This is a genomic window from Nonomuraea angiospora (assembly GCF_014873145.1).
Lineage (GTDB): Bacteria > Actinomycetota > Actinomycetes > Streptosporangiales > Streptosporangiaceae > Nonomuraea > Nonomuraea angiospora.
The window spans coordinates 9,055,830-9,112,504 of sequence record NZ_JADBEK010000001.1; the positions used below are offsets into that span (position 1 = coordinate 9,055,830).

General features: G+C 71.3%; 49 protein-coding genes (2 of these 49 cut by a window edge). 26 read left to right on the top strand and 23 right to left on the bottom strand.

The genetic code is table 11. The features are described from left to right. A protein-coding gene (locus H4W80_RS41800) for an acetyl/propionyl/methylcrotonyl-CoA carboxylase subunit alpha (protein ID WP_192790105.1) crosses the window boundary here: on the bottom strand, positions 1-759 show its beginning. It extends 987 nt beyond the left edge of the window; the window shows 759 of its 1,746 coding nt (coding positions 1-759); its start codon is at positions 757-759; its stop codon lies off the left edge, out of view. Positions 760-783: 24 nt separating this feature from the next. Further along, a complete protein-coding gene (locus tag H4W80_RS41805) occupies positions 784-1,503 on the bottom strand; it encodes an SDR family NAD(P)-dependent oxidoreductase (RefSeq protein ID WP_192790106.1) in 720 nt (239 codons plus the stop codon). A gap of 131 nt (positions 1,504-1,634) precedes the next feature. Between H4W80_RS41805 and H4W80_RS41810 the strand changes: the two genes are divergently transcribed. From H4W80_RS41810 to H4W80_RS41820, 3 genes are all read left to right on the top strand, one after another. Then, complete coding sequence (locus H4W80_RS41810; protein WP_192790107.1) at positions 1,635-1,907, top strand: WXG100 family type VII secretion target; 273 nt, start codon at positions 1,635-1,637, stop codon at positions 1,905-1,907. A gap of 110 nt (positions 1,908-2,017) precedes the next feature. After that, positions 2,018-3,157: a S8 family serine peptidase gene (locus H4W80_RS41815; RefSeq protein ID WP_192790108.1), complete on the top strand. Its 1,140-nt coding sequence runs from the start codon at positions 2,018-2,020 to the stop codon at positions 3,155-3,157. Between the two features lie 118 nt (positions 3,158-3,275). Further along, entirely contained in the window at positions 3,276-5,483 is a 2,208-nt protein-coding gene (locus H4W80_RS41820; RefSeq protein ID WP_192790109.1) for a protein kinase domain-containing protein, read from the top strand. 56 nt (positions 5,484-5,539) lie between these two features. Here H4W80_RS41820 and H4W80_RS41825 read toward each other — a convergent pair whose 3' ends face one another. Genes H4W80_RS41825 through eccCa form a run of 3 tightly spaced genes read right to left on the bottom strand, consistent with a single transcriptional unit; the run spans position 5,540 to position 10,952 of the window. After that, positions 5,540-6,634, bottom strand: coding sequence for a transglycosylase SLT domain-containing protein (locus tag H4W80_RS41825; protein WP_192790110.1), 1,095 nt, complete (start codon positions 6,632-6,634; stop codon positions 5,540-5,542). Next, entirely contained in the window at positions 6,631-6,966 is a 336-nt protein-coding gene (locus tag H4W80_RS41830) for a hypothetical protein (RefSeq protein ID WP_192790111.1), read from the bottom strand. Before H4W80_RS41830 ends, H4W80_RS41825 begins: the two co-directional genes overlap by 4 nt. After that, positions 6,963-10,952: a type VII secretion protein EccCa gene (eccCa, locus tag H4W80_RS41835; protein ID WP_192790112.1), complete on the bottom strand. Its 3,990-nt coding sequence runs from the start codon at positions 10,950-10,952 to the stop codon at positions 6,963-6,965. Before eccCa ends, H4W80_RS41830 begins: the two co-directional genes overlap by 4 nt. Positions 10,953-11,053: 101 nt before the next feature. Between eccCa and eccD the strand changes: the two genes are divergently transcribed. Beyond that, positions 11,054-12,535, top strand: coding sequence for a type VII secretion integral membrane protein EccD (gene eccD / locus H4W80_RS41840; RefSeq protein ID WP_318787299.1), 1,482 nt, complete (start codon positions 11,054-11,056; stop codon positions 12,533-12,535). 192 nt (positions 12,536-12,727) lie between these two features. Here the strand turns inward: eccD and H4W80_RS41845 are convergent, their stop codons facing one another. Then, positions 12,728-13,162, bottom strand: coding sequence for a YbaB/EbfC family nucleoid-associated protein (locus H4W80_RS41845; protein WP_192790113.1), 435 nt, complete (start codon positions 13,160-13,162; stop codon positions 12,728-12,730). 111 nt (positions 13,163-13,273) lie between these two features. On the opposite strand from H4W80_RS41845, the gene H4W80_RS41850 reads away from it, so the two are divergent. From H4W80_RS41850 to H4W80_RS41860, 3 genes are read left to right on the top strand one after another with little or no spacing between them, the layout of a single operon-like run. Next, positions 13,274-13,600 carry a hypothetical protein gene (locus H4W80_RS41850; RefSeq protein WP_192790114.1) on the top strand — a complete coding sequence of 109 codons (327 nt, stop codon included), beginning with the start codon at positions 13,274-13,276 and terminating at the stop codon, positions 13,598-13,600. After that, positions 13,600-14,766, top strand: coding sequence for a hypothetical protein (locus H4W80_RS41855; protein ID WP_192790115.1), 1,167 nt, complete (start codon positions 13,600-13,602; stop codon positions 14,764-14,766). Before H4W80_RS41850 ends, H4W80_RS41855 begins: the two co-directional genes overlap by 1 nt. A 50-nt stretch (positions 14,767-14,816) precedes the next feature. Beyond that, positions 14,817-15,257: a YbaB/EbfC family nucleoid-associated protein gene (locus H4W80_RS41860; protein ID WP_192790116.1), complete on the top strand. Its 441-nt coding sequence runs from the start codon at positions 14,817-14,819 to the stop codon at positions 15,255-15,257. 44 nt (positions 15,258-15,301) lie between these two features. Here the strand turns inward: H4W80_RS41860 and H4W80_RS41865 are convergent, their stop codons facing one another. From H4W80_RS41865 to H4W80_RS41890, 6 genes are read right to left on the bottom strand one after another with little or no spacing between them, the layout of a single operon-like run. After that, positions 15,302-16,645 carry a WXG100 family type VII secretion target gene (locus H4W80_RS41865; protein WP_192790117.1) on the bottom strand — a complete coding sequence of 448 codons (1,344 nt, stop codon included), beginning with the start codon at positions 16,643-16,645 and terminating at the stop codon, positions 15,302-15,304. 22 nt (positions 16,646-16,667) lie between these two features. After that, the gene (locus H4W80_RS41870; RefSeq protein ID WP_192790118.1) at positions 16,668-17,081 is read right to left on the bottom strand and encodes a hypothetical protein; all 414 of its coding nucleotides are present in this window, start codon (positions 17,079-17,081) and stop codon (positions 16,668-16,670) included. Next, positions 17,078-18,511, bottom strand: a complete 1,434-nt coding sequence (locus tag H4W80_RS41875; protein WP_192790119.1) for a glycine zipper domain-containing protein — start codon at positions 18,509-18,511, stop codon at positions 17,078-17,080. The genes H4W80_RS41870 and H4W80_RS41875 overlap by 4 nt, the downstream gene beginning before the upstream one ends. Further along, entirely contained in the window at positions 18,511-18,891 is a 381-nt protein-coding gene (locus H4W80_RS41880; RefSeq protein ID WP_192790120.1) for a hypothetical protein, read from the bottom strand. The genes H4W80_RS41875 and H4W80_RS41880 overlap by 1 nt, the downstream gene beginning before the upstream one ends. A 35-nt stretch (positions 18,892-18,926) precedes the next feature. Continuing rightward, a complete protein-coding gene (locus H4W80_RS41885) occupies positions 18,927-19,238 on the bottom strand; it encodes a WXG100 family type VII secretion target (protein ID WP_192790121.1) in 312 nt (103 codons plus the stop codon). Positions 19,239-19,256: 18 nt separating this feature from the next. Beyond that, positions 19,257-19,598: a WXG100 family type VII secretion target gene (locus H4W80_RS41890; RefSeq protein WP_192790122.1), complete on the bottom strand. Its 342-nt coding sequence runs from the start codon at positions 19,596-19,598 to the stop codon at positions 19,257-19,259. A gap of 255 nt (positions 19,599-19,853) precedes the next feature. On the opposite strand from H4W80_RS41890, the gene H4W80_RS41895 reads away from it, so the two are divergent. Further along, a complete protein-coding gene (locus H4W80_RS41895) occupies positions 19,854-20,930 on the top strand; it encodes a hypothetical protein (protein ID WP_192790123.1) in 1,077 nt (358 codons plus the stop codon). 32 nt (positions 20,931-20,962) lie between these two features. Further along, positions 20,963-21,796: a hypothetical protein gene (locus H4W80_RS41900; protein ID WP_192790124.1), complete on the top strand. Its 834-nt coding sequence runs from the start codon at positions 20,963-20,965 to the stop codon at positions 21,794-21,796. 299 nt (positions 21,797-22,095) lie between these two features. Here H4W80_RS41900 and eccB read toward each other — a convergent pair whose 3' ends face one another. After that, the gene (eccB, locus tag H4W80_RS41905) at positions 22,096-23,511 is read right to left on the bottom strand and encodes a type VII secretion protein EccB (RefSeq protein ID WP_192790125.1); all 1,416 of its coding nucleotides are present in this window, start codon (positions 23,509-23,511) and stop codon (positions 22,096-22,098) included. Positions 23,512-24,454: 943 nt separating this feature from the next. Continuing rightward, entirely contained in the window at positions 24,455-25,918 is a 1,464-nt protein-coding gene (locus tag H4W80_RS41910) for an alpha/beta hydrolase family protein (RefSeq protein WP_192790126.1), read from the bottom strand. A gap of 361 nt (positions 25,919-26,279) precedes the next feature. On the opposite strand from H4W80_RS41910, the gene H4W80_RS41915 reads away from it, so the two are divergent. Next, on the top strand, positions 26,280-26,861 hold the full coding sequence (locus H4W80_RS41915) for an ArsR/SmtB family transcription factor (RefSeq protein ID WP_192790127.1): 582 nt from the start codon (positions 26,280-26,282) through the stop codon (positions 26,859-26,861). A 302-nt stretch (positions 26,862-27,163) separates the two neighbouring features. On the opposite strand, the gene H4W80_RS41920 is transcribed toward H4W80_RS41915, so the two are convergent. Then, on the bottom strand, positions 27,164-32,146 hold the full coding sequence (locus tag H4W80_RS41920; RefSeq protein WP_192790128.1) for an FtsK/SpoIIIE domain-containing protein: 4,983 nt from the start codon (positions 32,144-32,146) through the stop codon (positions 27,164-27,166). A gap of 1,015 nt (positions 32,147-33,161) precedes the next feature. Here H4W80_RS41920 and H4W80_RS41925 point away from each other — a divergent pair. The 12 genes from H4W80_RS41925 to H4W80_RS41980 all read left to right on the top strand — a co-directional run bounded on the left by H4W80_RS41925 (position 33,162) and on the right by H4W80_RS41980 (position 43,335). Next, positions 33,162-33,833 (top strand): hypothetical protein, encoded by a 672-nt coding sequence (locus H4W80_RS41925; RefSeq protein ID WP_192790129.1) that lies wholly within the window; start codon positions 33,162-33,164, stop codon positions 33,831-33,833. Between the two features lies 1 nt (position 33,834). Next, positions 33,835-34,551, top strand: a complete 717-nt coding sequence (locus tag H4W80_RS41930) for a hypothetical protein (protein WP_192790130.1) — start codon at positions 33,835-33,837, stop codon at positions 34,549-34,551. Then, positions 34,548-35,843, top strand: coding sequence for a TadA family conjugal transfer-associated ATPase (locus tag H4W80_RS41935; RefSeq protein WP_192790131.1), 1,296 nt, complete (start codon positions 34,548-34,550; stop codon positions 35,841-35,843). Before H4W80_RS41930 ends, H4W80_RS41935 begins: the two co-directional genes overlap by 4 nt. A 4-nt stretch (positions 35,844-35,847) precedes the next feature. Continuing rightward, positions 35,848-36,693 carry a type II secretion system F family protein gene (locus H4W80_RS41940; protein ID WP_192790132.1) on the top strand — a complete coding sequence of 282 codons (846 nt, stop codon included), beginning with the start codon at positions 35,848-35,850 and terminating at the stop codon, positions 36,691-36,693. After that, positions 36,686-37,606: a type II secretion system F family protein gene (locus H4W80_RS41945; RefSeq protein ID WP_192790133.1), complete on the top strand. Its 921-nt coding sequence runs from the start codon at positions 36,686-36,688 to the stop codon at positions 37,604-37,606. The genes H4W80_RS41940 and H4W80_RS41945 overlap by 8 nt, the downstream gene beginning before the upstream one ends. After that, complete coding sequence (locus H4W80_RS41950; protein WP_192790134.1) at positions 37,606-37,836, top strand: hypothetical protein; 231 nt, start codon at positions 37,606-37,608, stop codon at positions 37,834-37,836. Before H4W80_RS41945 ends, H4W80_RS41950 begins: the two co-directional genes overlap by 1 nt. Further along, positions 37,823-38,251: a TadE family protein gene (locus H4W80_RS41955; RefSeq protein ID WP_192790135.1), complete on the top strand. Its 429-nt coding sequence runs from the start codon at positions 37,823-37,825 to the stop codon at positions 38,249-38,251. Before H4W80_RS41950 ends, H4W80_RS41955 begins: the two co-directional genes overlap by 14 nt. Further along, positions 38,248-38,640 carry a TadE/TadG family type IV pilus assembly protein gene (locus H4W80_RS41960; RefSeq protein ID WP_192790136.1) on the top strand — a complete coding sequence of 131 codons (393 nt, stop codon included), beginning with the start codon at positions 38,248-38,250 and terminating at the stop codon, positions 38,638-38,640. Before H4W80_RS41955 ends, H4W80_RS41960 begins: the two co-directional genes overlap by 4 nt. Continuing rightward, positions 38,637-39,047 (top strand): pilus assembly protein TadG-related protein, encoded by a 411-nt coding sequence (locus H4W80_RS41965; RefSeq protein WP_225963944.1) that lies wholly within the window; start codon positions 38,637-38,639, stop codon positions 39,045-39,047. The genes H4W80_RS41960 and H4W80_RS41965 overlap by 4 nt, the downstream gene beginning before the upstream one ends. 69 nt (positions 39,048-39,116) lie before the next feature. Continuing rightward, complete coding sequence (locus H4W80_RS41970) at positions 39,117-41,819, top strand: BTAD domain-containing putative transcriptional regulator (RefSeq protein WP_225963945.1); 2,703 nt, start codon at positions 39,117-39,119, stop codon at positions 41,817-41,819. Beyond that, the gene (locus H4W80_RS41975; protein ID WP_192790137.1) at positions 41,816-42,415 is read left to right on the top strand and encodes a hypothetical protein; all 600 of its coding nucleotides are present in this window, start codon (positions 41,816-41,818) and stop codon (positions 42,413-42,415) included. The genes H4W80_RS41970 and H4W80_RS41975 overlap by 4 nt, the downstream gene beginning before the upstream one ends. Next, the gene (locus tag H4W80_RS41980; protein WP_225963946.1) at positions 42,412-43,335 is read left to right on the top strand and encodes a hypothetical protein; all 924 of its coding nucleotides are present in this window, start codon (positions 42,412-42,414) and stop codon (positions 43,333-43,335) included. Before H4W80_RS41975 ends, H4W80_RS41980 begins: the two co-directional genes overlap by 4 nt. Positions 43,336-43,355: 20 nt before the next feature. Here the strand turns inward: H4W80_RS41980 and H4W80_RS41985 are convergent, their stop codons facing one another. Beyond that, the gene (locus H4W80_RS41985; protein WP_192790139.1) at positions 43,356-43,790 is read right to left on the bottom strand and encodes a MarR family winged helix-turn-helix transcriptional regulator; all 435 of its coding nucleotides are present in this window, start codon (positions 43,788-43,790) and stop codon (positions 43,356-43,358) included. A 90-nt stretch (positions 43,791-43,880) separates the two neighbouring features. Here H4W80_RS41985 and H4W80_RS41990 point away from each other — a divergent pair, with 90 nt between their 5' ends. Further along, complete coding sequence (locus H4W80_RS41990) at positions 43,881-45,035, top strand: MFS transporter (protein ID WP_192790140.1); 1,155 nt, start codon at positions 43,881-43,883, stop codon at positions 45,033-45,035. Here the strand turns inward: H4W80_RS41990 and H4W80_RS41995 are convergent. The 5 genes from H4W80_RS41995 to H4W80_RS42015 all read right to left on the bottom strand — a co-directional run bounded on the left by H4W80_RS41995 (position 45,032) and on the right by H4W80_RS42015 (position 49,872). Beyond that, on the bottom strand, positions 45,032-45,532 hold the full coding sequence (locus tag H4W80_RS41995; protein WP_192790141.1) for a methylated-DNA--[protein]-cysteine S-methyltransferase: 501 nt from the start codon (positions 45,530-45,532) through the stop codon (positions 45,032-45,034). The two genes, H4W80_RS41990 and H4W80_RS41995, sit on opposite strands and share 4 nt — an antisense overlap. Then, positions 45,529-46,908 carry a DNA-3-methyladenine glycosylase 2 family protein gene (locus H4W80_RS42000; RefSeq protein ID WP_192790142.1) on the bottom strand — a complete coding sequence of 460 codons (1,380 nt, stop codon included), beginning with the start codon at positions 46,906-46,908 and terminating at the stop codon, positions 45,529-45,531. Before H4W80_RS42000 ends, H4W80_RS41995 begins: the two co-directional genes overlap by 4 nt. Before the next feature lie 119 nt (positions 46,909-47,027). Then, the gene (locus H4W80_RS42005; protein ID WP_192790143.1) at positions 47,028-47,969 is read right to left on the bottom strand and encodes an NYN domain-containing protein; all 942 of its coding nucleotides are present in this window, start codon (positions 47,967-47,969) and stop codon (positions 47,028-47,030) included. 107 nt (positions 47,970-48,076) lie between these two features. After that, positions 48,077-48,286: an acyl-CoA carboxylase subunit epsilon gene (locus H4W80_RS42010; protein WP_192790144.1), complete on the bottom strand. Its 210-nt coding sequence runs from the start codon at positions 48,284-48,286 to the stop codon at positions 48,077-48,079. Further along, positions 48,283-49,872 (bottom strand): acyl-CoA carboxylase subunit beta, encoded by a 1,590-nt coding sequence (locus H4W80_RS42015; RefSeq protein ID WP_192790145.1) that lies wholly within the window; start codon positions 49,870-49,872, stop codon positions 48,283-48,285. The genes H4W80_RS42010 and H4W80_RS42015 overlap by 4 nt, the downstream gene beginning before the upstream one ends. A gap of 36 nt (positions 49,873-49,908) precedes the next feature. Between H4W80_RS42015 and H4W80_RS42020 the strand changes: the two genes are divergently transcribed. The 3 genes from H4W80_RS42020 (at position 49,909) to H4W80_RS42030 (ending at position 54,954) form a co-directional block, all read left to right on the top strand. Continuing rightward, positions 49,909-50,673 (top strand): ABC transporter ATP-binding protein, encoded by a 765-nt coding sequence (locus H4W80_RS42020; protein WP_192790146.1) that lies wholly within the window; start codon positions 49,909-49,911, stop codon positions 50,671-50,673. Positions 50,674-50,716: 43 nt separating this feature from the next. Then, complete coding sequence (locus H4W80_RS42025; RefSeq protein ID WP_318787643.1) at positions 50,717-52,267, top strand: hypothetical protein; 1,551 nt, start codon at positions 50,717-50,719, stop codon at positions 52,265-52,267. Positions 52,268-52,332: 65 nt separating this feature from the next. Continuing rightward, positions 52,333-54,954 carry a phosphoenolpyruvate carboxylase gene (locus tag H4W80_RS42030; RefSeq protein ID WP_192790148.1) on the top strand — a complete coding sequence of 874 codons (2,622 nt, stop codon included), beginning with the start codon at positions 52,333-52,335 and terminating at the stop codon, positions 54,952-54,954. 56 nt (positions 54,955-55,010) lie between these two features. Here H4W80_RS42030 and H4W80_RS42035 read toward each other — a convergent pair whose 3' ends face one another. Continuing rightward, positions 55,011-56,090 carry an epoxide hydrolase family protein gene (locus tag H4W80_RS42035; RefSeq protein WP_192790149.1) on the bottom strand — a complete coding sequence of 360 codons (1,080 nt, stop codon included), beginning with the start codon at positions 56,088-56,090 and terminating at the stop codon, positions 55,011-55,013. A gap of 61 nt (positions 56,091-56,151) precedes the next feature. Further along, a protein-coding gene (gene fdhD / locus H4W80_RS42040) for a formate dehydrogenase accessory sulfurtransferase FdhD (RefSeq protein ID WP_192790150.1) crosses the window boundary here: on the bottom strand, positions 56,152-56,675 show its 3' portion. 319 nt of this gene lie beyond the right edge of the window; the window shows 524 of its 843 coding nt (coding positions 320-843); its start codon lies beyond the right edge, outside the window; it ends in the stop codon at positions 56,152-56,154.

Genomic DNA, 56,675 nt, shown 5'->3' on the forward strand with positions numbered 1-56,675 from the left:
GATCTCGACCTGCTCCCGCGACAGGAACGGCGCCGGCGCCTCCTCCACCAGCTTCTGGTGGCGGCGCTGGAGCGAGCAGTCGCGCGTGCTGACCACGACCACGTTGCCGTGCGCGTCGGCCAGGCACTGCGTCTCGACGTGGCGCGGCCGGTCGAGGTAGCGCTCGACGAAGCACTCGCCCCGTCCGAACGCCGCGACGGCCTCGCGCACGGCCGACTCGTACAGCTCGGCGACCTCCTCCAGGTCGCGCGCCACCTTGATGCCGCGCCCGCCGCCGCCGTACGCGGCCTTGATCGCGATCGGCAGCCCGTGCTCCTCCGCGAACGCCACGACCTCGGCCGCCCCGGAGACGGGGTCCTGGGTGCCCGCGACCAGCGGCGCGCCGACCTGCTGGGCGATGTGCCTGGCCCGCACCTTGTCGCCGAGCGCGGCGATGGCCTGCGGCGGCGGCCCGATCCAGATCAGGCCCGCGTCGATGACGGCCTGCGCGAAGGCGGCGTTCTCGGCCAGGAAGCCGTATCCGGGATGCACGGCGTCGGCGCCGGAGCGCCGCGCGACGTCGAGCAGCTTGGCGATGTCGAGGTAGGTCTCCGCCGGGGACCGGCCACCCAGCGCGTACGCCTCGTCGGCGACCCTGGCGTGCAGGGCGTCGAGGTCCTGGTCGGCGTAGACGGCCACACTTCCGATCCCGGCGTCCTGGCACGCCCGGGCCACCCGTACCGCGATCTCGCCGCGATTGGCGATCAGCACCTTCCGCACCGACCTAAGTCCTTCCTGAGAGGTTCAGCGGCCCAGGTACGCGCCGCCGTTCACATGGAGCACCTGCCCGGTCACGTGCCTGGCTCCCGCGGAGGCCAGGAACAGAACGGTATCGGCGACGTCGGAGGGGGTGCCGGGGCGCCCGTTGCGGGTGTTCTCCACCCGTGCCCTGATGCCGTCGTCGGTCAGCCGGCCGCGGAAGAACTCGGTGTCCAGGACCAGGCCGGGGGAGACCACGTTCGCGGTGACGCGCCGGGGGCCGAGCTCGGCGGCCAGGTCGGCGGTCCAGGACTCCAGGGCGGCCTTGGCGGCGCCGTACGAGCCGGAGCCCGTGCCGCGCGCGGCGATGGAGCCGATCGAGACGATCCGGCCGCCCTCCCTCAGGCGCGGCGTCAGCGCGGTCGTGACGAGGACGGCGGACATGAGGTTGGCGTTGAGGTTGGCCCACCAGGCCTCGGCCACGTCCGTCAGCTCGCCGGGCTGCCTGCGGTCGAGGTTGGTGTTGCCGCCGGCGTTGTTGACCAGCACGTCCACGTGCGGCGGCAGGCCGTCGAGCGCCTCTTTCACGGCGACGGGGCTGGAGGCGTCGAACGCCACGTGCGCCGCCCCGAGCCGCGCCGCGGCCTCCTTCAGCACGTGCTCGCGGCGGCCGGTGATGGTCACGCGGTCGCCGAGCGAGACGAACGCGGCCGCGACGGCGTATCCGATGCCGGTGCCTCCGCCGGTCACCACAACCTCGCGCATGACCCGAGTGCTCCCCGAGACGTATCCGAACAATCCTCGGGAAGACCATAGCCGCTCGGTATAACTCAGGCGACGGTAGGTGGTCACACCTTAAGTTGAGGGCGCTTTCCCCCATGTTCCAGGAGGTATGCATGAGCCAGAGCATGTTCGGCGGCGACCTCGCCGAGATGCAGCAGATGGCCAGCCAGTTCACGCAGCAGGCTGAGGCGGTCCGCACCACGATGACCGCGCTCGACCGCGAGGCCGCCAAGGTCGGCACAGCGTGGACGGGGCCGGGCGCCAACCGTTTCCAACAGTCGTGGCAGAACTACCGCACGGCCTTCCAGCGCATGGCAGAAGAGCTCCAGGAGGCCTCGCGGGTCATCGGCACCTACCGCCAGAACATCGAGTCCGCGACGCAGTGAGCGACGGATCGGGGCCCTGGCAAGGGAGCCGGGGCTTCCTTCCGGTGAATCAGGGCTGATTTCGGCGGCCCGCGCCGCCGTCCGAAACCGGCAAGCTACGCTTTTTCCCCATGATTGGTCGCGCCTTGGTGGCGAGCGTGCTCGCCCTGCAGGTCCCGCTGGCGCCCGCGGCCGTGAGGGACGAGTGCCGGCCGCCCAGGGGCACCATGCAGGTGGGCGAGTCCTGGGCGCAGAAACGGCTCGACCCCAAACGCGTCTGGTCGCTGTCCACCGGCGCGGGCGTGAAAGTGGCCATCGTCGACAGCGGCGTCGACCTGCAGCATCCGCAGATCCGCCTGGCGGGCCGGGCCGACCTCACCGGCACCGGCTACCGCGACTGCGTCGGCCACGGGACCGCGGTGGCGGGCATCATCGGCGCCCAGTACATGCAGGGCGTGCTCTTCTACGGCATGGCGCCGGGCGCGCGGCTGCTGTCGTACAAGCAGACCGCCTCAGAGCGGAACGGCGACCCCGACCTGCTGGTCAAGGCCATCAAGGCGGCCGCGGACGAGGGCGCCAAGGTCATCAACGTGTCGGTGTCCACGAGCGACCTGCCCTCGCTGCGCGAGGTGGTGCAGTACGCGCTCGCCAAGGACGCGGTGATCGTGGCCGCGGCCGGCAACGTCACGAAGGAGGACGGCACCCCCGTACCGGCCTATCCGGCCGCCTATGACGGGGTGCTCGCGGTGGGCGCGGCGGGGCCGAACGGCATCCTGTCCAACTTCTCCAACGTCAAGACCCCCGTCGCCGTGCTCGGCCCCGGCCAGGGCGTCACCTCCACCTGGCCCGGCCGCTCCTATTTCAAGGACCTCAACGGCACCAGCTACGCCGCCCCCTACGTCGCCGGGGTGGCCGCGCTCGTCCGGGCCCGCTTCCCGAAGCTGGACCAGGCCCAGGTACGCCAGCGCATCATCGCCACCGCCGACGGCGCCACGGGCAGCGGCAAGGGCGCGGGCATGGTCAACCCGATGCTCGCGCTCAGCGCGATCCTCCCGTACGAGCCCGCGGACGCCCCCGTGGTCGCGCCCCCTCCGCCCAGCCCGCTCGCCGCGGACGCCGTGGCCAAGGTCCCGCCCGTGGACCATGACGCGATCAATCTGGCCCTGATCATCGCGGGATCGGCGCTCGGGCTGGCGCTGCTGCTGACGGCCGCCCGCGTCGTGATCCCGATGGGCCGCCGCAGGGGCTGGCGGCCCGGCCGTCCCGAGTGACTCGGGCTGCAAGGAAACAAAACGGTGAATTGTCGGGTACGGCCCGAAACTTCTGATGCTGAAGTGAAAGATCTGGTTCAATGTGACCAGATCATGCTTTGCCGTGAAAGGTTTAGTCATGCACGCTTTGCGCCCTGGTGATCCAGAGCGGATCGGCGATCTCAGCATTGTTGGCCGGCTGGGAGAGGGGCCGCGGGGCGAGGTCTTCCTTGGCCGTGAGTCCGAGGACGCCGCCATCGTCGCGGTGAAGCTGCTCCCGGCGGACCCGGACGCCGGCGCCGACGCGCCGGTCAAGCACCTGGCCGCCAAACAGGTCTCCAGCTCGTACGTGGCCAGGGTGCTGGACGCCGGAATGCACGAGGACCGCCCGTACGTCGTCAGAGAGCACGTCGAGGGCAAGAGCCTGGCCCAGGCGGTGGCCGAGGACGGGCCGCTGACCGGGGACGCGCTCGAACGGGTCGCGGTCGGGGTGCTGACCGCCCTGTCGGCCGTCCACCTCGCGGGCCGCTCGCACAAGTCGCTCACCCCCCACAACGTCATCCTCGGCCCCGAGGGCCCGCGGGTCACCGACGCCGGGATCGGCGAACCGGTGGGCGAGATCGCCTACCAGGCCCCCGAGCAGCTGCTCGGCCTGCAGTACGGCCCCTACGCCGACGTGTTCGCCTGGGCGGCGACCATCGCGTTCGCGGCCACGGGCAAGGCGCCGTTCGCCGACCGTGACGCGGTGCTGACCGGCGAGCCCGAGGTGGACATCGAGGCCGAGCCGGTGCGCAGGGTGGTGCTGGCGGCGCTGTCCAAGGAGGTCGGCAAGCGGCCGACCACGTACAGCGCGCTCATGCAGCTGCTCGGCGGCAACGCCAAGCCGCCCGCCGCCCCGCAGACCGCCATCGAGGGCGTGCCGATCCAGGGCATCCCGGTGCCCGGCGTGCCCGGCGTGCCCAGCCAGGGCGGCCCCGTGCCGCCGCAGGACACGCTGGTCGCCGGCCCGCCGACGCTGCAGGAGGGCCCGCCGCCCGTCCAGGGGCCGCCGTTCGTGCCCGGCCCCCCGATGCAGGGCCCCCCGATGCAGGGCCCCCCGATGCAGGGCCCCCCGATGCAGGGCCCCCCGATGCAGGGCCCGCCCATGCAGGGCCCGCCCATGCAGGGCCTGCCGGTGCCGCATCAGCACCAGTCCGAGGCGCCGATGTGGGGCCCGCCGGAGCCGGACCAGCAGCCGCAGCACATCAGGCTGGAGGCCGTGCCCTCCGGGGCCGCCGCCCGGCCGCGCCGCGGTTTCCCGCTGGGCCTGGTCGCCGGGGTCGCCGTGGTCGCGCTCATCTCGGTCCTGGGCCTGTGGGGCGCGAACAGGTACGTGAAGCTGCAGCAGGTCAACCCGGCCTCCATGGCGCAGGCCAACTCGGACGAGATCCCGGTGCCCGCCAGCGCCCCGGCGAGCCCCGGCACGCAGGGCACGGACCCCCTCGGCGGCGGCAGCGATCCGCAGCAGACGCAGCCCGAGGCCACGGTGCCCTGGGGCGCCACGGCCGCCCCGGACGACTCGGGCGTCGGCCCGCTGACGCTGCCCACCGAGTGGTCCTCGACCGCGCCCCAGGTGCCCCAGGTGCCCGAGCTGACCACCGCGCCCACCACCCCGGCCGCGATCCCGACCCAGCCGGTCCCGACGCAGCCGGTTCCCACCGCCACGCAGCCGGCCGCGAACAACACGGCCGAGTCGACGCCCACGCCGAGCAAGACGCGGCACGCGAAGCCGACGGCGACCGTCACGAAGACGGTGGACAGGACGCCCACCCCGACGCCGACGCCGACGCCCACGCCGACCGAGGAGCCGACGAAGGAGCCGACGAGGGAGCCGGAGCCCACCCCGACTCCGACGAAGACGACGGCCAAGCCGACTCCGACCAAGACCACGGCCAAGCCGACGCCGACGCCCACCAAGACGACGGCCAAGCCCACGCCCACGAAGACGACGGCCAAGCCGACTCCGACCCCGACCAGGACCACGAACCCGTACTCGCCCACCCAGGTGTGCGGCTCCGGCTTCTCGGTCCAGCGGTCCAGCCCGTTCGGGGGCGGGGTGACGTACCAGCTCTGGAACAACAGCACCGGCCAGAACTGCGTGGTCACCATCAAGACCACTGAGATCGGCAAGAAGACGCCGGTCAGCGCGACCCTGGAGGTCCAGGGCGGCGGCAGCCAGACGGACTCCGGCAGCTTCGAGTTCTACGCCGGCCCGGTCAAGCTGCCCGCCAGGGGCAAGTGCGTGCGCTACTCCGGCAGCGCCGGCGGCACCAGCACCAGCGCGGGCTGGGGCAGCTGCGGAGCCTGAGTACTTTTGACAACAAGATGGGCCCGGATCCAGACGGATCCGGGCCCATCTGCCGTTCAGTAGCCGACGTAGTCCAGGCCGCGCTTGGTGTTGACCACGCCGGGCACGTTCGACACCGAGCCGTAGCGCGAGATCGCGTACCGCACGCCGGCGATGATGTTGTCCACCGGGTCGTAGATGTTCTTGTGCCCGGCCAGCGCGTACGAGTTGAACGTCGGGTCGATGGTCTGCATGAGGCCCTTGGACGGCGTGCCGTTGGCCGCGTTGGAGTCCCAGTTGTTGATCGCGTTGGGATTCCCGCCGGACTCGTGCTGGATGATCATCCAGATGTCGCTGGCGTTCATCTTCGAGGCCGGCACGCCGTTCTTCTCCAGGATCGCGATGGCCTGCTCGATCCACTCCTTGACCTGGCCCGTCGGCGCGGGACCGCCTCCGGCGGGCGGGGGGCCGCTGGGGCCGTAGCCCCCGAAGCCGGACGGGCCGCCGCCGCCGGGCCCGTTCCCGCCGGCCCCTTGCAGGGTGGTGCGCGGCTGGTACTCGGGATCCGGCTGCCACTCGATCTTCCGCCCGGGCGCCGGAGTGAACTCCTGGGTGGAGACGTCCGGGATCGCGTGGAAAGTGAGCGTGCGGTCTTTCAGGAACCCGTCGATGTCCTTCTTGGCCTTGCTGACCGCCTTGTCCGCCGAGTCCACCCACGGCTGCGCTTCGGTCTTCGCCTGGTCGACCAGCTTCCGCAACCCGGGCTCCACGTCCGCCTCCTTGGCGTCGGGGTGCTCGCGGTAGTAGGCGGTCTTGTAGTTGGCGGCGCTGGTGGTCAGGTCCCGGCAGATGGAGCCGATCTCGGTGTGCGAGGTACGCAGGGCGGAGGCGGCGGCCTCGAGCGAGGACGCGGAGTTGGACAGCGCCAGCTTCAGGTCCTCGGCCGCGGTGCCGTACTTGCGCATGTAGGTGGCGAACTGGTCGGAGGAGTGGCCCTTCCAGGCGTCGTCCACCGTCTGGACCGCGGCCCCCAGCGCCCCGTCGAACTCGTTGATGTCGCCCGACACACTGCGCCAGGCGGCGGCGATCTTGTCGATGGCGCCGGGGTCGCCAGTCACCTTGTTCAGCATGGCGTCGAGCGCGTCGCCTCCGGGCAGGTGGGCGACGCTCATGAGGTCGCCCTGTGCGCCTTGCGGATGTTCTCCTCCACGTTGCTCAGACCCCGCTCGACCCCGCCGAGCTTCCTGCGGGCCTGGTCCATCTCGCCGATCACGGCGCTCCAGACGCCGTTCGCGGCGGTGGCCAGCGTGCCGGAGTCCTCCAGGTGGCCGAAGGCGGTGGCGGCGACGGGGGTGCGGTTGTTGTGCGGCTCGCCGCGGTCGTCGTAGGCGAGCCTGCCGGGGTTGCGGTCGTACAGCGTCTCCTCGTACTGGCCGGCGGCCTTGTGGATGGCCGTGCGGCACTTGTCGAGCGCCGAGAGGTGAATCTCCAGATCCGCCATCATTCTCCCCGTGTCTTGTCCGCGTCCAGGTATGCCGTCTGCGTCAGGCGCGCGCCGTATCGCCGGTCGACCAGGAAGCCGCGGCCCGGCGGCAACGTCTGAGGCCGTACGTTGCCGAACAGGTAGCCCTCGTCCTTGTTGCCGGACATGAGCAGCGCCGGCGTGGCCATGTCCTTCATGCGCTGGATGACCGGGTCGAACATGGCGCGGCCCGCGCCGCCCATCTGGCGGGCCAGCACGACGTGCAGGCCGATGTCGCGGGCCTGCGGCAGCAGGTCCACCAGCGGGTGCAGCGGGTTGGACGAGGTCGCGACCAGGTCGTAGTCGTCGACGACGATGTACAGGTCGGAGCCCTGCCACCAGCTGCGGTCGCGCAGCTGCTCGGGCGTCAGGTTGGCCGGGGGCAGGCGGCTCAGCAGGGCGCCCTTGGCGTCGTTGATCAGGTCGGCCGCGGCCGCGCTGGAGGCGGCGTAGCCGATGCGGTGCGGGGTCACCGCCGAGTCGAGCAGCGACCTGCGGTAGTCGATCACGATCATCATGGCTTCGCTCGGCTGCTTGCGCGCCACCAGCCCCTCGGAGATGAGCCGCAGCAGGTTCGACTTGCCGCTCTCGTTCTCGCCGAAGACCACGAAGTGCGGGTCGGCGTCGAAGTCGAGGGAGACCGGCGCCAGCGCCGCCTCGTCGATGCCGATCGGGATCCGCTCCCGGTCGTCCGGCAGCGCGGAGACGGACAGGACGGCGGGCAGCAGCCTGACCCGCGGCGCGGGCGTGCCCTGCCAGGAGTCCCGTACGGCCTGCACCAGCGAGCGCGCCCCGGCCGCCAGGTCCGAGGAGTTCTGCACCCCGTCGATCCTGGGCAGCGCCGTCAGGAAGTGGAACCCGTCCTTCGTCAGCCCCCGGCCCGGCGCCGCCTCCGGCACGGCCAGCGCCTTCTTCCTGCTGACCTCCGACTCGTAGGCGTCGCCGAGCTTGAGCTCGATCTTGGTGCCGAGCAGGTCGCGGATGCTCGGCCGGAACTCCGACCACTTGTTGGTCGCGGCGACGAGGTGGATGCCGTAGCCGAGCCCGCGCGCCGCGATGTCGGTGATGGTCGGCTCCAGCGACTCGAACTCCTGCCTGAGCGTCAGCCAGCCGTCCACGACCAGGAACACGTCGCCCCAGCCGTCGCCCTCGATCGAGCCCGCCTCGCACAGCTGCCGGTAGGAGGCCATCGACTCGATGCCGTGCTCGCCGAAGTCGCGCTCGCGCTGCTCCAGGATGGCGCCGATCTCGGCCACCGTCCGGCGTACCCGGTCGCCGTCGAGGCGGGTGGCCACGCCGCCGACGTGCGGGAGCCCTTCGAGCGAGGCGAGCGCGCCGCCGCCGAAGTCGAGGCAGTAGAACTGGACCTCGCGCGGCGTGTGCATGAGCGCCATGCTGGCCACGAGCGTGCGTACGACGGTGCTCTTGCCGCTCTGGGTGCCGCCCGCCACGCCGACGTGTCCGGCGGCGCCGGAGACGTCCAGCCAGAACGGGTCGCGGCGCTGCTCGAACGGCTTGTCGATGATGCCGATGACGGCGTGCAGCTTGCCCCGGCCCTGCCAGCCCGCGGTCGTCAGGCCGAACTCGGGGGTGACGGACAGCGGGGGCAGCAGGTGCGCCAGGGTGGGCGGCTCGGCCAGCGGCGGCAGCCAGATGCGGTGCGCCCCGGGGCCGTGCCCGGCCAGCCGGCCGACCACGACGTCGAGCAGGCTGCGCTGGTTGCCGCCCGCCGGCTCTTCCTCCTCCGGCTGCGGCCCCACCTGGACGGGCTTGGTGATCTCGGGCAGCGGCATGTAGGCGGGGCCGTACTCGACGACCTCGCGGATCGCCGCGGTGCCGTCGGCGGCGACCGCCTGCGCCGGGTCCTCGTGGTGGGCGCCGGAGACGTAGGCGGCCTTGAACCTGGTCATACCGGTCGTGTCGAACTTCAGGTAGCCGTTGCCGGGCGCCGACGGCAGCTCGTACGCGTCCGCCACGCCCAGCACGACCCGGCTCTCCATGGCGGAGAAGGTCCGCAGGCCGATCCGGTAGGACAGGTGGGTGTCCAGGCCGCGCAGCCGTCCCTCCTCCAGCCGCTGGGAGGCCAGCAGCAGGTGCACGCCGAGCGAGCGGCCCAGCCGGCCGATCATCACGAACAGGTCGATGAACTCGGGCTTGGCCGACAGCAGCTCGCTGAACTCGTCCAGCACGATGAACAGCGTCGGCATCGGCCGCAGGTCGGCGCCCTGCTCGCGGGCCCGCTCGTAGTCGCGCAGCGAGGCGTAGTTGCCCGCCGAGCGCAGCAGCTCCTGCCGGCGCACCATCTCGCCGTGCAGGGCGTCGTGCATGCGGTCGACCAGGGGGAGCTCGTCCTCCAGGTTGGTGATGACGGCGGAGACGTGCGAGAGCCCCTCCAGGCCGAGGAACGTCGCGCCACCCTTGAAGTCGACCAGGACGAAGTTGAGGATCTCGGAGGAGTGGGTGATCGCCAGGCCCAGCACGAGCGTGCGCAGCAGCTCCGACTTGCCGGAGCCGGTCGCGCCGATGACCAGGCCGTGCGGGCCCATGCCGCCCTGCGCGGACTCCTTGATGTCCAGCTCGACCACCCGGCCGTCGCCACCCATGCCAATGGGCACGCGCAGCCGGTTGCGGCCCGCCCTGGGCTGCCAGGTGACCGCGGGCGAGAGCCGGCCCGGGTCGCCCACGCCGAGCAGGTCGGTCAGCGTGGTGTTGGTGCCGAGCAGGTCCTGCGCCTCGCCCCCGGAGTTCGCCGAGGCCCGCAGCGGCGCGAGCTGCCTGGCCAGGCCCTCCGCGCGCGCGTAGTCCAGCTTGTCGGGGTCGCCCAGCCGGGTCGTGGACCGCTTGCCCGCGTGGTCGATCTTCACCATGTGGAACCCGTCGGGCTGGATCTCCAGCCGCAGCGTGCTGGCCTCCTCGACCGGCCCCGTCGACTCCGACAGGTCGATCACCGTGACGCCCTGGATGGCGTCGGTGCCGAGCTGGGAGTCGTGCGGCACGTGCCCGCCGTCCACGATCACCACGTGGTACGGCAGCGCGTCCGACGCCGTGCCCGGACGGAACCTGGCCCGCTCCTTCAGCTCGTCGCCCACGAGCTGGTCGAGCTGGGACAGGTTCTCACCCATCAGCCGCACCTGACCGGCCGCGTCCATCTCCTCGGGGTGCAGCGCGTGCGGCAGCCACTTGACCCAGTCCCAGTGGGGCATCCACTCCTTGCTCGCGCACACCAGGACCCGCATGTCGTCGGGGGAGTGGAAGGTGACGAGCTGGGCGATGATCGCCCGTACCAGGCCGCGTACGGCCCGCGGGTCCCCGCTGAGGTGGATCCGGGCGAAAGAGTTGAGCGCCACCGCCACGGGCAGCCCGGACACCGTGGAGTGGGCCCGTACGAACCTGCGCAGCGCGCCGGCCGTCAGCGCGTCGAGGTCCTCGACCGGCTTGGAGTCGGGCGGGATGAGCTGCACGGCCAGCTTCTGCACGCCGGTGCCGAGGCGTACCGTGCCGAAGTCGTCGTCTCGGGGCCTGCGCTCCCACAGGCGCGGCCCCATGGCCACCCACCAGAGCGCCTCGGGGGCGGGGCCGCTCCACTCCAGGGCCTCGCGCTGCTGGACGGCGGCCTTGCGGACCCTCTTGCGGATCTGGGAGAGGTAGCGGAAGTAGTCGCGGCGCAGGCCGTTGAGCCGGTTCTTGCGCTCGCCCGCGTTGCGGCCGAACTGGCCGACCGTCATGCCCAGCATCGAGACCGCGAACAGACCGCTGGCCACGTACATGATGGGGTTGGCGTTACCGCCCGCGGTGAACATCAGCCCCATGGCCGCCCCGCCTGCCAGCATGGGGACGTACATGAGGACGCCGGTCATCCCGGCGGGCTGCACCTCGGGGATCTCCGGCGGGGACTCCAGCAGGATCTCCCCACGCGGTGGCTGGGGGCTGGGGCGGCGTTCAGGGCGCCGGACAACAACAATGCTCACTGACGGGACAACCCTCCTGTCACCTGGAACACTTTCTTACCAGACGTGCCATCCCTATATGTTCGGCATGTCGGATTTAGTCAGTCAGACCTGGAGTGGCCGTGACCTCGCTCGCCCACCAGCCGATGCAGCCCATGCGGCCGATGCCGCCCGGGCCGCCCGGGCTGCCGCCGACGCATCCTGGCGCTCAGCCGCAGATGCGCGCGCCGGTGGCGCCGTTGTGCCACGTCACGATCGTGGCCCCGCGCCGCCGGGTCGATCTGGCGCTGCCTGCCGACATCCCGCTCCCGCACGTGCTGCCAGGCCTCCTGCGCGCCGTCGGCGAGGCAGGCGGCGACGCGGCCGGACCGCCCGGCTGGGTGCTCCAGCGGCTCGGGGGCGCGCCGTTCGACCTCGGGCAGACGCTCGCGTCCCTGGGCGTGCTGGACGGCGAACTGCTCTACCTGCGGCCGCGGGAGCTCACGCTGCCGCCCGCGCTCTTCGACGACGTGGCCGACGTGGTCGCCACGGGCGTCAAGGACAGCTCGGGCAAATGGGAGGCCCGCCACACCCGGGCCATGGGCGCGGGCGCCGCCGCCATCATGCTCGCGCTCGGCGCTCCCGCGCTGGTGCTGTCCGGGAGCGCGCCGCTGGGCGTGACCGTGGTCGCGGGCATGCTCGCGCTGCTGCTGGTCGGCGTCAGCGCGGCCCTGTCCAGGGCCGTCGGCGACTCCTCCGCGGGCGCGCTGATCGGCTACGCGGCGCTGCCGTACGCGTTCCTGGCCGGCCTGTACGGCCTGGTCAGCGGCTCCACCCTGAGTGGGCTCGGCGCCCCGCACCTGCTGGCCGCGCTGACCTGCACCGCGCTGGTGGCCACCATCGGCGGCACCGTGGTGGCCGACGGAGTCGCGGGTTTCCTCGGCACGGCCATCGCGACCGTGGCAGGGGCGCTGGCCTCCGCCGTGGTCATGGTGTTCGCTGTCCCCGCGGCGGGCGTGGCGGCGATGACGGTGACGATCCTGATCGCGTTCAGCCCGCTGATCCCGACGCTGTCGTTCAGGATCGCCAGGGTGCCGCTGCCGGCCCTGCCCACCAACGCCGAGGAGCTGCGGGCCGACAACCAGCGGCTGGACAGCGAGGGCGTCCTGGCCCGCACCGCCCAGGCCCGCCGCTACGCCACCGGCATGGTCGTCGGCATCGTGCTCACCGCCATCGGCGCGATGGTCTTCCTGGTCACCACGCCGACCTGGATGGCGGTCTCGATGACCGTCGTGCTCTCGCTGGTGCTGCTGCTGCGCGCCCGCGTCTTCCACGGCCTCGGCCAGCGGCTCTGGCTGCTGGGCACCGGCCTGGCCGGGCTGATCGCGGTGGGGATCGAGCTGAGCGCGGGCGCGGGCACGGTGGCCGCGGCGGCCGTCGTGATGGGCGTGCTCTGGCTGGCGATGCTGGTCGTCGGGCTCGGCCTGTGGCTGCCGTCCGGGCGGCTCTCGCCGTTCTGGGGGCGCGCGGGCGAGATCGTGGACGTCATCCTGCTGATCGCGCTCTTCCCACTGGCGCTCGGCGTCCTCGACGTCTACACCTGGATCCGCGGCCTGGCGGGCTGACCTCGTTGGCGGGCTGACCGCCTCGGGCCGCCCCTTGGACCGCCTCTGACCGCCTCGGGCCGCCTCTGACCGCCTCGGGCCGCCTCGGGCCGCCTCGGGCCGCCTTGGGCCGCCTTGGGCCGCCTTGGGCCGCCTTGGGCCGCCTTGGACATCCGCCGAAGCGGCCCGGCCCCGGCGGGCCGCTTCGGCGGGTCAGACGTCGCGGGGGTCCTGCTCGCCGAGCCGCCGGAGCCGGTCGTTCCGTTCGGCCGTCTCCGCGCCGAACATGTCCTGGAACTCGGCGAACTGCCGCTGGATCTCCTCCAGCCCGATGATCTGCGACTGCGGCACGGCCAGCAGCTCCTGGGCCTGGCGCCCCTGGTCCTCCTGGGCCTGGCGCACCGCCTGGACGACCTCTTCCGCCAGGGTCCTGACGTCCAGGCGCAGCACGCGCGGCGAGAAGACCACGCTCTGGAGCCGGCCGTCGGCGTCCACGACCGCGGTGGTCAGGCCGCTGCGGCTCTCTCCCTTGCCGGTGATCAGCTGCAGCTCGGCGGCGGCCGCGGCCAGGCGCGTGAGCTCGCGCTCGTTGTCCCGCAGGAGTTTGTCCACGTCGTCGTCGGTGTAGTCCATGACACGCCACGCCATCGGCGCCGGGTTAACTGGAGGCGATCACTAGCTGGCGAGCCGCTGAATCGATCATGAAGATAGCGGCAAGTGTGCCACTTAGTAGCGATATGTGGACAAGAATGCCGATTTGTGGGGCAACAACAGGGTAAATCGGGGCAAGAGATCTACGTCACCTCCTCCACCATCGCGCACACGCGAAAGCGCGTCGACGAGGAGCTGCATCCGAATGTGGAGTTCATCCACGGGCTCATGTCGTACACGGCCGTGGGGGGACTCGGGTTCGGCGCGATCGGCGGTGTGATGATCGGCGGCGCGTACGAGGAGTTCCGCCGCTGGGCGGACACCACGTTCACCGAGATGGAAGACGCCGTGCAGAGCTGGTCGGACGCCCTGGAGCGGGCCAGGCGCAACTGGCGCGCGGCCGAGGAGGCCAGCATCGTGAGGTATCGCGGCTGATGGGCACGCCAGACCCCTGGGGCGGCGCCCCGGACCCCTGGGCGCACACCCAGACCCCGCCGGCCACCCAGGCGCCTCCTGGCAATCCGTACGCCACGCCGGCGCAGCCGGCCGCCGCCGCCACGCCGCCGCCGCCGGCCGCCCCGGACCCGTGGGCGCACACCCGGCCTCCGGCGCCGGCCCAGCCGGCCCCCGCCAATCCCTACTCCAACCCGTACGCCTCCCCGAATCCCTACTCCACGACGCCCACCAGCCCGCGTCCGTACCAGCCGCAGCCCAGGCCCGTTCCCGGCAACCCCTACGCCTACCCTCCGGCGAACCAGCCCGTAACCCACACCCCTCAGAGCTACGCCTCCAACGGCGCCTCGCGCGCGAACCTGGGCGCGGGGAGGTTCGGCCCGGCTCCGGAGATGAACGCGGCCCGCCCGGCCCTGCCGTCGCTGGGGGAGAAGGCGCTCAGCGCGCTGAAGAGGGCGGGCAGGCTCGCCCTGGGGCTGTCTCCCGCCATCGCCATCTGCGGCGGGATGCTCGCCAACGAGCCGGGCATGGCCCAGGCGGTCAGCGTCTGGCAGAGCGGCATGGCCCAGCGGCTCGACGGCGGGATGAAGAACCTGCTCCCGCAGCTGCGCGACACGGCCAAGGACGGCTGGATCGCGATGGACCGCGACGAGTTCGACCGGGTGCTGTGGACCTTCCAGCGCGAGTCGGAAGTGCTGCGCAACGTCCTGAACACCGGCGGCAGCTCGCTCGACGAGGTCGCGGCGGCGTACCGGAGCTTCTGGACCTGGGTCCTGCGCACGTCGGCCGCCGCGCTCGGCCTGCTCCTCGCCGCCAAGGCGCTGCAGCGGGTGCCGCAGAGCTCGGTGTGGGGCGTGCTGATGGAGAAATACATCACGGCCGAGGTCAACATCGCCACGCTCTTCCTGGCCACCTCGCTGGCCAGCACCCTGAAGGAGGGCGGCGAGGTGCTGTCGACCATGGTGAAGCGGAACCACCAGTGGAACTACATCACGCCGGCCGGCGCGGCCGCGGTCGACTTCAGGTCGATCGAGATCGACGCCAAGAAGTACCCCTCCTTCGCGGAGCCCGCCAAGAAGAACGGGCTGCCCCCGCGCTACCAGGACTTCGACTGGATCGAGCCGAAACGGGAGATCTCCCAGCCCTGATGGATAGGGTGGGGAGAAAAGCGGCTTCTGCGTCTTGTGGGGTATGAGGGATGATCGAGCGGGAGTTCGGGGCGCTGGACATCGACCGGATCCTCCGGAACGCCGACCAGCAGATGGCGCGGGCCGGCGAGTTCCAGCAGGTCCTGCAGGACCTGACGGGCCACGCCCAGGACGAGGACGGCTTCGTCACGGCCGAGTGCGGCAGCACGGGGCTCAAGGAGCTCGTCCTGCACCCCAAGGCCATGCGCCTCAACTCGGCCGACCTGGCCGAGCGCATCAAGGCCGTCATCGCCGAGGCCAACGCCGACCTGCAGCGGCGGATCTCGGAGGAGATGGGCAACGTCTTCGGCGAGGAGAACAACCCCATGCGCTTCGCCCAGAACCCCGAGGGCGGCCTGGAGCTGGTACGGCAGGCCGAGGCGGCCTACAACCGCACGTACGAGGACCTCATGGGAGAGCTGGACAGGATCCGGCAGCGCATGGAGGGCTGACAAAGCCCGGCTCACGTGGCGTGAGCCGGGCGTTTTGGCCTTTGTCAGCCGATGCGGTCGGGGCCGATCTGGTGCGGGGGCGACCAGATGTCCCCTTCGGGGTCGTAGATCTCGCGGTTGCGCTCGCTGCTCTGGTCGCCGCCCGCGCCCATGCCACCCGGCGGGTACGCCATGAGCCCCGTCCCCGAGGCCGCCGATCCGCCGCGGAGCACCGACGGGGCCGCCCCCGCCGCCGAGCCGCCCGTGCCGTACCAGGTGTTCGCGCCGCCGGGGCTCTGCCCCGGAACCGGGGAGAACGGGGTGCTCGTCGGCACCTGGGTGGTGGTCGGGTTGGTGAGCACGGTGGGCGTGGACTGGTGCGGGTAACCCGTGGTCGGCGTCGTGGTCGTGGTGGTGGTCGGGAAATTCGGGTTTCCGGCGTCGGCGAGCTGGGTCTTCGGCGGGTCGGCGCCGATCACCGGAGGCACGCTCTGGTCCTGGTCCCCGGGCTTCTGCGGCGAGTCGCCGGTGCCGGGGCCGGTGCCCGGCTGCTGGGGGTTGCCGGGGTCCTGGGTTCCCGTGGACGGATCGTCCTGACCCTTGCCCGGGTCCTGGCCCGGATCGTCGCGGCCCGGGTCCTGGTCCTTGCCGGGGTTCTGGTCGCCCTTGCCGTCGGAGCCGTTGGAGCCGTCGGAGCCGTCACGACCGCCGCCGCTGCTGGTGCCGTCGGAGCCGGTCGAGCCCTTCGAGCCGTCGCCGGTCCAGTACCTCGTCTCGCCCGACGGCGTCTTGGTGCCGCTGCCGGGGTCGAGGGGCTGCTGCTTCTGGGTCTCCACCACCATGGGCTGGATCTCGGGCAGCTTGAACGCCAGGCCGTCGGCGATCTGCGCGTTCAGCTCGTTGATCTTGTTGTTGAGCTTCTCCAGATGCGCCCGGGCCGCCTGGTCCACGAGATATCCGGCGCTGGTGCCCCACTGCAGGTTGACGTTCGTCGAGGGCTCGTTGTCGACATCGGTCGTGGTGCTGAGGGTGGTGGGCCCAGGCATGCTCGTCTTGGACGTCCTGAGCTGCTGGGCGTACTCGACCATCGGCTTGCCGGTCTTCTCCATGGCGTCGCCGAGCGCGGCGGCGCTCGCGTGCAGCAGCCGCAGCGCCTCCAGCGCCGCGGTGGCCCCATCGCCGCGCCAGACTGCGGAGAGCTCCTCAGCGGCCTTCCAGAGCGCGCCCTCGAGCCCGTTCTTGCCGTGGAGTACCGCGGCGGCCTTGACGTAGCTGTTTCCGGCGTTCTCGATGCGGCCCGGGTCGGTGTCCTTCAAATAGGAGACGATCTGGGCCCTGGTGGTGAGGGGGCCGGGCTTGGATTCGCCGAGGTAGGTATAGAGCCTGATCGGCTTCCACTCGTCACCCATCTACGCCATCCCTGCCGTTAACTCACGCACTGCTGTCCCGGTGCCCTTTTTCGTAGTTGGAGACGGCCTGCTCGACCGCGTCGGCCCACTTCTCGACGTAGTCGACGAGCTGGCTGTAGCTCTCGCCGAACACCTTGTACGCCGTTTCGAAGTTGGCGCCGAAGTTGCTGGCCACCTCCCACGTGCCAGTTGACTCCGGCCCGACGTTCCCGAGCCCCTCCACCTCGCTGATCGTGCCGGGGCCGCTCCACGTGGCGCTCATCGACGGCTGCGGGTTGCCGTGCACGGAGCCCAGGTTCTTGCGCAGCCTCGAGACGACGTCCCTGATCCCCTCGTGATCCGCGTACTGCCCGCCGCTGTTCCCGCCGAGCCCGGGGAAGTCCTTGGCGAGCTCCAGTCCCGGGACCGGCGAGTCGTTGTCCTTCGGAACGCTCACGCCTTGCCTTTCGAGTCACCCTTGATGGTGTGGTTGGTCGTCGTCACGTCGCTCCTGAAGAGGTCCTCGTCCTCCAGGAGGTACGTGGTCCGCTCCATCTCCCCCCGCTCCTGGGCGCCCCGGCCGCCGGACGGCGGGACCGCCGAGACCGCGGAGGGGCCGCCGCCCAGGCCGCGCAGGGCGGCCGCGCTCACGTTGTTGCCCGCCCCGGAAGCCTGGCCTCCACCCCCGCCGAAGCTGCTCCCTCCCGTGGTGTAGCCGCTGTGCGGGCTGCCGATGCCCGTGGTGGGCAGGCTGGTGGACGGGCCGGACAGGGACGGATCGGGCATCCCGGCCAGGGTCGTCGTCGGGTTCCCGGCGTTCGGGCTCTGGGAGCCGTTCAGGTTCGGGTTCACGTTCGCGTTCGCGTTCAGGGCGTTGGAGGGGTCGGTCAGGCCGGGGACGTTGCCCGCGCCGTTCTGGCCGTTGCCGCCGTTCCCGTTCTGGCCGTTCCCGATTCCCGTGCCCACGGTCCCGACCGTGCCGCCGTCGGGGAACGTGCTCGTCGGGTTGTTCATGTCGATGCCCGGGATCTGGTGCCGGCTGAGGTCCTGCAGGCCGTCCTGGTTCAGGCCGTCGAAGCCGGCCGTCGGGTCGTACGCCTGATTGAGGCCGGCCGGGATGTTGCCGCCGATCCCGGTTTTCCCGCCGAACGGGCCGGTGGGAACGTTCGGCGCGAGCGTCATGAACTGCGGGATGTCGGTCCTGAGCTCGGCGGGGAACACGTCGTTGTTGAGCTTGGTGTCCTGGCTCAGCAGCTTGATGGCCTCGGCGGCCTTCTTCATGTCCTTCTCCTCCTTGGAGTCGCCCCAGAGGTTGGCGAAGGGAAGGTCGCTGATGAAGCGGGTGATGCCGCCGACGAGGACGCCCACGCCCGCGCCGATCACCACACCCGGCACGGCTCCCACGCCGCCGAAGAAGGAGCCGATGGCGGCCCCGGCCACGCCGCCCGTGACGGCGGCCTCACCGAAGTCGATGTCGCTGCCGGGGTTGTCGGGCACGTCTCCCTTGGCCGCCGACAACGTCCGGGCGTGGACGATGAGCGCGGGGGCGACACCGTGCGGGTTCTTCGGGGGGTTCTTGGGATCGACGGGCTGGTCGCTGATGGTGGTCGAGATGTCCGCCGCCGCCTCGCGCAGCCTGCGCAGCTGCGTCTTGACGGTCTTGGCGTCCTCGCCCGCGGTCCAGTGCTTGTCCAGCTCCCGCAGATGCTTGTCGATCACGTCGACGAGATTGTCGAGCCGTACCTTGGCTTCGAGGAACTCGGCCGCGGCCTGGCCGATGAGCTGGGGCTTGTTCTTGGCCAGCGTGTCGCGGAGCAGATCGAGCGTCGCACCCTCGAACTCGAGGCTGCCGATCTGGCCCCTGATGGCCGCCTGATACTCCGCCATCAGACCTGCATCGCCTTCGACCGGCTCTCGCTGTCCACCTCGGCGCCGTCGTAGTTCTTCAACGCCTGCTCGAGGAGGCCGATGACGTTCGCCACCTGGCCGGTGATGTTCGAGTAGGTGCTGGTGACGGTCGTGACGGCGTTGGTGGTGCTCTGCCGGAAGCCCATGGCCGCCGGCCAGAACCCGCCCAGGGCGTCGGGGTCGCCGCTCAACTGCTCGACGGGACCGGAGCCCGTGAAGATGGCCTGCACGGCGCCGCTGCCGCCGGTCTTGCCGGCCTCGTGGCCGGGATCCAGCATGGCGAGGGCCTCTTCCAGGTCCGCCTTGGCCGCCTTGATCGCCCTCCGGCTGAGCTCAACACCGCCGTTGTCGCTGCCCATGTTCCCCCCTCTGGAGTCGGCCCCCGCGCTACGCCTTACTTGCCGTCGAAGATCTGGGAGTTGATCCTGTCGACCTGCTGCATGTTCAGGTTCGTGACGTTGATGTTCTTCTTCATCAGGTCGATGAACTGCGACATGTCGTTGGCCTCGCGCTCCCAGAGCTGCCTGACCTCGTCGAAGACGGTCTTGGCCTCGCCCTGCCAGATCGCGCTCTTGGCGAGCAGGTCCCGCTCCAGGTTGTCCAGCTCGGTCACCATGTCGTTGAACGCCTTGGCGAAGTCGGTCTCACCCTGGCTGAGGCCGGAGTAGTTGACCTTTGTAACGTCGAAGATGTCATCCGCGGGCATCGCGGCCTCCCCTTGCTGCTAGCTGAGACGCGAGTCGAACTGCACGTTGATCATGTTGGCGATCTGGTTCATCGCCTCGGTCCGCTCTTGGTTGAACGCCTGGTAGTTCTTGTTGCTGGTGCCGATGTTCTCGGCCAGGCGGCGCAGGCTGCCCAGGATGACGTCCATCCGCTCGTGCCACTTCTTGTGGACGGCGTCGAACGCGGCCTCCGACTGGCCCAGCCAGTGCGCCTTGAGGCTGATGCCGGCCTGGTCGAGCTGCTGCTGGATGCCACGCAGGCGCTCGGCGGCGTCCTCGATGCGGGTGACGGCGGCGATGAGATCGGCTTCACTTACTTGAGCCTGTGGTTGTGCCCCCACAGTCCCTCCCTTGCTGGTCGGCTGACTCCAGCCGACTACTGGAGTCGGCCCGTTTGGTCACATTAGTGAACATCCATCACTAGCGTCGCATGTGATCACGTTAATTTTCCATATCTTCGAGGCGGATGGGGAGTGTATTGACAGAATGTAGGCATTTGGGCCCTTGCTCCTGGTGAGTGGTAACGCGCCGTATCTGTCTGTACGGCACATCTGGGGCTGGCGTAACGTATGGGCCGATCGTGACAAGGGGGGCACGTGGCCGACGACAGCAATCCCTACTCGAGCGCCCTGAACGGGCTCAACGGGCTCGGCGGCGCGACCGTCGACCCGCGTACCAAGGATCCCGACTTTGCGATGAAGTACTCCAGCGTCAACACGCTGGGGAAGAACGTAGGCAGCTACGGCGACGACCTGACCTCGATGAGTCAGAAGACCGGCGCCATCGACATGCACCAGTTCACCTTCGGCGTGATCGGCGGCGGGCTCAACGTGGCGCATCGTTCGGTCCGAGACGGCGCCGTCGAGGCGCTGAAACAGGCCAAGGAAGTGCTGGACTCGTGGAAGCAGGCGCTCGCCGACGCGGCCACCAACGGCAAGGACGCCGAGGAGGCCAGCAAGGCCGGCAAAGGCCCAGGAGGCCCCGGCAGGCCGGGCCCGCTGGGCGGCGGTGGCCTGCCCAAGGGCCCAGGCCTGGGCGGCCTGCCCAAGAGCAGCGTCAACCCCGACGACCTGAAGATTGACAAGCCCTCGACGGACATCCCGAAGCCGGACATCCCCGGGTCCGACATCCCGAAGCCGGACATTCCTGGGTCTGACATTCCTAAGCCAGACATCCCGGGGTCCAACATCGATCCACCCAAGATCGATCAACCGAACATCGACCAGCCCAAGATCGACCAGCCCAACCTTGACCAGCCCGACATCAAGCAGCCGGACGTCAAGACGCCCGACCTGAGCGCCCTCAACCAGACGCCCAAGACCAACCTGGAAGGCCTCAACCCCAGCCTGCCGACCACGACCACGCCGCAGGTCCCCAGCACCCCCGGCTACGACCCGCGCGCCTCCGTGCCGCGCACGTCGGTCGGCGTGCCGGAGACCGGGGTGGGATACACCGCCGGCGGTGGCACGCCAAGTACGAGCACGGGCGCGCCGGGGAGCATCGCCCGCGCCCTGAACAGCGGGATGCCGCTCTACCCCATGTCGCCCGGGATGGGCGGCGGAGCCGGCCAGGAGGAGAAGGACCGCGAGCGCGGCCCCCACCTCGGCGAGGACGAGGCGGTCTGGGAGACGGACGAGGACATCACGCCGGCAGTGCTCGGCAGGGAGGAATAGGCGAGCAGGTGGCTTACGAAGCGGATGTCTGGATGTTCCGCAGTGCCTGGGCGGCCACTGCGGCGGCGACGGTCGTCATGCCGTACGCGGCGCCCATCCTCGGGCTCATGAGCCTGGTGATCGCCGACCCCGCCGAGCAGAGCCGGGCGGCGGACCAGTGGAACGACAAGACGCCGGTCAACATGTCGCAGGGCGACAACAAGGACTGGCACCCGCCCATGGCGGTGGGGGCGAAGCCCGCCCAGCAGACGTCGCTCCTGGTCCCGACGGGCAACTCAGGGAGCCTCAGCGACCTCGCCTACCTTCGCGGCGAGCTGAAGCGGATGGCCAAGGAGATCGGCGACAACAGCGACTGGGCCGGCCGGGGTTACGCGTCGTTCGTGCAGAAGGTCAACGAGCTCGACGCGCAACTGGACAAGCTCGACAACAACCGCATCGCCTGCGGGGAGACGCTCAAGTGCTCGGCCACCGCGTTCCACGTCGTGGCGGTGCTGTGCGACATCATCGCCGGCATTCTGACGGTGATGGCGGGGATCGTGCTCGCCGTACGTTTCGTCCCAGGGGGGCAGGCGTGGGAGGCGGCGATCATCCGCGGGGTGATGAGCGTCTACAGGTGCCTGCAGACGGTCTTCAAGCAACACTGGAAGCTCATCATGAAGGTCACCCTCTACCTGGGACTCGCGGGGACGGCCTTCAACCAGTTCACCAAGGACCTTCCGTTCCTGAAGGCCATGCCGTCCACCGGCACGCCCAACCTGATGAACGCCAGCGCCATCTGGGACCCCAGCAAGGCGGACATCGTCAAGAATCCGACACCGCAGATGCCCAATGTGGACGACTCGATGCTGCCAGAATTCGGCTTCTGACCCCGCCCATCCCTGCCGAGCCAACGGGAGCCCAGCCGCGCGTATCGTGCCGGCGGGTGACCGGTTGTGCCCGTCAGGCTGGTCCGGCCCGCTCATCGGGAAGCGCCCGCGAGCGGGCTCGGACACAGACACGGACACAGACCCGAGCCCACCCCGCACCCTGAACCACCAACCGCACCCCGCCCCCGCACCCCTGAGCCACCGCCGCACCCCGAGCCCTGAGCCACCACCGGCCCCGGAGCCAGTCCCGAGCCTGGACCCACCCCTGAACCCGGGCCTGGACTTTCCTCCGGACGGGCCTACCGGCTGCCGACGGTCAGGGGCACCATGGCAGCGGCGGGATCCAGCGTCGGCCCCTGCGGGATCGCGTGCATGATGTTCGTCGGCACAGGCGCGATGTCCGCGGCGTCATACCCGAGCTTCGCCAGCACGTCAGCCGACGGGATCGGATAGCGCACCCCCTGATCGCTGATCAGTGCCAGCACGCTCGGCACCGCGCTGAGCTGGCCCTCGCCGGGCAGCACCCCGGCCACCACGGCGCTGCCCGGCGGGAGTAGCACCTGGTCGAAGCGGTCCTGTACGCCTGAGCTCGACGGCGTCGGAATCGTGACCCTGCTGCCGACCGTCACCTTGGCCACGACCGAGCCGGCCGCCGTGTTCGGATACACCGAGCAGAGCGGCGTCGAGCCGGACACGTTGATCACCTTGGGCATGGTCGTCGGCAGGGTGGGGTCCATGACGTTCTGGCGCGAGGGCGATGCATTGGCCGAGGCCGCGTCGATCTGGATCTCCCGCGCCACCCGGTTGCCGTACGCCTTCTTGATGTTCGGGTCCTCCAGCAGGAGCCTGGCCTGGACGGGGGAGATGGGCGCCAGGCCGTCGTTGAGCAGCACGTACCACCGAGCGGCCGTGCCCGGCATGGCCGGGACCACGAACACCTGCCCCACCGCCGCCGTGACCTTCCCGTTGGCGCGTACCTTCCTGCCGAGGTTCGCCACGTTGGGGCCCTTGAAGTCGCGGCCGACCGGCAGCGCCTGCAGCCATGCCGCCGGCACCTTCCTGGGTTGCGCGTTGAGCGCCCGCACGCCGTGCTCGTTGACGCGCATGCGGCGATTACCCCAGATCACCCAGTTCTGCTCCCCGTCGGAGACCACCATCGCGTCCCCGCCCACGGGCCTCCCGCCGAGGTCAGTGCCCCCGACAAGGGTCGTGTACGGCTTGCGCCCGCCCGTACTGTCGGGCCCCTCCACCACGCACACCGACCACGGCGCCTTGACGAGCTTCTTCCGGTCGGGCAGCGAGTCGGGCGCCCCGGAGATCCCGATGAGCGGCCCTCTGGCGTACCCGGCCAGCGAGGCGGCGCTCACGCTCCGGGTGTTGATCTCCCCGGCGTCCAGCACGAGCCTGGCCGACACGTAGTTCGCCACCGGCAGCAGCCGGCGCTGCTGCTGGCTGTAGATGAACTTGGCCCCGCTCTCCTCCTCCACCAGCAACTGCCCCGGGTCGGTCAGCTTGGTCGCGTTCCCGGGCCGCACCAGCCCCCAGATCCCGAACACCGCCATCACCAGGACCCCGATCAGGATCCCGCCGAACGTGGCGACGTTCTGCCGGCGCATGGGGGACTCGGGGACGTCGGGCTCGGCCTGCAGGAGCGCCATGCCAAGCCTCTGCTGCATCAAGCGGTGTGCCTGGTAGAGGTCCTTCTTGGTCTGCACAGCGCCTCCCCGCGTCAGAATCCGCGCATCAGCATAAACGCCCCAAACCCCACCCGCCCCAATCCTCCCAATTCCCGCCCCCCCTTCACCCACCCCGCCGTCGGTTCCACCCCCGGCAATTTCACTCGGCCCCTTGACCCCGCCAGCCCTAGGCTCCGACCCGCCCTCATGAGGCCCGCTGCCAGCCCCACCCCTGCCCGGCGTAGCGCCGTCCCAGCCCCTCCGCCACCACCTGGCCCGGCGCGTCTAACCCACCTCAGCCCGCCGGCTGCCGGCCGCAGCGGCCAAGATCGCCGCTGGCTTCGCAGTTTCCATCGCGCTGATCCGGGCCAGTTCCCTCGATCACCGCTCGGCGCTTTGGGCTGCTCTCAGTCCGTCGGCTGCCGGCCGCAGCGGCCAAGATCGCCGCTGGCGTCGCAGCTTCCATCGCGCTGATCCGCGCCAGCTCCGTCAACCAGCGCCCAAGGCTTCGGGCCACCCCCAGCTTCACCCGTCGCCGGCCCCACCTTCTCGCCGCCTGGTGCTTCGGGCGGCTCTCGGCTCGCCCGTCGTCGGCGCCGCCTTCTCGCCGCCTGGTGCTTCGGGTCGCTCTGGACTCGCCCGTTGCTGGCCACGGCGCTCTGCGACCACCGCCCGCCTGGCGGCTCCCAGCGCCACCTCCGCTGCCAGCGTCACCTCCGCCTCGCCGCCCCAGCTCGCCCGGCGTTTTCCAACCCGCCCCCATCCCGTACCTGGCCGAAGCCCGTGCCGCCTGCTGGCGTAGCGCCTCCAGCGCCGTCCCAGCGTCGTCCTCAGCCCCTCGATCGCAGCCCGGTCGGGTCTCTCTGACCCAAGCTCCGCTCGCCCTCGCGCCTCCCATGCCTCAGGTCGCCTTCCCTCGCCCTTCGCATGTCAGGTCACGCAGCCCAAGCCGCACACAGTTCTCACCCCGGTGCCCTTCCGCCTAAGGGAGGAGCAACCCCCAGTACAGCGCCCACGGAATGAACACGACGCCGCCCGCCATCAGCAGCCCGACCCGCACCCTCTCGCCGGCCGCAGCGGACCGGCGCCACCGTACGCCGGTCAGGACGGTGCCCGCGACGGTCGCGATCGCGAGAGCCTGGAGCGCCAGCCAGATGAGAGGCCGCTCCACCACCAGAGGCCCCGGCGAGGCCAGTTTCCCCCCGGTCATGATCGAGTAGAACAAGTACAGGAACCCGCCCACCACCACCGCGAGCCCACCGGCACTGATCAGCCACGCCCCCTTGACGGGCGCCGCCTTCCCCTGCCCCGCCTTGTTGACGGACGACGCCTCGTTCTGGCCATCCCTGCTGATGACCGCCGCCTCGCCATGCCCTGCCCTGTTGACGGGCGGGGCCTCACCCCGCCCCGCCCTGTTGCGAGACGACACCCCGCCGCGCCGCCGGAGCCGGCGTACCAGCGCCCCCACCGGATACCCCCCGAACGCGACCAGGAACAACACCAGCGCCGCGCCCTGAACGCCCGCCGACTCCCACCACCCGGCAGGCGGCACCGCCACACTGTCGTCCGCCTGGACCGGCGCAGGCCCTGTCACCTGCGCCACCGGCGCCCGCCCCGAGGTCGCCTCTCCCACCCAACTGCCGACCAGCTCCGCATAACCAGGAGCGAGCTCGGGCAGTCGCGTGACCCCACCATCAGGCGTCCGATGCGCGGCATGATCCGCATCCGCGAAGAACCGGAACGTGTACTGCCGGTTTCCTCCCTTCTCCAAGGCCCTGGCGAAGATGGGCGGCGTCTCACGGGGCGGCGTCAGCAGGTCGTGTACGCCCCAGATCCCGAGCACGGGCTGCCGTAGGCTCGCGATGACCGGTTCCGGGTCGTAGTAGGGCTCGGGGAACATCCCGGCGTCCGCGATCACCCGGTACATCGTGGGCTCGGCCCGATCGACGAAGGACCCGCGCACCCCCGCCTTGCGCAACCCTGCCGCCACTGCCCAGGTCTGCTGCCGTAGCGGCTGCAGCCCGTTGGCGCCCACCAGGATCACGAACGAGATGTCCTTGGACCGCGACGCCGCCAGCGGCGCCACCCATCCACCCTCGCTGAGGCCCCAGATCCCGACCTTCGCCGGATTGACCCCCGGTTGCCGCCGCAGCGTCCGTACGGCACCCAGGGCGTCGTCGGCCAGTTGCGAGTACGACCTCTCGAACAGCGAATACCCCTCGGAACGCTTGTCGTAGATCAGCACTGACAGCCCTTGGCGGGCGAACGCCACGGCCTCGCCCAGCAGCTTGTCCCGCTTGGTCCCGGTCCCTGCCCCGTGCACCAGCACAACCCCGGCCCGCCCGCTCCGCGCCCGAGCCCCCGCCGGACTGATCACGCTGCCGTGCAGCACCAGCCCACCACTCCCCGGGAAGCTCACCTCGGCGGCCGCCAGGTCGTCGGGCACGTCCCACCCTCCACCGGGCCCAGCACCGGAGTGCGCCACGACGCCACCGCCGAGCTGTCCAGCGCCGGAGTGGGCCCCGACTCCATCTCCGACCTGCCCGGCCCCGGATCCCCGCTCCCGGACGCCTTGTCCTGCGACGTTTTCGGCCGAGAATCCGACCGCTAAGTGTTCCGAAGGAGAGCCGGCCGCAGCATGCGCCACGGAAGTGCCGAACAGTGAAGAACCACCGGAGGGTCCGGCCGCCAGAAGGGTGGCGGCGACCACCGCAAGAATCTTTCGCATACCGCCGAACATACTCTGCAGAGAAATCTCGGCAAAGAGAAGTCTGCAGATATCGTTCGCGAGGACTACCCTCCTCCTCATGAAGGAGGACGAGACGAAGGACGACCACGAGCCGTTCATCCTCGACGACCCGGACAGGCTCAAGGCCCTGGCCCATCCCATGCGCCGCCGCATGCTGACGCACCTCAACATCCACGGCCCCGCCACCTCCACCACGTTGGGCGAGCTGTTCGGCGCCAAGACCGGCACCACGAGCTACCACCTGCGCCAGTTGGAGAAGTACGGCTTCATCGAGGAGATCCCCGAACGCTCGTCCGGCCGCGAACGCTGGTGGCGCCGCGCCGAGATCCCCAGGGACATGCGCTTCCCCACGCCCGACCAACTCGCCCCGGAGGACCGCGCGGTCCTGGGCGAGTTCCTGAGGATCGGGTTCGAGGAGGACCGCGCCCTCATGGAACGCTTCCCGGCCGCCTACCGCGCCGACCCCGACTGGGCAAGGGGCTCAAGGGGCCTGGCCCGCATGACGAAGGAGGAGCTGAACGAGTTCTACAACGCCTACATCGCGCTGCTCCTCAAGTACAGCCACCGGCCAGAGGACGCCCCTCCGGACGCCCGCCCCATCTACGTCCGCTTCTTCACCCTCCCCGCCGACGAGCCCTGACCCGCCACGCCCACACAACCCACCCGCCGACGAGCCCTGACACCACCCTCCAAGTCTTGCCAGTTGCACCTGTCCACGGGCTCTTGCACACGCCCTCCATGCCCGCCAAGCCGCACCCGCCGAGGATCCGGGCACACCCCAACATCACAGGAAGTCCTCTCGCGGAGCACCAGCATCACGCCGGGCACTACGACGGGGGCTTCCAGGGCGGAGGTCTGTGATGGCGGGCCCCGCCGCGCGCGGAAGGTCAGTCTCGTAGCCGGCGGTCCCGGGGCGTCGGGGCCGACTCCCGGCCTCGTACGTCAGTCGTCGTCGGGGAGTGCCGCTTGGATGGGGGTGATGTTGCCCGTTCTCACCAGGAAGCCTCGGCCAGGGGGGCCGCCGACCGTTCCGCGGGGGAGGCGGATCGAGAAGATGTCGCCGTCGGCCTGGTTCTGGACGGCCAGCAGCACCCCGGTGCGGGCCTTGCGCGTCTCGGCGACGAACCCGCGATAGGCGACGGCCAGATCCCCGGTCGTGCCGGCGATCAGCAACCCGTGATCGCCGTCCCGGCCCGACCGGAGCACCTCCTCCAGCGCCATCCCCAGGGGACCGTCCGCGTTGATCAGCTCGGCGTCGTCCACCAGCACCACGTACTGCTCCAGCTCCGCCACCAGCTCCGGCAGGTTGGCGGCGTTGCCGTCCAGCACGGCCAGTGCACCGTTCAGCTCCCTTAACGGGCTGCGTCTGGGCGCGACGGCGATGACGGGCGTGCCCCGGGCGATGAGCGAATGGGCGGCGGTCAGCAGGACGGACGAGCGGCCGGAGCGGGACGGACCGGCGATCACGGCGCCGGGACCGTGGGCCAGCAAATCGAGCCCGAGCGGGGCCAGGGCGTCGCCGCCGGCACCGATCAGTGCCCACAACGGGGACGGGGGTGTGAACGTCGCGTCCAGGGCGAGTGTTTGGGAGGCCGTGACGCGCATGGGGAGGGCGTCCACTCGCAAGGGGGGCTCGCCGTTCCACTGCCGGCCGCCCCGGGCGGCGCCAGCGGACCGCCCGTGACCTCGTCGAGGGCTCTCCGCATCCGGCGTGCGGGCCAGGGCTTGGAAGGCGGCGACCTGGGCCGGGCCCGACGGGTCGGGGGAGAGCAGCGCGATGTGGTGCTCCACGATGCCGTGCTCGCCCATCGAGAGCGCTCGGCCGGGTGGCATCGACGAGGGCAAGCCCTTGAGGGGGAAGCCGGCCAGGCCGAAGTCGGAGGAGTCCGACAGGCGCAGGAGCAGGCGGTCGTCGAAGACGGTCGAGACCTGGCCGAGCAGGCCCGACCGGTCGCTGGTGACCACGGCCCTGAACCCGACCGCCGGGCCTTCGCGCATGAGCTGGAGCAGCGACTCGATCAGGCGGCCGTAGTCGTAGCTCTCGAAGGCGGCGACGAAGCCCTCCCAGCGATCGAGCATGAACACCAGCCAGGGCAGGCGGTGGCCGGCTTGGCGGTATTCGGCAAGGGAGGCGTGCCCCGCCTCGGCCAGGAGCTGCTGGCGGCGGCCCACCTCGGCACGCAGGCGGGTGAGCAGGCGTTCGACCCGGTCGATCTGGTCGCGGGTCACGACGGCGCCGCAGTGGGGCATCGTGACCAGGGGCAGGAGCGCCCCGGAGCCGCAGTCGACCGCGTGGACGTGGACGTCTTCCGGGGAGGCGTGGGCCGCGATGGAGCCCGCGATCGTGCGTAGTGCCGTCGATCTGCCGGAGCGGGCGGCCCCGGCGATGAGCAGGTGGCCTCCGTTGGCCAGGTCCAGCGCGAGAGGGGAGCGGTCCTGCGCCCATGGTCGGTCGGTCAGGCCGTAAGGCAGGGGCGGGACTTCGACGAACGCACCCGATGGGGATGCCGCGCCATGGGGCTCCGGGTGGGAGGGGAAGGGGTGGTCAGGGTGTGTGCCGCTCGGTAGAGGGCCTTTCGAACCTCCGGAGGCGCGGTGGGTCGCTGGGTGAAGCGCGGGGTGACCTGTGGGCGGGTGTGCGGGGAGGCCGAGGGAAGGCTGGGCCGAGCCCTTCACGGAGACCTGGACGGGGTCATGGGGGCGGGCGGCGATCCCTGGAATGTGCCGGGAAGCGTCTTTCGGTGGCGGGTTGGGAGGTGTTGTCTGAGGCGTAGGGGAGCCGCTGGAAGGTGAGGAGGCGGTGGCCGGGGATGGCGTGGTGAGGGCCGGGAGGTCCAGGACGAAGTGGGTGGGGAGGGGATCGAGCCAGGGGCTGGGCTGGACGGGGACCGCGGCCAGGTGGGTGGCCTCGATGAGGGCGTTGGCGACCAGGGAGAGGTCGGTGACCGTCGAGTCCTCCTCCGGCTCCGGCGGGGGCGGCAGGGGTTTGCCCAGCGAGCGCCAGCTCACCTCCAGCACCCTGATGGCGGCGCCCGGCCCGGCGAGCGGGCCCGCCGAACCCGGGGCGGGGCTGCGGCCTCCTACCCTGGCCGTCTGCACGGCGGTCGCGGCCCCCACGCCGGAACGGACGTAGCAGCGACCGGGCGTCGACTTGGAGATGTGGGCGGCGTCCGGGAGGTCGATGACGTCGGAGGACTCCGCGGGCTCGGTCACGCGCAGGGCGATGCGCAACGACGTGTTCGCCTGGATGTCGGCCGTGACCACGCCCGCGGGGCGCTGCGTGGCCAGGATGAGGTGGATGCCCAGCGAGCGGCCACGGCGGGCGATGTCGACCAGGCCGGTGACGAAGTCGGGCAGCTCGGCCACCAGGGCGGCGAACTCGTCGATGATCAGCACCAGGCGCGGCATGCCCGTGCCCGTGTAGTCCTCGATGTCCTTGGCCCCGGCCGCCGCCAGCAGCCGCTCTCGCCGGCGGATCTCGGCCGCCAGCGAGTCGAGGGCCCGCTGGGTCAGGTGGCCGTCGAGGTCGCTGACCATGCCGACCGTGTGCGGCAGGCGTACACACTCCTTGAAGGCGGCGCCGCCCTTGTAGTCGATCAGCACGAACGTGAGCTGGTCGGGCCGGTTGGCCACCGCCAGCGAGCAGATCAGCGTCTGCAGCAGCTCCGACTTGCCCGCGCCCGTGGTGCCGGCGATCAGGCCGTGGGGGCCGTCGAGCCTGAGGTCGACCGAGAACGGCCCCTCGGGGCCGATGCCGATCAGCGCGCTCGTGGAGCCCTGGGCACGCCATCGCCCGGCCAGCTCCTGTCCGGACGGGCTGGGCATGCGCATCAGGTCGAGCAGGCGGACGGCGTCGGGGAGGTTGCCCGACGGGTCGTCCCTGCTCACGTCGCGGATCGGGGACAGGGCTCTGGCCAGCCGGTCGGACCAGGTCGGGGAGACGAGGTCGCCCAGGATCGGGCCGATGGCGTCGAGGCCGCCGCCGCGCAGGCGTACGAGACCGTCCGTGCCGCACGCGGCCACGGTCTGGCACTCCTCGGGCAGCAGCCGCTGGTCGTCGTCGATGGCGAGCGTGAACACCCCCGAACGCGGGCCCTGGCGCAGCACCTGCGGCATGTTGGGCAGGCCGCGCAGCACCTGGGCGCCGTCGAGGATCACCAGGACGTCGTACGGGCGCACGTCGTACGAGGAGAAGGTGGGCTTCTCCGGGCCCCCGAGGTCGTCCCAGCCGGTGGGGATCTTGCCCAGCTCGGGGATCGCGGTGTTCTGGCGTTCGTCGATGAGGGCGGCGAGCTCGGAGACGCGGCGGGCGGCCGACTCGGGGTCGGTGCCGACCAGTGCCACGCACTCCTCGCCCGCGCGCGGCGTGCAGTGCGGGAGCCAGCGCATCCAGCCCCAGCGGCGCTCGCCGTCGGCGTGCGCGGACACGATCACGATGGCCAGGTCACGGGGGCTGTGCAGGGTCGCGGCCTGGGCGATCAGCCAGCTCGCGAGGCTGGTCGCCGCGGCGCGCGGGCCCGTGACGCCCGCCACGCCCAGCCTGCGCATGGGCAGCGCCACCGGAACGGAGTGGCACATCGGCGGATCGATGGGCCCGCCCTGCTCCTCAGACAGCTCCAGGTTGGCGGGCAGGTCGGCGAGCCCGACCCTGAGCCTGAGCGAGTCGGCGTCGTGGATCCTGCGCTCCCACAGCCGCCTGCGCGGCCCCGTGGCGGTGAGCAGCACCTGCGCCGGGTCGGGCGCGTCCGACCTGCGGGCCGCCTCGTCCGCCATCCTCGCCCGCTCGACGGCCTCGTCGTACGCCTGAAGCTGCTCGTGGTACTCCTTGAGCGCCTTCTTGTGCTGTTTCTTGCCGTGGCGGCGGTCGCTCCACCACTGGCCGATCATGATGACCGGGGTCATGAGGGCGACGAGCAGGTAGTAAGGCTGCTTCAGGGCGAACGCGAGCGTCACGCCGAGCACGGCGGGCAGGAGGGCGGCGAGCAGCTGGAGGCGCAGGCCTTCGTTCCTGGAGGGCTCCTTGGGCTTGACGAACTTGCGCTCGGGCTCGGAGCGCCGGAGCCGGGGCGGGCGGTTGTAGGACACGCCGCCCTCGCTCCTGGGCGCCAGATGCGCGTCTTTGGGCTCGATCGACGTCAGCACGAACACCGACGAACCACACGTGAGCACGGCCTGGTCGGGCCACTCGGTCCGCTCCGTGAGCGGGCGGCCGTCGAGCTCGGGCACCTCGCCGTAGTCGGCGGCCAGCTCGGCCGCCTCCCGCTCCGCGACCCGGGCCGTGAGCTCGGCGACCTCCTCGGCCCACCGGCCCTTGAGCTTGAGCCTGGGCGCCTCGTCGGGCTGCCGCCAGGCGCGCTCGATGGTGATCGCGTCCGGTGTCACGCGTACGGTCACCGCCTCCGGGGCGAGGGCAGGGTCGGCGGTGGTCATGGCGCACATCGGGTCGGAGCCGATGACGTGCACGCCCAGGCCCAGCCGGTGTACGGCGCCGGCGGCGGGGCCACCCACCACGCGCACCTCGGCCACCCCGCCCGGCTCCTCGACGAGGGTCTCGCGGGCGAGCGCGGGGTCCAGCGTGATCTTGTCGCCGTCGCGCAGCACGGCGGTGGCCCTGGCGCGAGGGTCGAGGGGGCGGCCGTCACGCCACAGCACCGGCGCCGTCCCGGTCCCCGCGGCGCTCGGTTGCGCTGTGACCGCCTGGGTCGCGGTGGGCTCCGGGCGGCGGGGGTGCGGCACGTGGGCGCCGGCGTCCTGAGGGGCCGACATCCCGTAGGGGGCTCGTGCCTTGGGCAGGCGGACGACCTTCGCCAGCGGCCCGTGATCGTTGAGCGCCTCGCTCACCCTCGCCACTGTGGCGCCGTCGTCGCCGTCGATCACGACGTCACGGTCGCCCTGCCCGCCGAGCACGGTGAGCATGATCCGCATGATGCCGTCTCCTCGCTCGGATCTCGGGCGCCCAAAGGTAGCGCCCGAAGCGAGGGTAGGCGGGGTGGTTGACGGCAATGGCATGGCTGGCTGGGGCTGGGGATGAGCGGGGGTTGGGGCTCCCGATGGCTGTGGATAAGCGGTCTCCGCTCTTTGGCGGGGTTGGGTGGCTTGCTCGGGGGTGGTGGGGGTGGGGGTGCGGTGTATGGCATTGGTGTCCGTTTGGTTAGGTCGCGGGGCGTTGCGTCCGGCCGTGAGTGTTGATGGGTGATTGGCGGTCATTGGGGGGGCGGGTGGGCGTGGGTGGCTGGCGGGGGATTGAGGGATGGGGTGGCGTCGGGGCGGTTGGCGGGGGATCGAGGGATGGGGTGGCGTCGGGGCGGCTGGCTGGGCGTCGTTCGCGTTGCGCCGGGCTGCGCCGTGCAACGTCTCGCCGACGCGCGCCCGTGGGATCCGTAGGACCTGCCGGTGGGACCGGCGTGAGCGCATGGGACCAGTGGGACCTCTGGGGCCGATGTGCGCATGGGGCTGGTGGCCCCCTGGGACCGATGTGCGCACGGGGCTGGTGGCCCCCTGGGACCGATGTGCCCACGGGGTTGGTGGCCCTGTGGGACCGATGTGAACGGGCTGCGACGCCTGTGAGCCGAAGGAGCCCTTGTGGGGTGGATGTGCGGTGGTGGTGGAGGCGCCGGAAAGTGGGTGGCGGTGGCGGGTTCTTGGGGGCTGAGCTGTGAAGGGCGGCGCCGGCGCTGGGGGTGAAGGTGGCGGATTGAGTTATGTGGTTGGCGATTCCGGTGGGATGCAAGTAAATGGATGTGGTCAGTGGTATTGGGGTGGTGACTAGCTGAAGAAATGGCTGTTCGTCAACTCGATAGAAAGAATCGGCATCGATTATTCGGTATTGACGTCCCGTCACCTGCGAAACAAGCATGGGTCCTCGCATTCCGCCCCCGCGCGCCCTCCCCGCCCCACATAATGGCGGCAATTCCACGATTCAATTGGGAGCCCCCGACCCATGAGGACCAGTGAAAAGCCTGCCGTCAACGCGGCGGCGGGGTTGTCCGGCCCGGCCTCGCGCAAGCTCCCCGTGCCCCCTCGCGAACGCAAACCGGCCCTGGCCGCCCTTGCCGTTCTGCTGATCCTGGGCGGCGCGCTGGCCACGACGTTGCTCGTGCTGCGCAGCGGCGACCGCGTCTCCGCGATCCGGGTGACCCAGCAGGTCGGCGCGGGACAGAAGTTCACCGCGCAGATGCTGGAAGAGGTCCAGATCGCGGCCGACAGCGGCGTCGACTACGTGAGCTGGTCGGAGCGGGGCAAGGTGGAGAACAGCTTCGCGACCGTCACGATCCTCCCCGGCACGCTGTTCACGAGCCGGATGGGCGTCAAGCAGAGCAGCGAGCTCGGCCCGGGAAAGGCGACCGTCGGATTGGCCCTCAAGCCAGGGCAAATGCCCGCCGGAGTGGAGGCCGGAGACCGGGTGCAGGTGATATATGTGCCGAGCCGGTCGGGCCAGGGACAAACGAAGGTGCTGGCGGAAAGCGCTCTCGTGTTCTCGGTGGGCGACAAGTCCAGGACGACGAATTCCGGTCAGATCACGGTAATAGTGGATTCATCAGCGTCGCCGGAAATAGTGGCGTTCGCCTCCAGCGGTGAGATCGCGGTGGCCGAGCTACCGGGGGCACGCTGACGTGGCGCTGATCGTACTGGCCGCCGACAAGGGCGCGCCGGGTGTGACGACCGCGGCGACCGCCCTGGCGGCGGTGTGGCCGCGCCCCGTGCTGCTGGCCGAATGCGACCCGGCGGGCGGTGACCTCGCCTACCGGCTCCCGGCCGCCGACGGCGGCGTGCTGAACCCCGGCAAGGGCCTGCTCACCCTCGGCGCCACCGCGCGGCGCGGGCTGGAGCCCGCCCAGATCCACCAGCACACGCAGAAGATCGTCGGCGGTCTCGACGTGCTGGTCGGGCTCACGCACGGCGAGCAGGCCGCCGGGCTCACCTGGCTGTGGGGCCCGCTGGGCAGGGCGCTCGCCGGCATCCCGAACGCCGACGTGATCGCCGACTGCGGCCGCCTCGGCGCGCACGCGCAGCTCGGCGACCTGATGGCCGAGGCCGAGCAGGTCGTGCTGCTCACCAGAGCCACCCTCGACCACGTCGCCCATTTGCGCGAACGCCTCCAGATCACCAAGGCGCACGGCGTCGCCGTGATCGCCGACCCGCGCAACTACCGCGCCTCCATCGACGACGTACGCAGGATCGTCGGCCCGGCCGTCCAGTACGTGTACGGCCTCGCGCACGACCCCAAGGGCGCCGAGCTGCTGCGCGGCCAGTGGGGCGGACGGCTCGACCGCTCCCTGCTCATCCGCACCGCGAGGGACCTGGCAGGAAGGCTGGTGAGCCACCGATGATCGATCACTCGCTGGTCAAGCGCTTCCGCCAGGAGGTCGGCGACCGCCTGGCCCACCAGCGCCGGCTCGACCAGGCCAACGGCCTGCCCCCGATGACGGGGGAGGACGAGCGCCAGTTCGCCCGGGCGCTGATCTCCCAGGTCCTGGAGGAGCACGCCCGCAACGAGATCGGCCTCGGCCGCACGCCGCCCACCGTCGAGGAGGAAGAGGCGCTCGCGGCCGGCATCCACGCCGCGCTGTTCGGCGTGGGCAGGCTGCAGCCGCTGCTCGACGACCCCCAGGTCGAGAACATCGACATCAACGGCTGCGACAGGGTGTTCGTCAGCTACGCCGACGGCCAGGAGGTCATGCACGACCCGGTCGCCGAGTCCGACGACGAGCTGATCGAGCTCATCCAGATCCTGGCGGCGTACTCGGGCCTGTCGAGCAGGCCCTTCGACACCGCCAACCCGCAGCTCGACCTGCGCCTGCCCGACGGCTCCAGGCTGAGCGCCGTCATGGACGTCACCGTCAGGCCGGCGGTCTCGATCCGCCGCGCCCGCCTCGGCAAGGTCTTCCTGTCCGACTTGGCAGGCAACGGCACGATAAGTCGGGACATTGCGCGGTTCTTGACGGCCGCCGTCGCCGCCCGCAAGAACATCATGATCGCCGGATCCACCAACGCCGGCAAGACCACCCTGCTGCGGGCCCTGGCCAACGAGATCCAGCCCACCGAGCGCCTCATCACCGTCGAACGCGCCCTGGAGCTCGGCCTCGACCAGTTCCCCGAGCTCCACCCCAACGTCGTCGCCTTCGAGCAGCGCCTGCCCAACTCCGAGGGCCAGGGCGAGATCTCCATGGCCGAGCTGGTCAGACGTTCCCTCCGCATGAACCCCAGCCGCGTCATCGTCGGCGAGGTCCTCGGCGACGAGATCGTCACCATGCTCAACGCGATGACGCAGGGCAACGACGGCTCCCTGTCGACCATCCACGCCAACTCCAGCATGGAGGTCTTCAACCGCATCTCCACCTACGCCCTGCAGGCCGGCGAGCGCCTGCCCATCGACGCGACCCACATGCTCATCGCGGGCGCCATCGACTTCGTCGTCTTCATCACCAAGCGCAACGACTACAACGTCGGCGGCACCCTGCGCCGCTACGTCTCCAGCATCCGCGAGGTCAACGGCTGCGACGGCCGCGTCCTGTCGAGCGAGGTGTTCGTGCCGGGCCCCGACGGCACCGCCGTCCCGCACGCGCCGGTCTCCTGCCTGGACGAGCTCGCCGCCCACGGCTACCTGCCAGGGGGGTGGTGACGAGGTGATCTTCGACCCGTTCGCGCTGCTGGCCGGAGCGGTCGCCGGCGGCGGCCTGTTCCTGTTCTTCATCTCCCTGTACGGCATGCGCCCCCGCCCGCCCCAGCCCAAGCGCCACCTGCTCAAGATGCTGACCACCCGCACCGCGATAGCCGCGGTCGCGGCCGGGCTCGTCCTGATCATCACCGGCTGGCCGGTCATGGCGGTGGGCACGGTGCTGCTCGTGTTCGCCTGGCGTGGCCTGTCGGGCGGGGCCGCCGAGGAGCGCGCCGCCATGCGCCGGCTCGAAGGGCTCGCCGCCTGGACCGAGTCCCTGCGTGACACGATCGCCGGCGCGGCCGGGCTCGAACAGGCCATCCCGTCGTCCATCAGGGCCGCCGCGCCCATGCTCAGGCCCCACCTGCGCGCCATGATCGACCGGCTGCACACGAGGATGGCGCTGCCGGAGGCGCTGGCGCTGTTCGCCGACGAGCTCGACGACCCGTCGGCCGACCTCGTGGTGGCCGCGCTCATCCTCAACTCCCGGCTGCGCGGCCCCGGCCTGCGCGACGTGCTGGGCGCGCTGGCCGTCTCGGCCCGCGAGGAGCTCGACATGCGCCGCCGCGTCGAGGCCGAACGCCGCGCGACCAGGCGCAGCGTCCAGATCGTGGTGATCACCGCGCTCGTCTTCGCAGGGCTCCTCATCCTGTTCAACCCCTCCTACGTGGCCGAGTACGAGGGCCTGCTGGGCCAGGCCGTGCTCCTGGTGGTCGCGGGGCTGTTCGGAGCCGGGTTCGCCTGGATGAGGCGGCTGGCCAGGTTCGACAAGCCGACCCGGCTGCTCATGGGAGGAGGCGGCGGCAATGGTTGAGGGCGCGCTCGGTGGAGCCGTATTAGGGCTCGGCCTGTTCGTGCTGCTGCGGGCGCTCTTCCCGGCCCGCCCGGGGCTGGTGGCGCGGCTGCTCGCGCTCGACGCCGTGCGCGAGGACACGGGCGGCCCGAGCATCCAGCTCCTGCTGCCCGAGGAGGAGGTCAGCGCGTTCCGCCGCGGCCTGGGCGCCCGCCTGGCCCGCCTGTACGCGGCCCGCGGCTGGGAGGTCAGGTCGATCAAGGCGGACCTGGCGCTGCTCGGCCGCTCGTTCGAGGCGTTCCTGGCCGGCAAGGTGCTGCTGGCGGCCAGCGGTCTGCTCGCCTTCCCGCTGCTGCTCGGCTGGCTGGTGCTCATGGAGTGGGGCACCTCGCTCGCCATCCCGTTCTGGGCCGCCGTGCTCGTCGCGCTGCTGTTCTTCTTCCTGCCCGACCTCCAGGTACGCAAGGACGCGGCGGCCAGGCGGCGCGACTTCCGCCATGTGGTCGGCGCGTTCCTGGACCTCGTCTCCATGAACCTGGCCGGCGGCCGCGGCGTCCCCGAGGCCCTGATGATGGCCGTCTCGGTCAGCGGTGAGCAGCCCAACTGGGCGATGGGCCGCATCCGCGACGCGCTCAGCGGCGCCAGGATCGTCGGCATCACCCCGTGGCAGGCGCTCGGCCAGCTCGGCGAGGAGATCAACGTCGACGAGCTGCGCGACCTGTCCGCCGCGCTCGGCCTGGTGGCCGACGACGGCGCCAAAGTACGCGCGTCGCTGACGGCGAGGGCCGCGACGCTGCGCCGGCGCGAGCTGGCGGAGATCGAGGGCAGGGCCGGCGAGCGGTCGCAGTCGATGCTCGTGGCCCAGCTGCTGCTCTGCGCCGGTTTCGTGATCTTTCTCAGTTTTCCCGCCGCTATGAAGATGTTGGGGTCCTGATGAACCATCCCTGGATCGTTTACCTCACCGCGTACCTGGGTGTCCGCATCCAGCGCGCCCGCACCGCCCCCACCCGCGGGGCCTCGGCCGTCGAGTGGGTGATCATCACCGCCATCATCGCCGGTGTCGCCCTTGGTCTGGCCACCTTGATCAAGAGCCTGGTCGAGCAGAAGCAGAGCGACATCACGGGCACCTTCGGCGGTGGCGGCGACACCGGTGGCAACCCGTAAAGGGGACGAGCGGGGCGCGACGGTGATCGAGCTGGCCCTCCTCATGCCGGTCATCCTGGCGGTCGCGCTGCTCATCGTGCAGGTCGCGCTCTGGTTCCACGCCCGCCAGGTCGCGGAGGCCGCCGCCCAGGAGGGCGCGCGGGTGGCCAGGGCGGCGCCGTTCGACTCCGGCGACTGGCCGGGCCAGGCCACCACGAAGGCCACCGACATCATCCGGGCCGTCGGCCCGAAGCTGCTCCAGGGCGCCACGGCCACGACGTCCGAGAAGGAGCCGGACGAGCGCTTCGTCACCGTGACCGGCAGCGCCGTACAGGTCATCCCGCTGCTGCCCGAGCTGACGTTCACGATCACCGCCACCGCGGGCGGGCCGGTCGAGTGCTTCCGCCCGGACAACGGCGGCGGGGACTGCTCGTGAGGCGGGCGGAGCGCGGCTCCATGGCCGTGGAGACCGTGATGCTGGCCCCGCTCTTCCTGCTGTTCATCATGTTCCTGGCGGGCGCGGGGGTGCTGGTGGAGTCGCAGGGGCGGGTCAACGGGACGGCCAGGGACGCGGCCCGGGCGGCGTCGGTGCAGCGCACGCTCGACGACGCCGAGGCCGCCGCCAAGGCCATCGCCGACAGCACGCTGACCGGGCCCTGCGGGTCCCCGTCCGTCTCGCTGGACGGCTCCGCGTGGGAGCAGGGCGGCCAGGTCCAGGCCGAGGTGAGCTGCGAGCTGGACCTCGGCTTTCTGGGGTTCGGCGGCGTCAAGCGGCTGACCGGCACGGCGGTGGTGCCGATCGAGCAGTTCAGGAGGGTCGAATGAACGAGCGGGGGTCGATGTCGGTGTTCACCGTGTTGTTCTCTGTCGTCGTGTTCCTGCTGGCCGGGCTCCTCGTGGACGGCGGCGCGGCGATCAACGCCCGGCTGCGCGCGGCCGACGTGGCCGAGCAGGCGGCGCGGGCCGGCGCCGACGAGATCGACGTCGACCACCTGCGCTCCACCGGCCAGACCCGGCTGCTCGGCGAGGACCAGGTGTGCGCCAGGGCCGACGAGATCGTCGCCGCGCAGGGCGGCGAGGGCGTGACCCGCGGCGAGTGCGCCGTCGGCCAGGGGCAGGCGCAGGTGACGGTCAGCGTGTCGGCGCGCTGGCAGGCGTTCTTCCTGAGCGCGATCGGCTTCCCCGGCGGGGAGATGACCGGCCAGGCCGTGGCCGCACCCGAAGCGAGATAGACCGAAACTCACCGGTCGATGGATCGGCGAGCGTACGAGCACGACCCTGGACGGCGGAAGGGAGAGACGATGCCGACGCGAGAGCCCGCGCGCCCACACGGACGTCACACGCCCGTGCGCGCCAAGGCCAGGCGCAGCGCCGCAGACGTGCTCGCCGGCATCGGATCGCTGATCGTGCTGGTCGCGCTCGTGGGCGGGGTGCCGTACGCGCTGCTCACGTTCGTGGGGCCGCCGATCGCGCCCGAGCTGCTCGACCTCGACCTGCTCACCAGCCGCGTCGGCCCGAGCACCGTCATGGCCGTGCTGGTGCTGCTGGTGTGGCTGGCCTGGTTCCAGCTGTTCGTGTGCGTGCTGGTCGAGGTGTACGCGGGCGTGCGCAGGGTCGGCATGCCGGCCCGCGTGCCGCTCTCCGGAGGCACGCAGGCGCTGGCCAACAAGCTCGTCGGCGCGGTGCTGCTGCTGTTCACGGCGGGTGCGATGGTCGTGCCGCTGGCCAAGCTGGCGCCCACGCCGGCCGCCACGCCCGTGACGGCGGTCGCGTACTCCGCGCCGATAGTCGAGAAGACGACCCTCGACACGCACAAGACCAAGAAGGTGTACGTGGTGCAGCCCCCGCACGGCCGCCACCACGAGAGCCTGTGGGAGATCGCCGAGAAGTGCCTCGGCGACGGCCGCCGATATCCCGAAATTTACCGACTTAATCAGGCGAAGGAGCAGCCGGACGGCTCCCGCCTGCGCATGGCCGACCTGATCAGGCCCGGCTGGGTGCTCGACATGCCGGACGACGCCCGGCACGCCCACGTCGTCCCCGTCGACCAGCCCCGCGAGCAGACCCTCCGCGAGCACCCGGGCAGGGCCTCCATAAACCGGGACGCGGACCGGCACGCCGACTCGAAGACCGGCCACGCCGAGAAGAAGGTCGAGGCCAAGCACCGCCAGCCGGATCAGCAGCAGCAGCCCGACCGGCCGCAGGCCACCATCCGGCAGAGCCAGACGACCGACCTGACCGACTACCTCGCCACCGCCTCGCTGGCCGCCGCGGGCCTGCTGGTGGTGCTGGCCAGGCGGCGCCGCGAGCAGCTCTGGCGCAGGGTGTTCGGCCGCCGGATCGCCCGCCCGCGCGACGACGCCGCCCAGGCCGAGGTCGCGCTGAGGCTGGGCGGCGACGCGCCGGGCGCCCGCATCCTCGACATCGGCCTGCGGCTGCTCGGCGCCGAGCTGGCCGCCCAGAACCGCACGCCGCCCACCGTGTACGGGGCGCACCTGTCGGCCCGCACCCTCGACCTGTGGATCCACCCGCCGGAAGGCGACGCGCCCGCGCCCTGGACGGCCCAGGACGGCGGCCAGGTGTGGCGGCTGCCCGCCCACGAGGGCCGCCTGCTGGAGGAGCAGGCGGGCGGGGCGCCGTACCCCGGCCTGGTCTCCATCGGCACGGACGCCAGCGGCCGCGTGCTCATCGACCTGGAAGCCGCGCAGGGCCTGATCAACGTGCGCGGCCCGCAGACCACGGCCGCGCTGGCCGCCCTCGCCGTCGAGCTGGCCACCAACCGCTGGTCCGACCGCATGCGCATCACGCTCGTCGGCTTCGGCGAGGAGCTGACCGCCATCGCGCCCGACCGCATCAGGGCCGTGGGCGGCCTGGCCGAGGTGCTGCCCGAGCTGGAGGCGATCGCCGCGCCGCGCAGGGAGGTGCTGACCGGGCGCATCACCGGCAGCCCCCACGACGCCCACTACCTGCTGTCCGCGGTCGCGCCCACGCATGAGGAGGCCCGGCGCCTGGCGCTGCTGGCCCGCCGGGACACCGCCGGCTACGTGCTGGCGGGCGAGGTCCCGCACGCGACCTGGACGCTGGAGATCGGCGACGACGGCCGGGCCAGGATCGCCGAGCTGGGCTTCGACGTGCAGGCCCAGCTCCTGCCCCGCCGCCACTACCAGGCATTGATCGACCTGTTCCGCACGGCCTCGCAGGTCGACGGCGAGGCCGTCTCCGAGGCCGAGCCGCTGGCGGGGCTGCACCCGCCCGCCGTCGAGATCAGGATGCTCGGCCCCATCGAGGTCATCGGCCTGCGGCCCCTGGAGGAGGGCCGGCTGGCGCTGGCCGCGGAACTGCTGGTCTACCTGGCCACGCATCCCGGCGGCGTGCACCCCTCGGTGCTGGGCGGGGTGCTCTGGCCGCGCGGCGTGCAGGACATGGTCAGGGACGCCACGATCGCCAGGGTCGCCGAATGGCTCGGCCCCGAGCACCTGCACACCGACGAGGCCGGCCGGATCAGCCTGGGGCCCGAGGTGCGTACGGACTGGGCGCTGTTCCGCGAGCTCGTACGCCGCTCGCACGGCGACCCCACGGCCCGGGCCGTCCTGCTGGAGAAGGCGCTCGGCCTGGTCAGGGGCCCGCTGCTGAGCGGCCGCCAGCAGGGCAGGTACGCCTGGCTGGCGGCCGAGGACCTGGAGTACGACGTGGCCGCCGAGGTGGCCGACGCCGCCCACCAGCTCTGCGAGCTGCGGCTCGCGCACGGGCAGCCGGACGCCGCGGTGGCCGCCGTACGCGCGGCCCTGCTGCTGGCGGTGGACGACGAGGGCCTCTGGCGCGACCTGCTGCGGGCCACGCACGCCACCGAGGACACCGTGCGGCTGCGCGCCGTCGTCGAGGGACTGACCCGCAGGGCGGCCTCGCACCCGTACGGCGGCGGGATGGCCCCGGAGACCGAGGCGCTGATCGAGGAACTGCTGCCCACGTGGCGCATCCATGTGGTGAGGGAGTCGTCGGCATGAGACGAGTCGTGCTGCTGCTGTTGCTGATCGTCCTGGCGGGCTGCGGGCAGGCCGAGCGCCCGTACACGCCCGTGGCGGAGCCCACCCCGGCCGAACCCTCCGTCAAGGCCACCGAGCCGGCGCAGTCGCTGCCGAGCGGCCCCCAGAGCATCGCCATCGGCGACGGCCTGCGCGTGCGGGTGGAGTGGCCGGCCGACCCCGACCCGCTGCTGAAGGTCATCGTCGACCAGTACGTGGGCACCCGCCAGGCCGTCGTCGAAGGGACCCGCGGCTACCGGCGCAATCTCGAGATCCAGGCCGAGGCGCAGGCGACGGAGTGGGTGAACCAGTTCGTCGACGAGGAGCGCTCGCTGCGCGGGACGGGCCGGCTCTACGACCTGCGGGTCAGCGCCCGCATGGGCAAAGGCGCTCAGATCAACGCATGCGTGGATGAGTCGGGCGTGCGGTTGATCTCCTCCCGCACCGGGAAGGCCGTCGCGTCCCAACCCGATTGGCTGCGCACCCCCTACAGCCAGAGCGTGGTCGCCCACCGCGGTGACGACGGGGTGTGGCGCATCAGGTCCTACATCACCTCCACAGAGAGATGTCCCCGATGAAACCTTTGCTCGCGGTACTGCTCGCGGTGCCGCTGCTGCTCGATCCGACGGCTCCCCCAAAAGTCGACGCCAATGCGGGTGGGACCGGCAACACCAGGTTCGTGGAGCTGGAGGCCAGCACCATCACGATCACCGGTGACGGCGCCGGGGGCGGCAGGGGTGACGGCTACCGCGTCCCGCGCCCGTGCTGGTACGAACCCAGCCTGGACGCCGAGGCGATGTACCGGCTGCACACCGAAGGAGCGGGCCCGGCCAGGCGGGCGGGCATCGACGAGGGCAGTTTCCGGGCCTTCATCCAGCAGTTCGAGGAGAAGCGCGGCAAGCCGGGCCGGTGGTGGGTGCCCGCGTACAACAAGGCCGATCCGAACGGCGCCGCCTGCTGGGGCGGCCTCGAACAGTTCATCTTCATGCCCCCGAACACCACGCCGCCGTCCGGGATCACGATCGAGCAGCTCGCGCAGATCGCCAGGGCCGCGCTGACCGTCCCGGAGCCCACGGTCAAGCTGAACCCCGACGCCAAGAGCTTCGTCAACCTCCCGACCTACGTCTGGCTGGAGAACGTCGGCCAGCCGCGCCGCACGGTCACGGCGTCGATCCCCGGCGTCATGAGCGTGACCCTGGTGGCGACGCTGCAGGACATCAAGATCGACCCGGGCACGACCAAGGACCGGGCCGAGGTGCACGAGGAGGGCTGCGGGCCGTCCGGGAAGCCGTACGCGAAGGGCGCCCAGTTCACCTGCGGCGTGCGTTACCTGCGCTCGGCGATCGACCAGCCGCGCGAGAAGTACACGCTGACCGTCACCACCGTCTGGCCGGTCCAGGCGGCCGGCAACGTGGTGCCGTTCCAGTTCGCGCCCGTACAGGTCGGAGGCAGCCGGGACGTGCCGGTCGGCGAGATCCAGAGCAACGTCAAGCCATGATGAGCGGGGTCCGGGGCCGCTCAGGCCCGGACCACCGCCACCAGCGGGGCCAGCTCGGGCAGCTCCGCCGCCTCGTCGAGCACTTCCTTCAGCACGCCGTCGTGCGTGGGACGGGCCCGCTCCAGCAGCTCGAACCCGGCCTGCGTGACCTCCGAGTAGATCCCGCGCCGGTCGTCCTCGCACAGGTAGCGCCTGAGCAGGCCGCGGTTCTCCAGGCGGGTCACCAGCCTGGTCGTGGCGCTCTGGCTGAGCACGACGGCCCTGGCGAGCTGCTGCATCCGCATGTGCCAGCCGTCCTGGCGGGCCAGCACGTCCAGCACTGTGTATTCGCTCACACTGAGCGAGTGCTCCTTCTGGAGTGCTTTCTCCAGCCTGTCCTCGATTTTCGCGTGCAGCGCCGCGAGGGTGCGCCAGCCCTGGGCGCGCGCCTCCACGGCGTCATCGGCTAGGGGCATGTGACAGCCTCCTCGACATCCTTGTATGTTCGTGTAGTCGGCGTGTGCAAATAATGTCCACGCTCACTAACGTCGTCTGAGGAGTAGTCTATGCCTCTCGCCCTGTTCGCCCTCGCGATCAGCGCCTTCGGCATCGGGACCACGGAGTTCATCATCAACGGGCTGCTGCCCGAGGTGGCGGCCGACTTCCACGTGACCATCCCGGCCGCCGGCCTGCTCGTGTCCGGCTACGCCCTGGGCGTGGCGGTCGGCGGGCCGCCGCTCACCATGCTCGGCGGGCGCCTGTCGCGCAAGACCATGCTGCTGTCGCTGATGGTGCTGTTCATCGCCGGGAACCTGCTGTCGGCGCTGGCGCCCTCGTACGCGGTGCTGATGACCGGCCGGTTCCTGTCGGCCTTCGCCCACGGGGCGTACTTCGGGGTCGGTTCCGTGGTGGCCGCCGGCCTGGTGGCGCCGCAGAAGCGGGCCAGCGCCATCGCCATGATGTTCACCGGCCTCACGCTCGCCAACGTCCTGGGCGTGCCCCTGGGCACCTGGATCGGCCAGGCGTTCGGCTGGCGGGCCACGTTCTGGGTCGTGGTGGCGATCGGCGTGGCCGGGCTCGCCGGCGTCCTCGCCCTCGTCCCGCGGCAGCCGCGCCCGACCGGGAGCGTCGTGCGGGAGCTGGCGACGTTCCGCAAGGCCGGCGTCTGGTTGGCCCTCGGGATGACCGTCTTCGGCTTCGCCCCGGTCTTCGCCGTCATCACGTTCATCGCGCCCGTCATGACCGGCGTGGGCGGCTTCTCGCCCGGCGCCGTGCCCGTGGTCATGGCCCTGTTCGGGGTCGGCCTCGTGGCGGGCAACCTGATCGGCGGCAAGCTGGCCGACCGGGCGGTCATGCCCAGCATCTACGGCTCGGTCGCCCTGCTCACCCTGCTGGCCGTGGCGGTGGCCCTGGTGTCGGGCAACCAGGTGGCCTTCGTGATCACCATCACGCTGTTCGGGGTGGCCGCCTTCGCCACGGTCCCGCCCCTGCAGACCCGCGTCCTGGACGCCGCCGCCGGCGCCCCCACGCTCGCCTCCGCGGCCAACATCGGGGCCTTCAACCTGGGCAACGCGATCGGCTCCTTCGCGGCCGGCCTCACCATCGACGCCGGCTTCGGCTACACCGCCCCCGCCTGGACCGCGGCCCTGCTGGGCCTGGCGGGGCTGGCCGTGGCGGGAGCGGCGGGCCTCCAGGCCCGCCGCCTGGTGCCGGCCACCTAGACCGCGCGGGACTCGTGGGCGATCAGCCACTCCTTGACCGGCACGCCGTAGTAGTAGCCGCCGTAGCCCCCGACGCTGGGCAGGACCCGGTGGCAGGGGACGAAGGGCGCGATGAGGTTCTGCGCGCAGGCCGAGCCGGCCGCCCGGGCGGCCGTCCTGGGCATGCCCGCCCGCTCGGCCAGCTCCGCGTACGAGACCGTGGTCCCCGCCTTGACCTCGCGCAACGCGGCGTGGAGCCGCTTGCGGGTGGCCGTGCCCGGCTGGGAGACCCGGACGGCGTCCAGGGCGTCCAGGTCCCCGGCCAGGTACGCCCGGACCGCCTCGGAGGCGGCCCCGAGGTCGTCCACGACCTCCAGGCCCTCCGACTGCAGCTCGGGCGTGAGGCGTACGAACATCTCCGTCGGGTCGGCGGTGAAGCCGGCCGCCACCACGACGCCCTCGCGGGACAGCAGGGACAGCGGGCCCACCGGGGTCGGGATGAGCTGGGCAGCGATCATGATGAGCTCCAAAGGTGCAGGGCGGCGTAGGCCCGCCAGGGCCGCCACCGCTCGATGTGGTCGTCGGGGATGCCCAGGCAGGCCATGCGCTTCCTGAGCACGAGGTCGCCGGTGGGCCACGCGTCCGGGTCGCGCAGCGCCCGGAGCGCGATGTAGCTGGCCGTCCACGGGCCGATGCCCGGGACTTCGAGCAGGTCCGACACCGCCTCGGCGGGGTCCTGGCCGCCGTCGAGGTCCAGGCGGCCCTCCACCAGGTGGCCGGCCAGGTGCTTCAGCGTGTCGATCCGGCGGTTGGTCAGGCCCACGCCGGTCAGGTCGGTCTCCAGGAGTTCGGCGGGGGTGGGGAAGAGCGGGCCGGGGGCCTTGGCGACGATGCGGCCGAGGAGGGTCCGGGCGCCGGCCACCGAGATCTGCTGGCCCACCACCGCGCGTACGGCCAGCTCGAAGCCGTCGAACGCGCCCGGCACCCGCAGCCCGGGACGGGCCGTCACCAGGGGCCCGAGCGAGGTCTGCTCAAGGATCTCCGAGATGGCGGAGGGGTCGGCGTCGAGGTCGAGCAGGCGGCGGCAGCGCGCCACGACGCGGGCGAGCTGCCGCGTGTCGTCCATCACGACGTCCAGGGCTATGTGGTCCCGTCGTGGTGTGAGCGTGATCGTCCCGCCTGGCACGGCTCGCGCGTACGACGTCCGGTCCGCCACCTCCAGCCCCGGGATGGCGCGGGCCGCCAGGAACGCGAAGACCCCCTCCACGTCGTACGGCTCGCGCCGGTGCAGCCGCAGCCGCAGCGTCGCGTCGCAGACCCGCGGGCCCGCCGTGGCCCGCAGCTCGCTGGGCGTGAAGCCGTAGGTCTCCCGCATCGTCGCGTTGAACTGCCGCACGCTCCCGAACCCCGCCGCGAACGCCACCTCCGTGACCGGCAGCCCCGTCTCCGTCAGCAGCTGCTTGGCCAGCAGCAGCCGCTTGGTCCGCGCGACCGCCAGCGGCCCGACGCCCAGCTCGGCCACGAACAGCCGGTGCAGGTGCCGCTCGGTGATGTGCAGTCGCTGGGCCAGCCCCGCCACGCCCTGCTCGTCCGCCGCGCCGTCGTCGATCAGCCGCAGCGCCCGGCCGACCAGGTCGCCGCGCACGTCCCAGCCCGGGTCGCCGGGCGAGAGCTCCGGACGGCACCGCTTGCACGGCCGGAACCCCGCCGCCTCGGCCGAGGCCGCGTGCCGGTAGAAGCGCACGTTCCTGGAGGAAGGCGTACGTGCCGGACAGATCGGACGGCAGTAGATGCGCGTCGTCGTCACCGCCGTGTAGAAGCGCCCGTCGAACCGTGCGTCCCTGGCGGAGACGGCCCGGTAGCAGGAGTCGAAGTCGAGCTGGAGTGGTGACATGCCTCCGACACTAGGCGCTCCCCGAGGGCGCCGACTGGCGGAAATCGGACGTGAGCGTCGAACGGCAGGTCAGCAGGCCGGGCCGGGTGACCTGCGGAAATCGGACACCCGGCGCACGGCTACTTGGACGAGACGCCCACGCCCAGGTCGAACTCCCGGTAGACCCGGGCCCAGAAGCCGTCGCGCAGCCACACCCGGGCCTCCGGGTAGGGGCGCAGCGAGTGGCCGAGCTCCTTCTCCGCCTCGATCAGCAGCTCGGTGTCGATCACGGTCGGCAGGATGGGCCCCGGCAGCAGGTCGCGGATGTTGTCGCGGCCACGGGTGAGGATCCACTTCTGGGCCACGTGCTCGCCCACGTCCTCCACGCGCGGGCGGCTCGGCCCGAGCTTGGCCACCTGGCCCGGCTTGGCGTGCGGCTTGACCGGCGTGCGCCCGGCGAAGACCTGGGCGGGCGACGGGGCCGCGGCCGGCGGAGTGACCGGGACGGGCTGGGGAGCACGGCTGAAAAAGGGCCTCAGGAAATCAGCGGAGATCACTTCCACGGTGTCGGACTCCCACACCAGGCGCTCGGCCTGGTTGGTGCCGTATGGCGGCTCGACGCCCCACAGGTGGATCCGCACTCCGTACGCCTGCGCCGCCTCGACCGCCGGAACCATGTCCTCATCGCCTGCCAGCAGGATCGTGTCGGTCACCGCATGATGCCGGGCCAGCGCCTCCAGATCGCTCCTGATCTGCGCGTCCACGCCCTTCTGCTGGCCACGGGCGTTCAGGTTGCCAAGCCGCACCTTGACCCACGGGAGCTGGGCGATGACCCGCTGGTCGACGGTGGGCACACGGTCACGGGCGGCGTCATACCAATAGATCCGCAGAAGTTCGCCGGAAGTACGTTCCTCTGCATGTTTCTGTAGACTCTGGATGAGTTCATCGGCGGCCACCCGATATTCCTTGCGTTCCTTGGCACCGAGCAGCACTTCACCCGCCGCCGCGTACAGATAACCGACATCCACCAGGACGGCGTACTTGGCTGCCACAGGATGCGGCATGAGGTCTGGGATGGCCATGTCGTCCTCCAGGCCGCGGTGTTAGTTGATCGGCTGACTATATACGCCTACTTTCTCTAGATAGTCCCAACTCCCGGGGAACTTGACACCCGATTCTCAGGATCTATCTAGGGTAGTGCGCTCATCCGCCATGCCGACTTCCCTGGGACGACAGGCTTACGCATACCTCTGGCTGGGTTTCGCCACCTTTGCCGACGCGGCTCCGGAGACGCCTCGGGTTCGGCGTGCGAGCTCTGCCGCGCGACGAGTACGGCCACCAACGCCGCGATCTCCTCGGGCGTGGCGTTCCCCCGGACAATTCGCAGATCTGGCGTCATAGCGGGATGTTCCCATGCTTCTTGGGCGGGAGCGTCGCCCGCTTGTTCCTGAGGGCCCGCAGCGCCCTGACGACCTGGGCCCGGGTCTCGGACGGCCGGATCACCGCGTCCACGTAGCCGCGCTCGGCCGCGATGTACGGATTGGCCAGCGTGTCCTCGTACTCGGTGACGAGCCGGGCGCGCTCGGCCTCGGGGTCGTCGGAGGCGGCGAGCTCGCGCCGGTAGAGGATGTTGACCGCGCCCTGTGCCCCCATGACCGCGATCTGGGCCGTAGGCCAGGCCAGGTTGACGTCCGCGCCGAGGTGCTTGGAGCCCATGACGTCGTACGCGCCGCCGTACGCCTTGCGCGTGATCACCGTGATCAGCGGCACCGTGGCCTCGGCGTAGGCGTAGAGGAGCTTGGCGCCCCGGCGGATGATTCCGTTCCATTCCTGATCGGTTCCTGGGAGGAATCCCGGCACATCCACAAATGTCAGTATCGGAATATTAAAGGCATCACATGTTCGAATAAATCGGGCGGCCTTCTCCGATGCGTTGATATCCAGACATCCTGCGAAATGCATGGGCTGGTTGGCCACGACCCCGACCGGCTGGCCGTCCACCCGGCCGTACCCGACCACGATGTTCGGCGCGAACAGCGCGTGGACCTCCAGGAACTCCCCGTCGTCCAGCACGTGCTCGATGACCCGGTGCATGTCGTACGGCTGGTTGGCCGAGTCGGGGATCAGCTCGTCGAGCTCCGGATCGGGCTCCAGGTCGGCGGCGGGCTCGAAGGCGGGGGCCTCGTCCAGGTTGTTCGACGGCAGGTACGACAGCAGCGCCTTGACGTACTCCAGCGCGTCGTCCTCGTCGGTGGCCTGGTAGTGGGCCACGCCCGACTTCGTGTTGTGCGTGTGCGCCCCGCCGAGCTCCTCGAACGTGACCTCCTCGCCCGTCACCGTCTTGATCACATCCGGGCCGGTGATGAACATCTGGGACGTCTGATCCACCATCACCACGAAGTCGGTCAGCGCGGGGGAGTAGACGTGACCGCCGGCCGCGGCGCCCATGATGAGCGAGATCTGCGGGATCACCCCGGACGCGTGCACGTTGCGCTTGAAGATCTCCGCGTAGAGGCCGAGCGCGACCACGCCTTCCTGGATGCGCGCGCCGCCGCCCTCGTTGATGCCGATGATCGGGCACCCGGTCTTGATCGCCAGGTCGAGCACCTTGACGATCTTCTCGCCGTACACCTCGCCGAGCGAGCCGCCGAACACCGTCACGTCCTGCGAGAACACGCACACCTGCCGGCCGTCGACCGTGCCGTGCCCGGTGATGACGCCGTCGCCGTACGGCCGCCGCTTCTCCAGCCCGAACATCGTGGACCGGTGCCTGGCGAACTCGTCGAACTCCACGAACGAGCCCTCGTCCAGCAGCGCGAGCACCCGCTCCCTGGCGGTCATCTTGCCCTTGGCGTGCTGCTTGTCCACGGCCGCCGCGGAGCCCGCGTGCGCGGCCTCGTCGAGCCGCCGCTCCAGGTCGGCGATCTTCCCGGCGGTGGTGTGGATGTCTGGCTTGTCCGGCAACTCCTCGGCAGCAGTGCTCATGCGCGCAAGGCTAGTCCTTCCTCCTAGAGTGGATCCATGACGGATGCGGTTCGCACGCACGGGCTGTTCAAGCGCTACGGGCCGCAGGTCGCGGTGGCGGGCGTCGATCTGGTGGTGCCGTCGGGGAGTTTCGCGGGCCTGGTCGGGCCCAACGGCGCGGGCAAGACCACCACGCTCAGCATGATCACCGGGCTGCTCCGGCCAGACGGCGGCACGGCCGAGGTCGACGGGTTCCACGTCTGGCGCGATCCCGTGGAGGTCAAGACGCGCATCGGGGTGCTGCCGGAGGGGCTGCGGCTGTTCGAGCGGCTGTCGGGCCGCGAGCTGCTCCTCTACAACGGCCGGCTGCGCGGCATCCCCAAGGCCGACGTCGAGCGGCGCGCGGATGAGCTGCTGGCCGTGATGGACCTGACCGGCGCCGCCGACAAGCTCGTCATCGACTACTCCACCGGCATGCGCAAGAAGATCGGCCTGGCCGCCGCGCTGCTGCACAACCCGTCCGTGCTCTTCCTGGACGAGCCGTTCGAGGGCGTCGACCCGGTCAGCGCCAACACGCTCACCGACGTGCTCCAGCGCTTCACGGCGTCCGGCTCGACGGTGATCTTCTCCAGCCACGTGATGGACCTGGTCGAGCGGCTGTGCGACTGGGTGTCGGTGATGAGCGCGGGCCACATCGTGACCCAGGGGCCGCTGGCGGACGTACGCGGCGGGCGCAGCCTCAACCAGGCGTTCCTCGAGCTGGTCGGCGGTTCGCGCGACAACGGCGAGGGCCTCACGTGGCTCGGCGCCAACCCCAGGTGACACCCGTGAGCCCCGCCGCACCCGAGGAGTCCCGTTGACCACCGTGGCCCTGTTCGCGCAGCTCAAGCTCCGGTTACTGGCCGGAAACCTGCGCGGAGACCTGCAGCGCAAGCTCGGCTTCGTCTTCACCCTGCTCATCGCCACCGGCCTGGCCCTGCTCGGCTTCTTCCTGATGAGCCTGCTCCGGCTGGCGCCCCACGACGTCGCCGCCGACCTGGTGATCGTCGCGTTCACGTTCTTCCTCATCGGCTGGATGATCGTGCCGCTGATGGCGTTCGGCCTGGACGACACGCTCGACCCGGCCAAGCTGTCGCTCCTGCCGCTGCGCACCGGGCAGCTCGCGGTCGGCATGTTCACCGCGTCCGTGACCGGGGTCTGGCCGCTGGCCATCCTGATCGTCATGGCAGGCGCGCTGGTGGGGGTGGCGACGGGCGCCGGCGGCGTGCTGCTCGGGGTGCCGGCGGTGCTGCTGCAGTTCGCGCTCTGCGTGGTGACGTCGCGGCTGATCACCACCTCGCTCTCCAGCGCGCTGCGCACCCGGCGGGGCCGTGACGTGCTGGCGGTGGCGGCGCTGCTGGTGGTCGTGCTCGCGCAGCTGCCCAACCTCGTGATGAACCGCGGCCTCGGCGACCCAGAGGCCATGCTGCGCCAACTGGCGGGCGTGCTCAGGTGGACCCCGCCGGGCATGGCGGCCCATGCGATGGCCGACGGCGGCCTGGCCGGGCTGGCCGAGCTCGCGCTGGTGGCCGTGATCGTGGTGGCGCTCGGCCTGCTGTGGATCAAGGCGCTGGGCCGGGCCCTGGTGACGCCCGACGTCTCCACCCAGGCCGCGTCCGTGCGCAAGGAGAGTGGCCTGGTCGACCGGTTCCTGCCGGACGGGCCGCTGGCGGCCGTGGTGACCAAGGAGCTGAAGTACATCAGGCGCGAGCCCAGGTCCCGCGTGGGCTGGTTCAGCGCGATCGTGGTCACCGTCGTGGTGGCGTTCTCGCTGAGCAGGAGCACCGGCGGCACGGAGGCCAGTGCGATCGTCCCCACCTGCGTCGGAGCCCTGATGATCGCGCTGCAGTCGGGCAACGCGTTCGGCATCGACGGCCGCTCGTTGTGGATGAACGCCGTGGTGTTCGGCTCCGAACGCGGGCTGGCCACCGACCTGGCCGGGCGCCACCTGGCCAACGCGTCGATCGCCGTGCCGCTGCTCGCGGTGATCGCGGCTGCCACCGGCCTGTTCACCGGCCACCCCGGCATGATCGTCCCGGCGGCGCTGGCCGGGTGGGGCGCACTCGGCATCGGGCTCGGCGTCGGGTCGGTGACCAGCGTGGTGGTCCCGTACACCGTGCCCGAGCGGATGAACGCCTTCAGCGGCGCCGCGCCCGGGCAGGGCGGCCAGGCGTTCGCCTCCGCCTTGGGGGCCACGCTCGGCATCGCGCTGCTGTCGCTGCCGTTCGTGGTGCCGCTGGCGTTCGGCTGGTTCTGGGTGTGCGCCGTGGCGCCGTTCTACGGGCTGCTGGTGGAGGCGCTCGGCAGGCGCCTGGCCGCCAGGATCGGATTCGCCCGGATGCCGGAGCTGCTGGGAGCTGTTTCCAAAGGTAGTTGAGTGGTCTAGTCCAATGGGCGAGACCGGTCTACGGCTTCCCGGAGCGACTCGATACCCTTCGAAACATGATTGACCAGGGGCTCGAGCGTCGCAGCGCCGCCGTTACCGAGATGCCGGACGAGCTACGCCACGATGTGCGGCTGCTCGGCAAACTGCTCGGCCAGGTGCTCGCCGAACAGGGTGGCGAGGACCTGCTGGCCGACGTCGAACGGCTGCGCAAGGCCGTCATCGCAGCACGTAAGGGCGAGGTCTCGGCCGACGAGATCACCGCCATGGTCGCCGAATGGGAGATCGAGCGGGCCGTGGCGGTCGCCCGCGCGTTCACCTGCTATTTCCACCTGGCCAACCTGGCCGAGGAACATTACCGGATCCGCACACTACGCGAGCGGGACGCCGAGGGCAGGGTCCAGCGGGAGTCGCTGGCCCAGGCCGTACAGGAGCTGGGCCACGAGCGCGTCGCCGAGCTGCTGGAGGGCCTGGAGCTGCACCCGGTGCTCACCGCGCACCCCACCGAGGCACGCAGGCGCGCGGTCGTCACCGCCATCCAGCGCATCAGCGGCCAGCTCACCGAGTACAACACGCCCGGCCGCGGCGCCAGCGAGCGCGCCGAGAACAAGCGCCGCATGCTGGAGGAGATCGACCTCCTGTGGCGCACGGCCCAGCTCCGCTCGACCAAGCTCGACCCGCTCGACGAGGTGCGCACCGCGATGGCCGCCTTCGACGAGACGCTGTTCCGCATGGTGCCGCAGGTCTACCGCTCGCTGGACGCCGCGCTCGACGAGCGCACCGGCACGCGCCCGCCGCAGGCCAGGCCGTTCATCCGCTACGGCAGCTGGATCGGCGGCGACCGCGACGGCAACCCCAACGTCACGGCGAGGGTCACCCGCGAGACCATCCAGATCCAGTCCGAGCACGTGCTGACGGCCCTGGAGACCGCCTGCACGCGCATCGCCCGCACGCTGACCGCCTCCGTCCAGCTCGCCGCACCCTCGCCCGCGCTCAAGTCGGCGCTGGCCGAGGCCGTGGACGCCTACCCCGACGTGGTCTCCGAGCTGGCCACCCGCTCGCCGCGCGAGCCGCACCGGCAGTGGCTGCTGTTCGTGGCCGCGCGGATCGCCGCGACCCGCCGCCGCGACCTCGACCTGGCCTACCGCGCGCCGGCCGAGCTGCTGGACGACCTGCGCCTGGCGCAGGAGTCGCTGGCCGCCTCGGCTCCGCGGCAGGCGTACGGCGAGCTGCAGCACCTCATCTGGCAGGTCGAGACGTTCGGCTTCCACCTGGCCGAGCTGGAGGTGCGCCAGCACTCCCAGGTGCACGCGGCCGCCCTGGAGGAGATCAGGGCGGGCGGCGAGCTGTCGGAGCGCACCGAGGAGGTGCTGGCCACGATCCGGGTGATCGCCTGGATCCAGGAGCGGTTCGGGGCCACGGCCTGCTCCCGCTACGTGGTCTCCTTCACCCGTTCGGCCGACGACATCGCGGCCGTCTACGAGCTGGCCGGGCACGCGCTCGGCGAGCGGGCGCCGGTGCTCGACGTCGTGCCGCTGTTCGAGTCGGGCCAGGACCTGGCCAACTCGCCGGACGTGCTGACCGGAATGCTCGAGATCCCGGCGATGCGCGAGCGCCTGGAGGCCACCGGGCGGCGCATGGAGATCATGCTGGGCTACTCCGACTCGGCCAAGGAGCTCGGCCCCGCGGCCGCCACGCTCCGGCTCTACGAGGCGCAGGAGGAGCTGACGGCCTGGGCGGCCAAGCACGACGTGAAGCTGCGGATGTTCCACGGCCGCGGCGGTGCGCTGGGCCGTGGCGGCGGCCCGGCCAACCGCGCGGTGCTGGCGCAGGCGCCGGGCTCGGTCGCCGGCCGGTTCAAGGTCACCGAGCAGGGCGAGGTCATCTTCGCCCGCTACGGCCACATCGCCATCGCCCGCCGCCACCTGGAGCAGGTGGCCAACGCCGTGCTGATGGCCTCCTCGCCCACGGTCGGCGCCCGCACCGCGGCCGCCGCCGAGCGCTTCCGGGGGCTGGCCGAGCAGGTGGCCACGGCCTCGGAGCAGGCGTACCGCGCGCTGACCGAGGCTCCGGGCTTCCCCGAGTGGTTCGGCCTGGTCAGCCCGCTGGAGGAGATCGGCACGCTGCGCCTGGGCTCGCGCCCGGCGCGCCGCGGGCTCGGCGCCCCGCGCTCGCTCGACGACCTGCGGGCGATCCCGTGGGTGTTCGCGTGGGCGCAGACGCGGGTCAACCTGCCCGGCTGGTACGGCCTGGGCACCGGCCTGGCGTCGGTCGGCTCCCTGGAGGAGCTGCGGGCGGCGTACGCGGAGTGGCCGCTGTTCAACGCGATGCTGGACAACGCCGAGATGTCGCTGGCCAAGACCGACCGCTCGATCGCCAAGCGCTACCTGGCGCTGGGCGGGCGGGAGGACTTCGCCCAGCAGGTGCTGGAGGAGTACGACCGGACCCGCGACCTGGTGCTGCGGGTCACCGGCCACACGCGGCTGCTGGAGAACCGGAAGGTGCTCTCGCGCGCCGTCCAGCTCCGCGACCCGTACGTGGACGCGCTCTCCCACCTCCAGCTGCGGGCCCTGCGCGCGCTGCGCACCGGCAACCCGTCGGAGCAGGAGCGCGAACGCCTGTCCACGCTCCTGCTCCTGTCGGTCAACGGCGTCGCCGCGGGCCTGCAGAACACCGGCTGAACCCGCCTGCCCTCGCTGGGATCCCAGCGAGGGCAGGCGGGCCGGTGCGAGGCGGTCTAGCGGAGGCCCTCGAAGAAGGCGATGACGTCGGAGGTGAGGGCCTCCGTCGCGGTGTGCGCGGTGTAGTGGCCGTGCGCCGGGGCCGGCAGCGTCTTCCAGGAGACGATGTTGGCGTGGTCGCGCTCGGCGAAGCGGCGGATCGACTTGAAGTCGCCCTCGGCCATCGCCAGCGCGGTCGGCGCCGTGGTGGGCTCCTTGGGCTGCTCCACGCGGGCGTTCTCCCAGTACTGCCGGATGGCAGAGCCGGCGGTCCCGGTGAACCAGTAGATGGCGGCGTTGGTGAGCACGAAGTCGTCGTCCAGGTCCTCGTCGAAGAGCTGGACGAGCCAGCCCAGGAGCCCGGCGGGGGAGTCGGCGAGGGCGTGGGCGAGGGTCTGCGGCTGCTGCGAGTGCAGCACGTTGAAGGCGCCCTTCTCCTTCCAGAACCAGTCGAGCACGGCCAGCCCGGCCTGGTCCTCCTCGCTCAGCCCGGCGAACTCGGCCGGGTCGCCGGAGGGGAAGGAGAACAGCTGCGTGACGTGCACGCCCACGACGTGGTCCGGGTCGATCCTGCCGACCTCGGGCGAGATCATCGAGCCGCCGTCGTTGCCGACCGCGCCGTAGCGGGTGTAGCCGAGGCGGGCCATCAGCTCGGCCCACGCCCTGGCGATGCGCTGGTTGTTCCAGCCCAGCTCGTCGGCGGGGCCGGAGAAGCCGTAGCCGGGGACCGACGGGATGACCAGGTGGAAGTGGCGCGACAGCGGCTCGACGGCCTCCAGGTACTCGGCGATCGAGCCGGGCCAGCCGTGGGTGAGGATCAGCGCCAGGGCGTCGGGGTTGTCATTGCGTACGTGGATGAAGTGGATGTTCTGCCCGTCGATCTCGGTGGTGAACTGCGGGTGGGCGTTGAGCCTGGCCTCCTGCGCGCGCCAGTCGAAGCCGTCCCGCCAGTAGCCGACCAGGCGCCTGACCCGCTCGACGCTGACGCCCTGGTCGGCTCCGGGGATCTCGTGGGTGAAGCGGGTCAGGGCGAGACGGGCCTGGAGGTCGTCGAGGTCGGTCTGGGGGATCTCGACGCGGAAGCGGCTGATGCTCATGGAAGGCTCCTGGAACAGGCGGAACGGTTTGTTCTGTTCCAGAATAGCAGAACGGAATGCTTTATTCCACTACAAGCCGCTCCGATCCCGCATAGACGTTGCAGCGCTCTCCGCGCAGGAACCCCACGAGCGTGATGCCGAACTCCCTGGCCAGCTCCACCGCGAGCGACGACGGCGCCGAGACCGCGCACACCGCCGGGATCCCGGCGGCCAGCGCCTTCTGCATGATTTCGTAGCTGGTCCGCCCGCTGACCATGAGCACGTGCTCGGCCAGCGGCAGCCGCCCGCTCAGCCCCGCCCAGCCGACCAGCTTGTCCACCGCGTTGTGGCGGCCCACGTCCTCCCGCACCGCCACCAGCGTGCCCGTGGCCGAGAACAGCCCGGCCGCGTGCAGGCCGCCGGTCTTGCCGAACCCGCCCTGGGCGGCGCGGAGCGCGTCAGGCAGCCCGTACAGGAACTCGGGGGTGAGGCCGAGCCCGCCCCTGGGGACCGGCTTGCAGCGGTCGTGCAGCGCCTCCAGGCCGGCCGAGCCGCAGACGCCGCACGCGCTGGAGGTGACGAAGTGGCGATCCAGCGCGGGCAGGT

Excerpts from the sequence above, each read along its gene's own strand:
- H4W80_RS41805 (WP_192790106.1), bottom strand. The coding sequence starts at position 1,503 with ATGCGCGAGGTTGTGGTGACCGGCGGAGGCACCGGCATCGGATACGCC.
- H4W80_RS41810 (WP_192790107.1), top strand. The coding sequence starts at position 1,635 with ATGAGCCAGAGCATGTTCGGCGGCGACCTCGCCGAGATGCAGCAGATG.
- H4W80_RS41815 (WP_192790108.1), top strand. The coding sequence starts at position 2,018 with ATGATTGGTCGCGCCTTGGTGGCGAGCGTGCTCGCCCTGCAGGTCCCG.
- H4W80_RS41820 (WP_192790109.1), top strand. The coding sequence starts at position 3,276 with ATGCACGCTTTGCGCCCTGGTGATCCAGAGCGGATCGGCGATCTCAGC.
- H4W80_RS41825 (WP_192790110.1), bottom strand. The coding sequence starts at position 6,634 with ATGAGCGTCGCCCACCTGCCCGGAGGCGACGCGCTCGACGCCATGCTG.
- H4W80_RS41830 (WP_192790111.1), bottom strand. The coding sequence starts at position 6,966 with ATGATGGCGGATCTGGAGATTCACCTCTCGGCGCTCGACAAGTGCCGC.
- H4W80_RS41845 (WP_192790113.1), bottom strand. The coding sequence starts at position 13,162 with ATGGCGTGGCGTGTCATGGACTACACCGACGACGACGTGGACAAACTC.
- H4W80_RS41855 (WP_192790115.1), top strand. The coding sequence starts at position 13,600 with ATGGGCACGCCAGACCCCTGGGGCGGCGCCCCGGACCCCTGGGCGCAC.
- H4W80_RS41860 (WP_192790116.1), top strand. The coding sequence starts at position 14,817 with ATGATCGAGCGGGAGTTCGGGGCGCTGGACATCGACCGGATCCTCCGG.
- H4W80_RS41865 (WP_192790117.1), bottom strand. The coding sequence starts at position 16,645 with ATGGGTGACGAGTGGAAGCCGATCAGGCTCTATACCTACCTCGGCGAA.
- H4W80_RS41875 (WP_192790119.1), bottom strand. The coding sequence starts at position 18,511 with ATGGCGGAGTATCAGGCGGCCATCAGGGGCCAGATCGGCAGCCTCGAG.
- H4W80_RS41880 (WP_192790120.1), bottom strand. The coding sequence starts at position 18,891 with ATGGGCAGCGACAACGGCGGTGTTGAGCTCAGCCGGAGGGCGATCAAG.
- H4W80_RS41885 (WP_192790121.1), bottom strand. The coding sequence starts at position 19,238 with ATGCCCGCGGATGACATCTTCGACGTTACAAAGGTCAACTACTCCGGC.
- H4W80_RS41900 (WP_192790124.1), top strand. The coding sequence starts at position 20,963 with ATGTTCCGCAGTGCCTGGGCGGCCACTGCGGCGGCGACGGTCGTCATG.
- H4W80_RS41915 (WP_192790127.1), top strand. The coding sequence starts at position 26,280 with ATGAAGGAGGACGAGACGAAGGACGACCACGAGCCGTTCATCCTCGAC.
- H4W80_RS41920 (WP_192790128.1), bottom strand. The coding sequence starts at position 32,146 with ATGCGGATCATGCTCACCGTGCTCGGCGGGCAGGGCGACCGTGACGTC.
- H4W80_RS41925 (WP_192790129.1), top strand. The coding sequence starts at position 33,162 with ATGAGGACCAGTGAAAAGCCTGCCGTCAACGCGGCGGCGGGGTTGTCC.
- H4W80_RS41935 (WP_192790131.1), top strand. The coding sequence starts at position 34,548 with ATGATCGATCACTCGCTGGTCAAGCGCTTCCGCCAGGAGGTCGGCGAC.
- H4W80_RS41945 (WP_192790133.1), top strand. The coding sequence starts at position 36,686 with ATGGTTGAGGGCGCGCTCGGTGGAGCCGTATTAGGGCTCGGCCTGTTC.
- H4W80_RS41950 (WP_192790134.1), top strand. The coding sequence starts at position 37,606 with ATGAACCATCCCTGGATCGTTTACCTCACCGCGTACCTGGGTGTCCGC.
- H4W80_RS41965 (WP_225963944.1), top strand. The coding sequence starts at position 38,637 with ATGAACGAGCGGGGGTCGATGTCGGTGTTCACCGTGTTGTTCTCTGTC.
- H4W80_RS41970 (WP_225963945.1), top strand. The coding sequence starts at position 39,117 with ATGCCGACGCGAGAGCCCGCGCGCCCACACGGACGTCACACGCCCGTG.
- H4W80_RS41975 (WP_192790137.1), top strand. The coding sequence starts at position 41,816 with ATGAGACGAGTCGTGCTGCTGCTGTTGCTGATCGTCCTGGCGGGCTGC.
- H4W80_RS41980 (WP_225963946.1), top strand. The coding sequence starts at position 42,412 with ATGAAACCTTTGCTCGCGGTACTGCTCGCGGTGCCGCTGCTGCTCGAT.
- H4W80_RS41985 (WP_192790139.1), bottom strand. The coding sequence starts at position 43,790 with ATGCCCCTAGCCGATGACGCCGTGGAGGCGCGCGCCCAGGGCTGGCGC.
- H4W80_RS41990 (WP_192790140.1), top strand. The coding sequence starts at position 43,881 with ATGCCTCTCGCCCTGTTCGCCCTCGCGATCAGCGCCTTCGGCATCGGG.
- H4W80_RS41995 (WP_192790141.1), bottom strand. The coding sequence starts at position 45,532 with ATGATCGCTGCCCAGCTCATCCCGACCCCGGTGGGCCCGCTGTCCCTG.
- H4W80_RS42000 (WP_192790142.1), bottom strand. The coding sequence starts at position 46,908 with ATGTCACCACTCCAGCTCGACTTCGACTCCTGCTACCGGGCCGTCTCC.
- H4W80_RS42005 (WP_192790143.1), bottom strand. The coding sequence starts at position 47,969 with ATGGCCATCCCAGACCTCATGCCGCATCCTGTGGCAGCCAAGTACGCC.
- H4W80_RS42010 (WP_192790144.1), bottom strand. The coding sequence starts at position 48,286 with ATGACGCCAGATCTGCGAATTGTCCGGGGGAACGCCACGCCCGAGGAG.
- H4W80_RS42015 (WP_192790145.1), bottom strand. The coding sequence starts at position 49,872 with ATGAGCACTGCTGCCGAGGAGTTGCCGGACAAGCCAGACATCCACACC.
- H4W80_RS42020 (WP_192790146.1), top strand. The coding sequence starts at position 49,909 with ATGACGGATGCGGTTCGCACGCACGGGCTGTTCAAGCGCTACGGGCCG.
- H4W80_RS42030 (WP_192790148.1), top strand. The coding sequence starts at position 52,333 with ATGATTGACCAGGGGCTCGAGCGTCGCAGCGCCGCCGTTACCGAGATG.
- H4W80_RS42035 (WP_192790149.1), bottom strand. The coding sequence starts at position 56,090 with ATGAGCATCAGCCGCTTCCGCGTCGAGATCCCCCAGACCGACCTCGAC.